The organism is Bradyrhizobium sp. CCGB01 (assembly GCF_024199795.1).
Classification (GTDB): Bacteria; Pseudomonadota; Alphaproteobacteria; order Rhizobiales; family Xanthobacteraceae; genus Bradyrhizobium.
This window is the reverse complement of record NZ_JANADK010000001.1, coordinates 1,311,049-1,367,288: the sequence shown is the minus strand read 5'-3', so window position 1 is coordinate 1,367,288 and position 56,240 is coordinate 1,311,049. Positions and strand designations below refer to the sequence as shown.

Genomic DNA, 56,240 nt, shown 5'->3' with positions numbered 1-56,240 from the left:
CGGTCGGCGTCGCGCCGCCGCTCCACCGCGCTTTCGAGCGAGTCGAGCGCCGCCATGAGTCTGCGGGTCGCGATCTCGATCTCGACGGCGGATGACTCCGTCATGGCAGAGCTGTTGGACACGCGATCGTTCATGCAGTCAGCGGCGGAACCTGTGGCCTACCCAGTGGCCTTTACCCTGGAGCTTGCCGTCCGGCAAAAGACTCGGTTCGGCAAGCGGTTAGAAGCAGAAATTTACGTGGCAAGCTAGCGAAGCGCAACGCCGCCGCGAAACTATGCACTGCTAAGCAACTTTTACGGCCAAACCGACGTTTGATTGCCTTGGACTCCCGGAACCGAGGTGCTATCCCAGCCCGACCTTTCCGTGGCCGCCAGGCTCCCCGCGCGGCCCGCACCACCCGCCAAGCGCCTCATTTCAGACGGATTTCAGACATGACGCAAGTCGACCACACCCGTATGGCCAACGCGATCCGTGGCCTCTCGATGGACGCTGTCGAGAAGGCGAAATCGGGCCATCCCGGCCTGCCGATGGGCGCCGCCGACATCGCCACGGTGCTGTTCACGCAATTCCTGAAATACGATGCTGCCGCAATTGATTGGCCGGACCGCGACCGCTTCGTGCTCTCGGCCGGTCACGGCTCGATGCTGCTCTATTCGCTGCTGTACCTGACCGGCAATGCCGGCATGACGCTGGACCAGATCAAGCAGTTCCGGCAGCTCGGCGGCTTGACCCCGGGCCATCCCGAGAACTTCCACACCAAGGGCATCGAGACCACCACCGGCCCGCTCGGCCAGGGCATCTCGACCGCGGTCGGCATGGCGCTCGCCGAGAAGATGCTCGCCGCCGAGTTCGGCAAGAAGATCGTCGATCACCACACCTATGTGCTCGCCTCCGACGGCGACCTGATGGAAGGCGTGTCGCAGGAAGCGATCGCGATGGCTGGGCACTGGAAGCTCGGCAAGCTGATCGTGCTCTATGACGACAACGGCATCTCGATCGACGGACCGACCTCGATTGCGGATTCGGTCGACCAGGTGAAGCGCTTCAAGTCCGCCGGCTGGGCCGCCGAGAAGATCGACGGCCACGACCAGGCCGCGATCGCCGCTGCGATCACCCGCGCGCAAAAGTCCAACAAGCCGACGCTGATCGCCTGCCGCACCACCATCGGCTTCGGCGCGCCGCATAAGGCCGGCACCGCGAAGGCGCATGGCGAGGCGCTCGGCGCCGACGAGCTCAAGGCCGCCAAGGAAAATCTCGGCATCTCGCTCGAGCCGTTCTCGGTGCCGGACGACGTGCTGAAGGCCTGGCGCGAAGCCGGCAGCCGCGGCGCGGCGGCACGACAGGAATGGGAGGGCCGGCTCGGCGAGCTCGGCAGCCGCAAGCGTGCCGAGTTCGAGCGCCGTCTGCGTCATGAGCGTCCCGCTTCGCTCGCCAAGGCGGTGCGTGCGTACAAGAAGGAGCTGCTGGAAAAGCCGATGACCGCGGCCACCCGCAAATCCTCGGAAGCCGTGATCGAAGTCATCGCCGGCGCGATGCCGATGGAATTCCTCGCAGGCTCCGCCGACCTCACCGGCTCCAACAACAACAAGGCGAAGTCGGCGACCGCGTTCTCGGCCAAGACGCCGAAGGGCCGCTTCATCCATTACGGCATCCGCGAGCACGGCATGGCGGCTGCGATGAACGGCATCTTCCTGCACGGCGGCTTCGCACCGAACGGCGCGACCTTCCTGGTGTTCACCGATTATGCGCGTCCCGCGATGCGCCTTGCCGCGCTGATGGGCGCCGGCGTCGTCTACGTGATGACGCACGATTCCATCGGCCTCGGCGAGGACGGCCCGACCCACCAGCCGGTCGAGCATCTCGCGGCACTTCGCGCCATTCCGAACATGCGCGTGTTCCGTCCCTGCGATGCCATCGAGGTCGCCGAGTGCTGGGAGCTCGCGCTCAACCGCATCGACGGCCCGACGGTGCTGGCCCTGACGCGGCAGAACCTGCCGCAGCTCCGCACCAATGCGCCGAACGACAATCCCTGCGCGGCCGGCGCCTACGAGCTGGTCGCAGCCCAGGGCGAAGCCAGGGCGACGCTGTTCGCTTCCGGTTCCGAGGTCGAGATCGCGGTTGCCGCCCAGAAGCAGCTCGCCGAGCGCGGCATCGCGTCACGGGTGGTCTCGGTGCCCTCGCTCGAGCTTTTGTTAGCGCAACCAGAAGCCAAGCGTGCCGAGATCATCGGCAACGCGCCGGTGAAGGTCGCGATCGAAGCCGCGGTGCGCTGGGGCTGGGACGCCGTGATCGGCCAGGATGGCGAATTCGTCGGCATGCATTCGTTCGGTGCGAGCGCGCCGGCGAAGGATCTTTACAAGCATTTCGGCATTACCGCCGAGGCTGCGGTTAACGCCGTGCTGAAGCGCGTTAGCTGAGAGTTGAGCTTGCCAAAAAAAAGGACTACGTAATCTCTCATATGATCAAGCACCGCCCGGCCGAACCGGGCGTCCGCCCCTAAAAAACCCTCGCAAGCGCGTAGAGCGCGTTGTGCGGGAAGATTAGGCGTTATCGATCACGTCATTGAACGGTCATAAGGAGATGAAACATGGCAGTCCGCGTCGGAATTAACGGTTTTGGCCGCATCGGCCGCAACGTGCTGCGTGCTATCGCCGAGTCCGGCCGCAAGGACATCGAGGTCGTCGGCATCAACGATCTCGGCCCGGTCGAGACCAACGCCCATCTCCTCCGCTTCGACAGCGTCCATGGCCGCTTCCCCGGCACCGTCACCGTCGACGGCGACTCGATCAACCTCGGCGGCGGCAAGATCAAGGTGACCGCCGAGCGCGATCCCTCGAAGCTGCCCTGGAAGGATCTCGGCGTCGACATCGCGCTGGAATGCACCGGCATCTTCACCTCGAAGGACAAGGCCTCCGCGCACCTGACCGCCGGCGCCAAGCGCGTTCTGGTTTCCGCGCCCGCCGACGGCGCCGACGCCACCATCGTCTACGGCGTCAACCACGAGACCCTGACCAAGGATCATCTGGTCGTCTCCAACGGCTCCTGCACCACCAACTGCCTTGCGCCGGTTGCCAAGGTGCTGAACGACCTGGTCGGCATCGAGACCGGCTTCATGACCACGATCCACGCCTATACCGGCGACCAGCCGACGCTCGACACCATGCACAAGGATCTCTACCGCGGCCGCGCGGCTGCGATGTCGATGATCCCGACCTCGACCGGTGCCGCCAAGGCGATCGGCCTCGTGCTGCCCGAGCTGAAAGGCAAGCTCGACGGCGTCGCGATCCGCGTGCCGACCCCGAACGTCTCGGTCGTCGACCTCAAGATCGTCGCCAAGCGCGCCACCGACGCCAAGGAAATCAACGCCGCGATGAAGCGCGCCAGTGAGCAGCAGCTCAAGGGCATCCTCGGCTACACCACTGCGCCGAACGTCTCGATCGACTTCAACCACGATCCGCACTCCTCGACCTTCCACGAGGACCAGACCAAGGTGCAGAACGGCACGCTGGTGCGCGTGATGTCCTGGTACGACAACGAGTGGGGCTTCTCGAACCGCATGGCGGACACCGCCGTCGCGATCGCGAAGGTGATCTAAGGAGGCCACGTGCTTCCTCACTGGATCGGCATCCCTGGCGTCATACTGTTGATCGCGTTGATCGCGTACGGATTTCGCCAGGGCCATAAAGTGAGATCACCGAAAGACGGTGGCGGAAGCGGCGATCATGGCCATTACCCGCCTTCCGAGTCCGATACTCCGACGCACGGATGATGAATGATGTCCGCTAAATTCCGCACCCTCGACGACGTCGACGTGAAGGGCAAGCGCGTGCTGCTGCGCGTCGATCTCAACGTGCCCATGGAGAACGGGCGCGTCAGCGACGCCACCCGGCTCGAGCGCGTCGCGCCGACCATCACCGAAATCTCGGACAAGGGCGGCAAGGTCATCCTGCTCGCGCATTTCGGCCGGCCAAAGGGACGCGACCCCAAGGAGTCGCTCAAGCCGGTTGCCGAAGCTTTGTCGAAGGTCGTGAACAAGCCCGTCGCCTTCGCCGACGACTGCGTCGGCGAGCCCGCGGCCACGGCCGTGGCGGCGCTGAAGGATGGCGACATCCTGTGCCTGGAAAATACCCGCTTCCACAAGGAAGAGGAAAAGAACGATCCCGCCTTCGTCGCGGAATTGGCGAAGCTCGGCGACATCTGGGTCAATGACGCCTTCTCGGCCGCGCACCGCGCCCATGCCACGACCGAAGGCCTCGGCCACAAGCTGCCGGCCTATGCCGGCCGCACCATGCAGGCCGAGCTCGTCGCGCTGGAGAAGGCGCTGGGTTCGCCGACCAAGCCCGTCATCGCGATCATCGGCGGCGCAAAGGTCTCGACCAAGATCGACCTGCTCGAAAACCTCGTCAACAAGGTCGATGCGCTGGTGATCGGCGGCGGCATGGCCAACACCTTCCTGCACGCCCAGGGCGTCGCGGTCGGCAAGTCGCTGGCCGAGAAGGATCTCGCCGCCACCGCGCTGCGCATCATGGAAAAGGCGGAAGCCGCCAATTGCGCGATCATCCTGCCCGTCGACGCCACGGTCGCCTATCACTTCGCCGCCAATGCGCCCTCGCATGCCTACGGGCTCGATGCGATCCCGGCCGACGGCATGATCCTCGATGTCGGTCCGCAGTCGATCGCGCGGGTCCATGCCGCCATCGATGACGCAGCCACCCTGGTCTGGAACGGACCGCTCGGCGCTTTCGAGATGCAGCCGTTCGACCGCGGCACGGTCGCGGCCGCCAAGCACGCCGCCGAGCGCACCAAGGCCAAGAAACTGATCTCGATCGCGGGCGGCGGCGACACCGTTGCGGCCCTCAACCAGGCCCATGTGGCCGGTCAGTTCACCTATGTTTCGACCGCCGGTGGCGCATTTCTTGAATGGATGGAAGGCAAGCCCCTGCCCGGCGTCGAAGTTCTGCGCACCAAGTAATTAGTCGGCAAGAAGAGAAGCAAGCGGCCCTGCAGGCCCAAACGGAGAAAAAGACACATGGCTCGGATCACGTTGCGTCAATTGCTCGACCATGCGGCTGAGAACGATTACGGCGTACCGGCCTTCAACATCAACAACATGGAGCAGGCGCTGGCGATCATGGACGCGGCCAACACGGTCGACGCCCCCGTCATCATCCAGGCCTCGCGCGGTGCGCGCTCCTACGCCAACGACATCATGCTCAAGCACATGATGGACGCGGTCACCGAGATTTATCCGCACATTCCGGTCTGCGTGCATCTCGACCACGGCAACGAGGCCGCGACCTGCATGACCGCGATCCAGGCCGGCTTCACCTCGGTGATGATGGACGGCTCGCTCAAGGCCGACGGCAAGAGCCCGGCCGACTGGAACTACAATGTCGGCGTCACCAAGACCGTGACCGACATGGCCCATCTCGGCGGCATCTCGGTCGAGGGTGAACTCGGCGTGCTCGGCTCGCTCGAGACCGGCATGGGCGACAAGGAAGACGGCCACGGCGCCGAAGGCAAGCTGAGCCACGACCAGCTCCTGACCAATCCGGACGAGGCCGTGAAGTTCGTCCAGGAGACCAAGGTCGACGCGCTCGCGATCGCGATGGGCACTTCTCACGGTGCCTACAAATTCACCCGCAAGCCTGACGGCGACATCCTCGCCATGAAGGTGATCGAGGAAATCCACCGCAAGCTGCCGAACACGCATCTGGTGATGCACGGCTCCTCGTCGGTGCCGCAGGACCTCCAGGACATCATCAACGAGTTCGGCGGCAAGATGAAGCCGACCTGGGGCGTGCCGGTCGCCGAGATCCAGCGCGGCATCAAGAACGGCGTGCGCAAGATCAACATCGACACCGACAACCGCATGGCCATGACCGGCCAGATCCGCAAGGTGTTCAAGGAGCACCCGGAAGAGTTCGACCCGCGCAAGTACCTGAAGCCCGCGATGGAAGCGATGACCAAGCTGTGCAAGCAGCGGCTCCAGGAGTTCAACACCGCCGGCCAGGCCTCCAAGATCAAGAAGGTCCTGACCACCGCCGAGATGGCCAAGCGCTACGCCAAGGGCGAGCTGGATCCGAAGGTCGCGTGATCTATCCCTCCCTCTCCCCGTTCTTGCGGGGAGAGGGTCGGGGTGAGGGGCTCTCTCCGCGCGTTGTGCCCTATCGATAGACCTGTACCCCCTCACCCGGTCGCTTCGCGCATGGCCGAAGCTCCGCTTCGGCGTTCTTAAAGACGGCCACCAAGGGCGGCCTATGCCTCTCCCCGCAAGCGGGGCGAGGTGAAGGGTCGCCCAGCCAGCCATTTACCCGACGACCTCCCGCCCCCTTTACCCTGCGACGAACGTTAACTCGGCAATTGCCCGAGAACCGTCTATTTTCACAGGCAAGGGCAGAATCGTTTTGGGAGGACCTCTCGATGAATCTGACTGAGCTCAACAGAATCGCGACCGCCATGGTCGTATCAGGCAAGGGCATCCTTGCCGCCGACGAATCCTCCGGCACCATCAAGAAGCGATTTGACGCGATCGGCGTGGAATCGACCGAAGACAACCGCCGCGACTATCGCGAGATGCTGTTCCGGTCCAAGGAGGCCATGAGCCAGTGCATCTCCGGCGTGATCCTCTATGACGAGACGATCTGGCAGGATGCCAAAGACGGCACGCCGCTGGTCAAGCTGATCGAACAGAGCGGCGCCATTCCCGGCATCAAGGTCGACGAAGGCACGCAAGCCCTGCCGATGTGCCCGGGCGAGCTCGTCACCGTCGGGCTCGACAAGCTCGCCGAGCGGTTGAAGAAATATTACGAGCGCGGCGCGCGCTTCGCCAAATGGCGCGCGGTGATCGATATCGGCAGCGGCATCCCCTCGATGACCGCGATCAGCGTCAACGCCCACGCGCTGGCGCGCTATGCAGCACTGTGCCAGGCCGCGCAGATCGTGCCGATCGTCGAGCCGGAAGTGCTGATGGACGGCGATCACGACATCGACCGCTGCTATGAGGTGACGACCCGCGTGCTCAACAAGACGTTCCAGGAACTGCGCGTGCAGCGCGTCGCGCTCGAAGGCATGGTGCTGAAGCCGAACATGGCGATCTCTGGCAAGAAGTGCGCGAAGCAGGCGCCCGTCGAGGAAGTCGCGGAGAAGACCCTGCGGCTCCTGAAGGCGTGCGTGCCGGCGGCGGTGCCCGGCATCGCCTTCCTCTCCGGCGGCCAGTCGGACGAGGAGGCAACCGCGCATCTCAACGCCATGCACAAGCTCGGGCCGCTGCCCTGGGGCCTGACCTTCTCCTACGGCCGCGCGCTGCAGGCCGCACCGCAGAAGGCCTGGTCCGGCAAGCCCGAGAATGTCGCGGCCGGCCAAAGCGCATTCAGCCATCGCGCCCGGATGAATGGTCTGGCGTCCAAGGGCGAATGGCAAAGCAGCCTGGAAAAGAAGGCAGCCTAGATCTTGTCGAACAAATCGCCTCCGCCGCGCCCGGCGCCGCGCCTGTATCTCGCGACGCCTGTTGTCGATGATCCCGCGACGCTCGTTGCCGCGCTGCCGGACCTGCTCGCCTCTGCCGATGTCGCGGCCGTGCTGCTGCGGCTGAAGGAGACCGACCAGCGCACCATGATCACGCGCATCAAGGCCTTCGCGCCGCCGGTGCAGAAGGCGGGCGCTGCGCTGCTGGTCGACGGCCACGCCGAACTGGTCGCGCGCGGCGGCGCCGACGGCGCGCACCTCCCCGGCATCGCCGCGCTGAAAGAGGCACTGCCATCGCTCAAGCCCGATCGCATCGCCGGCGTCGGCGGGCTGACGACGCGGCACCATTCCATGGATGCGGGCGAGATCGGTGCCGACTATTTGCTGTTCGGCGAGCCCGACGCGAAGGGACAGCGCCCCTCGGCACAAGCGATTGCGGAGCGGCTGGACTGGTGGGCCGAACTGTTCGAGCCGCCCTGCGTCGGCTTTGCGACCTCGCTGGAAGAGGCCCACGACTTCGCCGCCAGCGGCGCCGATTTCGTGCTGGTCGGCGAATTCGTCTGGTCCGATCCGCGCGGTGCGAAGGCCGCGCTGATCGAGGTGGACGCTGCGATCAAGAAGGCCCATGCGACTGCGCTTGCGGGTCAGGAGCACGGCTAGCGCCCGACATGAAGTTCCCGTGCATCACCATCCTGGCCACGCTGCTGCTGACGGCGCCCGCGGCCGCGCAGCTCCAGATCACGCCGCCGGCGACGACGCCGAGCGCAGCGCCCGAGAAGCAGAAGCCCAAGCCGCACGCGCTCACGAAGAAGAAGGAGGCCGCGCCGGCACCGAAGCCTTCCGCCTCTCCCAAGCCGGCCGCCTCGCCCAAGCCGGCGCTGCCCGCGACCGTGATCCCCGCGCCGCCGACCGACAATCCCAACGTCGACCTGGTGTTCGGCGCCTATCAGCGCGGCCAGTACAAGACGGCGTTCGAGCTCGCCACCACCCGCGCGCAAGCTGGCGATCCCAAGGCGATGACCATGCTGGGCGAGCTCTATTCCAACGCCATGGGCATCCGCCGCGACTACGCCAAGGCGCTCGAATGGTACAAGCGCGCCGCCGACGCCGGCGACCGCGAGGCGATGTTCGCGCTCGCCATGCTGCGCATCTCCGGCCGCGGCGGCTCGGTCGACAAAGGCGAGGCGGTGAAGCTGATGGCTTCCGCCGCCAAGCTCGGCGAGCCCAAGGCGGCCTATAACCTTGCTTTGCTCTACCTCGACGGCCAGACCCTGCCGCAGGACGTCAAGCGTTCCGCCGAGCTGCTGCGCCAGGCGGCCGATGCCGGCCTGCCCGAGGCTCAATACGCGCTCGCGACCTTCTACAAGGAAGGCACCGGCGTGCCGAAGGACCCGGAACGCGCGGTGCGGCTGCTCCAGGCGGCATCGCTTGCGGACAATGTCGATGCCGAGGTCGAATACGCCATCGCCATGTTCAACGGCACCGGCACGCCGAAGAACCAGCCGGCCGCTGTGGCGTTGCTCCGCAAGGCCTCCCGCCAGGGCAGCGCGATCGCGCAGAACCGCCTGGCCTGGGTGCTGATCAACGGCATGGGCACCTCCACGGACAAGGTCGAGGGCTTTAAATGGCATCTGGTGGCGAAAACCTCCGGCAAGGGCGATCCGGAGCTCGACAAGCAATTGTCCGACCTGCCGGCCGAGGACCGGGCCAAGGCGGAGGCCGCCGCCAGAAAATGGCTCGGGACCAAATGACTTGACGTTAGGGCCCTCGCAGGGCACCCAATCCCCTCAATCAGGCGCGATTTCGCGCCATTTCCCCCGATCAAGACCAGAGCTCATGCTGTATTCCGCAACTATCAACGTCATGGTCAAGGCTGCGCGCCGCGCCGGCCGCAGCCTCAAGCGCGATCTCGGCGAGATCGAGCATCTTCAGGTCTCGCTGAAGGGGCCGGCCAATTTCGTCTCGCTGGCCGACAAGCGCGCCGAGGAGATCCTCTATCAGGATCTCGCCAAGGCCCGCCCCGGCTACGGCTTCATTGGCGAGGAAGGCGGCACCCGCGAGGGCTCCGACAAGAGCCACACCTGGATCGTCGATCCGCTCGACGGCACCACCAACTTCCTGCACGGCATCCCGCAATTCGCGATCTCGATCGGCCTCGTGCGCGAGGGCACGATCATTGCGGGCGTGATCTACAACCCCGCCAATGACGAGCTCTACATCGCCGAGCGCGGCAAGGGCGCCTTCCTGAACGACCAGCGCCTGCGCGTGGCCGGCCGCCGCCAGCTCAACGAATGCGTGGTGGCCTGCGGCCTGCCCCATATCGGCCGCGGCGACCACGAGGAATTCCGCCGCGAGATGACCGCGATCCAGGACCGCGTCGCAGGCCTGCGCCGTTTCGGCGCCGCCTCCCTCGACCTCGCCTTCGTCGCCGCCGGTCGCCTCGACGGCTATTGGGAGCGCAACCTGCAATCCTGGGACATCGCCGCCGGCATGCTGATGGTGCGCGAAGCCGGCGGAACGGTGAGCGACATCGCCACGCCGGGCGATGCGCTGGTGACCGGGCATGTGGTGTGCGGCAACGAGTTCGTGCACGGGGAGCTGGTGAAGATTTTGCGGAAGTAGGAGGCCGTCGCACGACGGCTCGATGCGCAACGGCTAAGAGTCGTCCTCGTCGGATTCCTCGTCGCGGTACTCACCGCCGATGGTCAGGCCCTCGATCGTCGTGGCGCCTTTCGACTTGATCACCCGGCGAAGCGGGACCGAACTCTCGCTTCGCAATGCCTCCATCAGCTGCTCCGAATGGGTGACAATCCAGATGTCGGCGCGGCGTGATGCCTTGGCGATCAGCCGGGCCAGCGGCGCCAGCAGCGACGGATGCAGGCTGGTCTCGGGCTCGTTCAGCGCGATGAACGGCGGAAGCCGATAGCCCATGAACACCGCGAGCAGGCAAATGTACTTCAGCGTCCCGTCGGATAGTTCATGAGCCCTGAACGGCCGCGGCATATCCATCAGCTGCAGGTCAAATTCACACCTGCCGTTTTCTTCCCATGCGCGAAGCTCAGCGCCGGGGAACGCATCCTGGATTGCGTCCTGCAGGTCGGTGGCGTCTTCCCGAATGATGTAAAGTGTCGCCAGGGCCGCAGCCAAATCGACTCCATCGGCACTGAGCGAGGGCGTCGTGATCGCGAGACAGGGCTTCCGGATCGGTGACGCCGGATCGGTGCGAAAGTCATGATAGAATCGCCAGCCCAGCATCGCGTTTCTGATCAGATCGATTTCAGGGCATCCCTTGCCATCGGAAAAACCCGCAAGCGCAGTCTCGGACGGCAGCACCGCATCCTTGTGGTCGCTCCAGGCACCGCTCTCGCCGCGGACGCTGACGAGCGAATTTTTCCGCTCCATCAGTTGAACCGTTCGTTTGCCCTGCGTCGTCTCGATGCTTTCGGCCTTGATCATCGGCTCACCGGAAAACGCCGCCTCGAGCGGGCCGGGAAATCCGAGCTCGATGGAATATCTCATCCCGTCGAATTTGGCCGACAACCGCAGTCGCCCATCTTCGCCGCGCTTGCGAATGCCGGACCAGCAGACCGAATTCAAGCCGCCTTCATCGGCGATCGTGCGCGTGATCCGCCCGGTCGCCGCGTCGCGTAACAGCGACAGGGATTTGTAGAGATTGGATTTGCCGACACCGTTCTCACCCACAAACACGGACAGGGGATGGATGGGTATGGAGAGCCGCCGAATGGAGCGATAGTTCGAGATCGCAATTTCGGTCGGACGCATCACGTGCTCTCGATCGGCGGGCTGTCTGGCATTCGCCATGCAGTGCGAATACACATTCTTTCAATCCAGGGATGCAGTCTGGATCGACAATTCCGAGAAAGCAAGCCGGGCGCCTGTTTGACGTCGCGCGACGTAGCGTTCAGTTCTGAAGCAATCAGGGCCGCCCCGGCGTTCAGTGGCCGGCCCTTGCCGGCGCCGGCCGGCCGTGCGCCTCGCCTTCCTTCGCCACCTTCGGCTCCCGGTCCCCCGCCAGCACGCGCTGCACGGAGACGAAGAACACCGGCACCATCAGCAGCGCCAGGATCACCACCGCGATCATGCCGCCCATCACGATGCTGCCGAGCGCCTGCTGACTGGCACCGCCGGCGCCGTGGGCGATGGCCATCGGCAGCACGCCGCAGATGAAGGCAAGACCGGTCATCAGAATGGGGCGGAAGCGCAGGCGGCAGGCCTCGATGGTGGCCTCCACCAGCGGCTTGCCCTCTTTCCGCAAGTCCTTGGCGAACTCGATGATCAGAATCGCGTCCTTGGCGGCAAGACCGATGATGGTGATCAGGCCGACGGTGAAATAGACGTCGTTGGGCAGGCCGCGCAGCATCGCCGCGGCCACCGCGCCGACGATGCCGAGCGGCACGGTCAGGAGCACCGCGAGCGGAATGGTCCAGCTCTCGTAGAGCGCGGCCAGACACAGGAACACCACGAACACCGACAGCGCCAGCAGGAACGGCGCCTGCGAGCCCGACAGCTTTTCCTGGAGCGACTGTCCGGTCCATTCATAGCCGAAGCCGCGCGGCAACTTGCCAGCGAGCCGCTCCATCTCGGCGATGGCGTCACCCGAGGTGAAGCCGGGCCTGGCCTCGCCGGAGATGCGGACCGCCGGATAATAGTTGAAGCCGGCGATCTGCGTCGGACCGCGTGCCCATTCGACCGTGGCGAAAGACGAGAACGGCACGAGCTGGCCACGGCTGTTCTTGACGTTGTAGTTGAGGATGTCCTCGGTCCGCATGCGGTCGCGGGCATCCGCCTGCACCACGACGCGCTGCATGCGGCCGCGGTTCGGGAAGTCGTTGATGTAGTTCGAGCCGAGATTGGTCGAGATCGTGTTGTTGATGTCCTCGAAGGTGACGCCGAAGGCGCCGGCCTTCTCGCGGTCGATCACGAGATTGACCACGCCCGCCTCGGGCAGGCCCTCGATATAGACCTTTTGAAGCACGGAGCTGGCATTGGCCTCCGCGATCAGCTGGTCGGCAGCGCGCATCAAGGCCGGATAGCCTTTCTGGCCGCGGTCCTGGAGGCGGAACGAGAAGCCCGAGGAGTTGCCGAGATTGTCGATCGGCGGCGGCTGCAACGCTGAGATTTTTGCGTCGCGGATCGACGACCCGAGATCGCGGTTGATGTCGTTGACGATCGCCGCGGCGGAGTCCTTCGGCCCACGCTCCGACCAGTCCTTCAGCGTGATGAAGGCCTGCGCGGTGTTCATGCCCTGGCCGGAGAAGCTGAAGCCGGTGAGGAAGGTGACATCCTTCACGCCCGGCCGCTCGGCGAGATATTTCTCGACCTTCTCGATGACGGCCTCGGTGCGGGGATACGACGAATCCGACGGCGTCTGCACGTCGGTGGTGACGAAGCCCTGGTCGTCGATCGGCAGGAAGCCGCCGGGAAGGCTGACGAAGGCCCATGAGAGACCTAACAGCAGCGCGACATAGACCAGCATCAGGCGGCCGGTGCGCTTCAGCGAGAAGCCGACGGTGCGGGAATAGCCTTCCTTGCCGCCTTCGAGCATGCGGTTGAACCAGCCGAACACGCCCCTCTTCGCATGACCGTGGCCGGCCGCGACGGGCTTGAGCAAGGTCGCGCACAGCGCCGGCGTCAGCGACAGCGCGAGGAAGGCGGAGAAGCCGATCGCGGCGACCATGGTCACCGAGAACTGGCGGTAGATGATGCCGACCGAGCCGGGGAAGAACGCCATCGGCACGAACACCGCCATCAGCACCAGCGTGATGCCGATGATGGCGCCCGATATCTGCGTCATCGCCTTCCGCGTCGCTTCCTTCGGCGGCAGGCCTTCCTCGGACATGATGCGCTCGACGTTCTCGACCACGACGATGGCGTCGTCGACGAGGATGCCGACCGCGAGCACCATGCCGAACATCGAGAGCATGTTGATGGAATAGCCGGCGAGCAGCAGCGTGGTGCAGGCGCCCAGCAGCGCCACCGGCACCACGATGGTCGGGATGATGGTGTAGCGGATGTTCTGCAGGAACAGGAACATCACCACGAACACCAGCACCACGGCTTCGACCAGCGTCGTCAGCACCTTCTTGATCGAGGCTTCGACCACAGGCGTGATGTTGTAGGGGATCTCGTAGGAGATGTTGGCCGGGAAGAAGCGCGACAGCTCCTTCATCTTCTCCTCGACCGCGCTCGCGGTCGCCAGCGCGTTGCCGGTCGGCGACATCAGCACCGAGAGACCGGCGGTCGGCTTGCCGTTCAGGCGGGTGTTGAACTGGTAGCTGAGGCCGCCGACCTCGATGCGCGCGACGTCGCGCAACCGCACGGTCGAACCGTCGGCATTGGCGCGCAGGATGATGGCGCCGAACTCGTCCGGGGACGAGAGCTGGCCCTTGACCAGCACCAGCGAGGAGGTGCGCTGGCTCGCGGTCGACGGCTCGGCGCCGATGCTGCCCGAAGCGACCTGCGCATTCTGCGCAGCGATCGCCTTGTTGACGTCGTCAGCGGTCAGCCCGTAGCCGACGAGCTTGGCCGGATCGACCCAGACGCGAAGCGAGCGCTCGGTCGAATAGAGCGTGGCACGGCCGACGCCGGGGATGCGGCGGATCTCGCCGAGCACGTTGCGGATCATGAAGTCGCCGAGGCCGACTTCGTCCAGGCTGCCGTCGGTCGAGTTCAGCGTGATGATCTGGAGCACGGCGCTCGAGGCTTCCTCGATCAGGATGCCCTGCTGGATCACCGCGCGCGGCAGGCGCGCTTCGACGCGCTTGATGCGGTTCTGCACCTCGACGGAGGCGGCGCTGGTATCGGTGCCCGGCTGGAAATTGGCGATGATCTCGACCTGGCCGAGCGAGTCGCTGGTCGATTCGAAATTGAGGATGCCGGAGGCGCCGTTGAGCTCCTCCTCGATCAGCCGGGTGACGCTGTTGTAGAGGTTTTCGGGCGAGGCGCCGGGATAGCTGGTCGAGATCGAGATCGAGGGCGGCGCGATGATCGGATATTGCGCGATCGGCAGCAGCGGGACCGCAATCGCACCGATCAAGCAGATGAACAGCGCGACCACCCAGGCGAAGATCGGCCTGTCGATGAAGAAACTCGCCATGGCGTGTTACCGCGTGAGCTTCTGGGCGTGCCGGTTGTCCGCGGTGGCGTCCGCTTCCGACCAGGATTGCGGTTTCACCTTGTCGCCGGCGGCGAACTTCTGGAAGCCTTCGACCACGACCTTGTCACCGGCCTTCAGGCCCTCGGTCACGAACCAGAGTCCGTCCTGCACCGAGCCCGTGCGCACCGGCTGCACCGCGATGTGGTTGTCGTCCTTGACGACGAACACCTCGCTGCCGCCGCCGCCATTGCGCTGGATCGCCTGCTGCGGCACCGCGATCGCGTCGCTGTCGAGACCCTGGTCGATGCGGACGCGGACATACATGCCGGGCAGCAGCTCGCGCTTGGGATTGCGGAATTCGCCGCGCAAGGTCACCTGGCCGGTATGGGCATCGACCTTGGCGTCGGAGAACAACAGCTTGCCCTCGAGCGAATAAAGGGTGTTGTCGTCGAGCATGAGGTGCACCTTGGCGGCATCGGGCGCGATGCGCTCGAGGTCGCCGGTCTCGAAGGCGCGGCGGAGCTGGTTGAGCTCGGTCACCGACTGGGTGAAGTCGGCATAGATCGGATCGAGCTGCTGGATGCTGGCGAGGTTGGTTTCGTTCTGCACCGCGAGCGCACCCTCGCTGACGAGGGCCGCGCCGACGACGCCGTCGATCGGCGCGCGCACGGTCGCATAGTCGAGATTGAGTTTTGCGCGCGCGAGTTCCGCCTTGCGGCCTTCGACCTCGGCATGGGCCTGGCGCTCGGCCGCCACCGCCTTCTCGTTCTCGGCCTCGGGCGCGGCGCGCTGGCTGGTCAGCGTGGCGATGCGGTGCGCCTGCTGCTTGGCCTGCATCAGCGCAGCCTCGGCCTTCGTGAGCGCGGCCTCGTTGGCCATCACCTCGACCTCGAACGGACGCGGATCGATGCGATAGAGCGGGTCGCCCGCCTTCACCTCGCTGCCCTGGCGGAACAGGCGCTCGACCACGATCCCGGAGACGCGCGGCCGCACGTCGGAGACGCGCGTCGGCGCGATCCGGCCCGGCAGCTCGCGCACCACGGCGCGCGGCTGAGGCTTGACAATGACGATGCTGACATCAGGATCGGCGGGCTGGGCAGCGGAAACCGCAGAGACGGATTCGTCGCAGCCCGCAAGCAGCGGCGTAAAGGCCGCGAGCATCATTGCAACGCATGCCGTTCGCGCGCGAAGTCCTGACATGAAGTTAAGTGCCCCGATGTTGTTGAAACTGGTTACGCTCGCGCTGGCCCGTTCTGGGCGATTCCGCGCGATGGATACCGCCAAAATAGAATGGACTTGCTGCGACGCAACGCATGTTGCGGGCGGCTCAATGTCACACGGCCTATGGCGCTGAGTTCAGGGCGCTTTTTGGGACTCACCGGATTGTGAGTCGGGTTCCATCAGCGCGCGCTGCGACAGAAGATCGCAATTACCCGGAAGCTTTCATCCGGTACTGGCTGACGCCCCATTCGGTTCCATCGGCGTAGCCGAACAGGCCTGATGTCGCGAGGAGGAACCAGCGCCAGCGCCGCACCCGCAGCCCGGTCTCCTCGCCATGGAGCTTGCGCAGGGACGCTTCGATCGTGTCACGATGCACATCGAAATTGGCGAGCCAGTCGTTGGCGGTGCGCTGATAGTGCGTTCCGCTCCAGCACCATTCCTTTTCGATCGTGAAGAGGTCGCCGAATTGCCTGACGAGGTGATGGCTCGGCATCAGCCCGTCCGCAAAGACATGCTGCGCGATCCAGTCCTCGCGATTGGTGCGGTCGAACAGGTGGGAGCCGGAGCGATGGGTGACGATGTGCATGAAGAAGCGCCCGTCGGGCGCGAGCCATGACCGCACGCGCGTCATCAGCTTGCGCCAGTTCATGATCTGCTCGAACATCTCGACCGAGACGATGCGGTCGAATGGCCCGTCGGGCGCAAACACGTTCATGTCAGCGGCGACCACGCGCAGGTTCAGCAGCCCGCGCAGCCGCGCCTGCTCGTCGACATAAGCGCGCTGGGCCTGCGAGCTCGACACCGCCGTCACCTTCGCGTGCGGAAACTGCCGCGCCATCCACAGCGACAGCGAGCCCCAGCCGCAGCCGAGCTCGAGGATGGTCTGGCCGTCGGCGAGGCCGGCGTGCGCGACGGTCTGGCGCAACGCCTCCTCCTCCGCCTCCTGCAGGGTGCTCGCAGCGGACTTGTAGAAGCAGCACGAATATTTGCGGTTGGGGCCGAGCACCTCCGCAAAGAACGCCGCGGGCACCTCGTCATGCCCGGGATTGACGACATCCGCCTCCTCGGCGATCGGCCGCAGGATCATCCGCCCGGCGAAGGCGGCATCGTCGGCCGCGCCCAGGGCGGACAGGCGCGCCGCAGTGCGCGAGCACAGGCGCTGGATCGCGGCGCGAATCACGACATCCGGCAGCGGCACGCGATCAGCAGTCCCGATGATCGCGGAAACGACGCTCATGCGCCCCCCAAATGGCGAGCCTTTGCAGACACCTGCTTATCAAAGCGTGGCTTCCGGTCCGGGTTCCCCCAGCTCTCCACGAAATCGGCGCATCCGGCGCTTTTTTTGGGCTGGCGCTGTGCCATAGTGCGCCCCGCAAGCAAGTAACGGATGATACCGGCCATGCCGCCAGGCGCCTCGCCCCGCTCTTCCATGGATATCGAATATACCAAGCTGTCCTCGCCCAGCGTTTTCCTGGTCCGGATGCTGGTCTTTCTGGTGCTGTGCACCCTGGTCGGCGTGGTGCTCTACAAGCAGATCATCCAGGCCTTCTTCGCCAATCCCGGCCTCAACGCCCTGATCGGCGGCGTGCTGTTCATCGGCATCATCCTGGCCTTCCGCCAGGTGATCCGGCTCTACCCTGAAGTCTCCTGGGTCAACAATTTCCGCATCGCCGATCCCGGCCTTGCGCCGGCCCGGCATCCGAAACTGCTGGCGCCGATGGCCATGATCCTGGGCGGCGAGCGCACCGGGCGGATGACGATCACCCAGACGACCATGCGGCACCTGCTCGATTCGATCGCGACCCGCCTGGACGAGGCCCGCGACATCTCCCGCTACATGACCGGCCTGCTCGTCTTCCTCGGCCTGCTTGGCACCTTCTGGGGCCTGATCGAGACGGTCGGCTCGGTCGGCAAGGTGATCGACGGGCTCAAGGTCGGGGGCGATTCCGGCGCGCTGTTCGACACGCTGAAGGAGGGCCTCGCCGCCCCGCTCGGCGGCATGGGCATCTCGTTCTCGAGCTCGCTGTTCGGCCTCGCCGGCTCGCTGATCCTGGGCTTCCTCGACCTGCAATCGAGCCAGGCACAGAACCGCTTCTACACCGATCTGGAAGACTGGCTCGCCACCACCGTGCGCGAATATGGTCGCGGCGAGGTGACGGTCGCCTCACCAGCCGGCGGGAGCGTCGCCAGCGGCGAGCTTCAGGCTGCGGTCGAGCGGCTCCGTTCGGTGCTGGAAGAAGGCAGCGCCAGCCGCGGCACCACGGCGGCCATGGCGAGCCTTGCCGAAGCCATCCAGGCGCTGGTCTCGCACATGCGGACCGAGCAGCAGATGATCCGCGAATGGGCCGACGGCCAGGGCGAGCAGAACCGCGAAATCCGCCGCCTGCTGGAGCGCATCGCGCGCCAGCCGGAAAAGGGCTAGGCGACTTAACATCGAGAGGCGACAATGGCTCTAGCGCGCGGCCGCCGCAGCGACGGCGCCTTCAACTACTGGCCCGGATTCGTCGACGCGCTGTCGACGCTGGTGCTGTCGATCGTGTTCCTGCTCTCGGTGTTCCTGGTCGTGCAGTTCTTCCTGTCGCAGGAGGTGACCGGCAAGGACAAGGCGCTGGAGCAGCTCAACGCCAAGATCGCGCAGCTCAACGAGCTGCTGTCGCTGGAGAAGCTCGGCAAGCTCACGCTCGACGACCAGGTCTCGTCGCTGAAAGCCGGCCTCGCCTCGGCCGAGACCGAGCGCGATCGCATCAAGGGCCTCTATGACGGCCTGGCCGCCGCCGGCAACGACGCGCAGGGCAAGACCTCCGAGCTCGGCAAGGCGCTGGACTCGGAGAAGGCGGTCTCGACGCGGGCGCTGGCGCAGATCGAGGTGCTGAACCAGCAGATCAGTGCGCTGCGGCGGCAACTGGCGGCGCTCGAAGAGGCGCTGGATGCCTCCGAAAAGCGCGACAAGGAATCGCAGAATCGCATCGCCGATCTGGGGTCCCGCCTCAATGTCGCTTTGGCGCAGCGCGTGCAGGAATTGTCGCGCTACCGCTCGGAGTTCTTCGGCCGCCTGCGCGCCATCCTCGGCAACCGTCCCGACATCCGGATCGTCGGCGACCGCTTCGTGTTCCAGTCCGAAGTGTTCTTCGACACCGGACAGGCGGTGCTGCTGCCCGAGGGCCGCGCCGAGCTCGACACTTTGGCAGCCGCGCTGATCGAGCTCGACAAGAAGATCCCGAGTGATATCCCCTGGGTGCTGCGCGTCGACGGCCACACCGACGTACGCCCCGTCAGTGGTGCGAACTTCAAGTCGAACTGGGACCTGTCTGCGGCCCGCTCGATCTCGGTGGTGCAGTATCTGATCTCGCTCGGCGTGCCCGCCCAGCGCCTCGTCGCGGCCGGCTTCGGCGAATTCCAGCCGCTCGACCCCGGCAACACGGAAGAAGCCTACAAGCGCAACCGCCGCATCGAGCTGAAGCTGACGGAGCGGTAGTGAGCGCGCTCCACCTCCGCCCCTACCGCCCAGAGGACGAAGCCGCCTCGATCGACCTCTGGCATCGCACCTGGCAGCAGGCCTATCCGCAGATCGATTTCGCCGCGCGGCTGGAATGGTGGAGCGAGCGCTGGCGCAAGGACCTGGTGCCGAAAGCCTCGATCGTGGTCGCCGAACAGGACGGCGTGCTGACCGGCTTCGTGACCATCGACGGCGAAGGCTATCTCGACCAGCTCGTGGTCGATCCCGACCACTGGGGCTCGGACGCAGCAAGGCTGCTGGTGGACGCGGCCAAGCGCCTCTCGCCATCGGGCATCACGCTACTCGTCAACAAGGACAATGTCCGCGCCATCCGCTTCTACGAGCGCAACGGCTTTGCCCATGCCGGCGACGATGTGAACCCGACCTCGGGACGGCCGGTGCTGAAGATGGCATGGCGGGCGTGATTCTGGCGGGGTGACGCCTGTCACGCAGGGATCCTATCGCGTCGGTTATTCGTTGTCCCAGTGATGGCAGGCGAATGGAGACGATCGATGCGGCTGAGCGACCTGGCCAAGGGGTCTTCGGTCTTTCTGGGCGTCATCGTCGCCGGATTTTTGTCGACGACCTATGTCGACCAGCGCTTTGCCGCGGCGGCGAGCACGGCGAGCGCGCCTGCTTCAACGGGCAGCCCCGATCCAACGATCGGCCCTGCGTCATCGGCCTGCGTCGGCGAAGACGGGAGCTGGAAGAACTGGCTGTGGCCGAACGTGCCGACGCTGTCGCCGAAGTGCCGATAGACCTGCTGCCGACGTGGAGCGAAGCTCTCTCCACTCGTCATTGCGAGGAGCCCTTGCGACGAAGCAATCCAGAATCTTTCCGCAGAAGCAATCTGGATTGCTTCGCTTCGCTCGCAATGACGGGGATGAGGCTACGCCTCACGCGCCCTCGAACTGCAACCTCGCCAGCCGCGCATAGAGCCCGTTCGCGGCCACCAGCTCGGCATGCGTGCCCTGCTCGACGATCTTGCCCTGGTCCATCACCAGGATGCGGTCGCAGGAGAGGACGGTGGCGAGGCGATGCGCGATCACCAGGGTGGTGCGGTGGCTCATCAGCTCTTCGAGCGCGGTCTGCACCAGCGTCTCGCTTTCGGCGTCGAGCGCGGAGGTGGCTTCATCGAGCAGCAGCAGCGGCGCATCGCGCAGGATCGCGCGCGCGATCGCGATGCGCTGGCGCTGGCCGCCGGAGAGCGTCACGCCGCGCTCGCCGAGCGGAGTGTCAAAGCCTTCGGGCAGGCGGCGGATGAACTCGGTGGCATGCGCGAGCTCGGCGGCGCGCTCGACCTCGGCATCGGTCGCATCGGGCCGGCCGAAGCGAATATTCTCGCGGGCGCTCGCCGCGAACACGTTCGATTCCTGCGGCACCAGCGCGATGCGCGAGCGGAAGTCGCGCGGGTCGGCGGACTTGACCGGCACGCCGTCGAGCGAGATCGCACCGTCCCTCGGATCGTAGAAGCGCAGCAGGAGGTGAAAGATGGTGCTCTTGCCCGCGCCGGACGGGCCGACGATCGCAACCTTCTCGCCGGGCCGCACCGCAAACGACACGGCATCGAGCACATTGACGTCGGGCCGCGCCGGATAAGCGAAGCTGACTTGATCGAAACCGACCTCGCCGCGCGCCGGCACCGGTAGCGCGCGTGGCGACGCGGGCGCCTTGATCTCGGGCTGCACGTGCAAAATCTCGAACAGGCGCTCGGCCGCGCCCGAGGCCGCAGACACCTCGCCCCAGACCTCGCTGAGCTGGCCGAGGCCGGCCGCGGCGAAGGCCGCATAGAGCACGAACTGGCCGAGCCGGCCCGGCGAGATCGTGCCGATCAGCACGTCGTGCGAGCCGATCCAGAGGATGCCGACCACGCTTGCGAACACGATGAAGATGACGATGGCGGTGAGCACGGCGCGCGCCTGCGTCGAGGTGCGCGCGGCTTCATAGGCCTGCTCGACCTCGCCGCCGAACCGCTTCTCGGCAAGCCCCTCGCTGGTATAGGCCTGCACGGTGCGGATCGCGCCGACCAGCTCGGCCGCATAGGCGGAGGCATCGGCAAGTGTGTCCTGCGCATTGCGCGACAGCCGCCGCACCCACCGTCCGAAGGCGACCAGCGGCAGCACGATCAGGGGAATGGCAAGCAGCACGAAACCGGAGAGACGCGGGCTGGTGATCACCATCATCGCGGTCGCACCGAAGAACATCATCAGGTTGCGCAGCGCGATCGAGACGGAGGCGCCGACCGCGGATTTGATCTGGGTGGTGTCCGCCGTGAGCCGCGACACCAGCTCGCCGCTGCGCGCGGAATCGAAGAAGGCCGGCGAGAGCGAGAGCAGATGGGCGAAGACGTCGCGGCGGAGATCGGCAACGATGCGCTCGCCGATCGTCATCACGAGGTAGTAGCGGGCCGCGCTTGCGAGCGCGAGCACGGCCACGACCGCGATCATCACCGAGAAGTAGCTGTTGATCAGCGCGATGCCCTCGGGCGTCAGGCCGAAATCGATCATCCGGCGCACCGCGACCGGCACCAGCAGCGTGGTCAGCGCCGCGACCGTGAGGGCGACGAAGGCAAGCGCGGCGCGACCGCGATAGCGGGCCACATAGGGGGCGAGCGCGAGCAGCGGCCGCAGCTTGGCGCGGCCCTTGGCAGGCTGCTCGATCAGCTCGGCTTCGATTGACGGGGCCTCCGCCGGCGCGGTGTCGCGTTCGTCGCGATACTGGTCGTCAAGCCGTTCCACAGCGCTCATGAGATCGGACCCAAGGAGACAAGTTAGCTCCACATAGGCCGGTGCAGGGGGAGTGGCAAATCCGGGATGTCCCTTAGGGGGCGGCCCGGTTCTGCTTTGCCCACAATGGCTTGTTTTAAGGGGTCCGCTGGGGTATAGACCCCGCCAAATCCGTCATTCGATAGCCACTCAAGCAAGGCGCCGGGCGCCCTAGGAATTGCCATGAAAGCCGAAATTCATCCGAATTATCATACGATTAAGGTCGTGATGACCGACGGAACCGAGTACCTGACCCGCTCCACCTGGGGCAAGGAAGGCGACACGCTGAACCTCGACATCGACCCGAAGTCGCACCCGGCCTGGACCGGCGGCAACGCCCAGATGCTCGATCGCGGCGGCCGCGTCTCGCGCTTCCAGAAGAAGTTTTCGGGCTTTCTCAAAAAGGATTGATCCCGCCGCAAGGCTGGAACGAAAAACGCCCCCGGCAGACCGGGGGCGTTTTTGTTTTCTATCACACTGTCATTCCGGGGCGGCTCGCAGAGCCGAACCCGGAATCTCGAGAGAGCTTACCGCTCGAACGCGGCCTTCAGCGCGTTAAGCTGCGGCACCAGCGGGTTGCCGATCGCCACGTATTCGACCGGCGGGGTGTGGATGGTGGTGTCGAGGCGGCGCACGCGGGTCTGCAGGCTCATCGAGCGATGGATCAGGTCCTGGAGCTGCGAGGGCAGCTTCTCGATGGTGTCGGACGGGCCGGGATCGGCGGCGGTGAGCTTGACCTTGGTCTTCTCGCGATTGGCCTGGACCAGCGTCATCTCGCCCTCCTTCACCGCGCGATGCAGCAGCAGCCACGAGGCCAGCTGCATCAGCCGGGTGGTCAGACGCATGCTCTCGGTCGCATAGGTGAGGCTGACGGCGCGATCGAGCGCCTTGGCCTCGCTGCGGCCGGCGCCATCGAGATAGGCGGCGGTCTCCTCGACGAGGTCCATGCCCTCACGAAACAGGACGCCGAACGCCGCAGAATTGGTGAACCGCTCGCTGAGTTGAACGAGAGCACCTTCGGCTTGCAAACGTTCCATGGTTAACGCCCCTTACGCAACTGTTTACCTGTCCGGCTTTGGCGCCGGCTTATGATGAACAAATCATTGCGCGCTGGGAGCGCGGAGTCCAGCGACAAGCGCGGATATGGTTTCCGCGGGTCTTTCCTCGGAATTCAACCGGAACGAGACGCAAAAAACGAAGCAGGCGCAAAAAAAGAGCCGCCGGAGACCGGCGGCTTTGAAAGTTGATAACAGGGAGGCGTCAAACAGAGTGGACAGGAGCCACTCGGTGTCCAAACGAGGACAGTTCCAGTCATAAACGCGAAAGCTTAATCGCGAGTAAACGAACTAATTTTTTGAGGGTTCGTTAGCCATGTCGTTCAGTGGCCGAGTGCGCTGCGGAACAAAGTGGCCGGCGAGCGAAGCGCTATCCCCTCATGGTGAGGAGCGCGCATCGCGCGCGTCTCCGGACGATGCTGCGCATCGCCGGGCGAACCATGCAGGCCCCGACGTCACCCGTGGCCATCCTTCGAGACGACCGCTGCGCAGTCTCCTCAGGATGAGGACCGTGCAGTTGGCCAGTTCAAACCGGAGCCGACCCTACTTCTTGAAAAAACTATCCGCCGCATCGCGCGAGGCGCGCTTCCTGGTGGCGGCTTCCTCCAGCCTGGCGATCTCGGTGTTCAGCAGGGCGACGCGCTCGGTCAGTTCCTCGACCGACAACAGTGAGAGATCCTGTCCGATTTCATGGCTGATCTTCTTGCGCGGCTTATCGTCGTCTTCCGTCGGCATCGTCGTTCCTCCTGCGTTCGCATCACAAGCGGCTGAAGCGGTTGCCAGTCTGGACCGCGCTGGCTAAGCAATGGCCTCGTTTCATCCCGCACCTTTGCTCAAGGACACATCATGGACAAGCTGCCCGCGCAAATGACCGTGGTCGCCATCTCCAAGCCCGGCGGACCGGAGGTGCTGGTGCCGGAACAACGGGCGCTGCCGCAGCCTGGTCCGGATGAGATCCTGGTCAAGGTGCAGGCCGCGGGCGTCAACCGCCCCGACGTGGCGCAGCGCTCCGGCGCCTATCCGCCGCCGCCCGGCGCCAGCGACCTGCCCGGCCTCGAGATCGCCGGTGAAGTGGTCGCCGTCGGCAGCAACGCCAAGCGGCACAAGGTCGGCGACATCGTGATGTCGCTGGTCGCCGGCGGCGGCTATGCGCAGTACTGCATCGCGCAGGACGCCCAGGCGATGAGCGTGCCGCCGGCGCTGTCGATCAAGGAAGCCGGCGCGCTGCCGGAAACCCTGATGACGGTCTGGCACAACGTGTTCGAGCGCGGCGGCCTGAAGGCCGGCGAGACGCTGCTGATCCATGGCGGCTCCTCCGGCATCGGCACCATGGCGATCCAGCTTGCGAAAGCCTTCGGCGCGAAGGTGTTCGTCACCGTGGGATCGCAGGACAAGATCGATGCCTGCCTCAAGCTCGGGGCCGACCGTGCCATCAACTACAAGACCGAAGACTTCGTGGAGGTGATCAAGGCCGAGACGAACAAGGCGGGCGTCAATCTGATCCTCGACATGGTCGCCGGCGAATATGTCGACCGCAACTATGACGCCGCCGCGGTCGACGGCCGCATCGTGCAGATCGCGACCCTCAACGGCCCCAAGGTCAACGTCAACATCGCCAAGGTGATGGTGAAGCGCCTGACCCATACCGGCTCGACGCTGCGCCCCCGTAGTAATGCGGACAAGGCGGCGATGGTGGCCGCAATCGAGGCGAAAGTGATGCCGCTGCTGCGCGAAGGCCGCGTCAAGCCGCTGATGGACAGCACTTTCCCGCTGGAAAAGGCATCCGATGCGCACCGGCGCATGGAGACCTCGGCACATATTGGCAAAATTGTGTTGGAGGTCTAGGCCAGCGGCCCACAGAGCAAGGCGGAAACCCTTTGATTTTCCTCGCTTTCGTGGCATCTATCGCGACGCGCCGAACCATCTTGTTCCGTTCGGAAAACGCCTTGCACTGACGATCCTTCACTGAAGAGTTTGCGTCGAACGCGGAGAACTGACCTTGCGTCTGATCAGGTGCCTCGCGCCCATAGCGCTGGGCCTCATGATTCTCGTCGCCGCGTCCCCGGCGCGAGCGCTCGATGCCGTCAGCGTCCGCGGTGACGCGCCCGCGATCGACCTCACCGGCGTGCTCGAGCATCAGCGCAGCGACGCCGACCGCATCCAGGTCTCCACCGCGCCCGGCACCGACGGCATCGTCCGCCGCATCGAGGTGCGCGCCCGCGAAGGCGGCCAGAACTGGATCGTGTTCGCGCTCGCCAACAACACCGACGACCAGCTCGACCGCCTGATCGTCGCCCCGCATTACCGCATCGTGTCCTCGGGCCTGTTGTGGCCCGACCTTGGCCTGTCGCGCATCGCGACCATCACGCCCTCGATCGGCGATCGGCCCGAGCGTCAGGAAAGTGCAACCGCCGACGTCTTCCGCGTCACGCTCGACCCTGGCGCCGTCGTCACCTTCGTCGCCGAGCTGCGCACCGACAAGCTGCCGCAGCTCTATCTGTGGGAGCCGGAAGCCTACAAGGACAAGGTCAACTCGTTCACGCTGTACCAGGGCATCGTGATCGGAATCTCCGGCCTGCTTGCGCTCGTTCTCACCATCCTGTTCGTGGTGAAGGGCAGCATCATGTTCCCGGCCGCTGCGGCGTTGGCCTGGGCGGTGCTGGTCTATATCGGCGTCGATTTCGGCTTCTGGGGCAAGGTGCTCGACATGTCGAACAACGCCGAGCGCATCTGGCGCGCGGCGGGTGAAGCGATCCTGGCGGCGACGCTGCTGGTGTTCCTGTTCGCCTATCTCAACCTCAGTCGATGGCACGTGCGCTATTCGCACATCACCGTGGGCTGGCTCGCGTTCCTGGGCTCCCTCGTCGCGCTCGCTCTGTTCGATCCGGCCGTCGCCTCCGGCATCGCGCGCATATCGCTGGTGCTGATCGCCTTCGCCGGCTTCGCACTGATCGTCTATCTCTCCACCCACGGCTTCGACCGCGCCGTGCTGCTGATCCCGACCTGGTTCCTGCTGGTGGTCTGGGTGGTCGCGGCCGGCATGACGGTCGCGGGCTCCGTCACCAACGACATCGTCGGCCCGGCCCTGCTCGGCGGCCTCGTGCTGATCGTGATGCTGATCGGCTTTACGGTGATGCAGCACGCCTTTGCCGGCGGCGGCGCCACCACGGGCGTCGTCTCCGACATCGAGCGGCGGGCGCTGGCGCTGGCCGGCTCCGGCGATCTGATCTGGGACTGGGACGTCTCCGCCGACAAGGTTTTCACCAGCCCCGAAACCGAGGCCCTGCTCGGCCTCAAGCGCGGCACGCTGGAAGGCCCGGCGGCGTCGTGGCTCGAGGTACTGCATCCGCTCGACCAGGACCGTTTCCGCGCCGCGCTCGACAGCGTGCTCGACCAGCGCCGCGGCCGCCTGGTGCAGGATTTCCGCCTGCGCACGCCGGACGGCCATTTCATGTGGTTCGCGCTGAAGGCGCGCCCGGTGGTCGGCTCGGACGGCGAGGTCTCGCGCGTCGTCGGCACGCTCACCGACGTCACCGAGCTGCGCAACGCCGAGGAACGCCTGCTGCACGATTCCGTGCATGACAACCTCACCGGCCTGCCCAACCGCAAGCTGTTCATGGACCGGCTGGGTGCAGTCGCGCATTTCGCCAAGACCATGCCGACGCTGCGGCCGACGCTGATGGTGATCGACCTCGACCGCTTCAAGCAGGTCAACGATTCCGTCGGCATCGCGGTAGGCGACTCGATCCTGCTGACGCTGGCCCGCCGCCTCACCCGCATCCTGAAGCCGCAGGACACGCTGGCGCGGCTTGCTGGCGACCAGTTCGGCCTGATCCTGCTCTCGGAGCAGGACCCCGCCCGCATCACCGCCTTCGCCGAGACCATCCGCAAGACCATCCGCGCCCCGATCGCCTTCAACGACCGCGAGATCTTTCTCACCGCCTCGATCGGGCTCGCGCTGTCCGACCCGCAAGTCCAGCTCACCGACGAGATCATCAAGGACGCCGAGCTGGCGATGTATCATTCCAAGCGCATCGGCGGCGACCGCATCGACGTCTACAAGCCCGCGATGCGCGCGCGAAAGACCGACCGCCTGACGCTGGAGAGCGAGCTGCGCCGCGCCATCGAGCGGCAGGAGCTCACGATCCTGTACCAGCCGATCGTGCGGCTGGAAGATCGCTCGATCGCCGGTTTCGAGGCGCTGGCGCGCTGGGATCACCCGAAGCTCGGTCGCATGGCGCCGTCGGAATTCATCAGCATCGCGGAAGAGACCGGCCTGATCGTCGATCTCGGCATGTTCGTGCTCGACCAGACCGCCAAGCAGCTCTCGATCTGGCAACGCGCGATGCGCTCGCGCGAGCCGATCTTCGCCTCCGTCAACGTGTCCTCGCGGCAATTGCTGCGCCACGATCTGATCCACGACATCCGCACCGTGCTGTCGCGCTCCTCGGTGGCGCGCGGCACGCTGAAGCTGGAATTGACGGAATCGCTGGTGATGGAGAACCCGGAGCACGCAGCCCAGATGCTGACGCGCATCCGCGAGCTCGGCACCGGGCTGTCGCTCGACGATTTCGGCACCGGGCATTCCTCGCTGGCCTACCTCCAGCGCTTCCCGTTCGACACCATCAAGATCGACCAGTCCTTCGTGCGCACCACCAACCGCGGCACCCGCCCCGTGATCCTGAAATCGATCATCGCGCTCGCGCACGACCTCGGCATGGACGTGGTCGCGGAAGGCGCCGAGACCGATTCCGACGCGGTCGAGCTCTACCAGATGGGCTGCGAATACGCGCAGGGCTTTGCCTTCGGCGAGCCGATGGACGCGGACGCGGCGATGCGCCTGCTGACGGAAGTTCGGCTGGAAGCAGCGAGCTGATCGCTTCAGACAGGGCGTTGATTGCCCGATGGTTCCGCGCTTGATCCAGATCAATGGACTGGCGCTCAGCCGCCGCCAAAAATGGCGCATTCGATCCAAGACGGTTTTCATCATTGAGGTGATTGGGTTCGCCACCGTCGTTCTCGGCGTGCCCGCACGCGTCAAGCATAGCCGGCCGGAATGAGCAGACCACCCACCTCTTTCCCAGGAGTTTCGGATGACACGGCAACTTATCTACGCGATGATTCTCATAGGCACCGGGGTGTTCCTCGCCTCATCGGCAGAAGCAGTCACAGCAGCGCGATGTGAGGATCGATCCGCGAATTGCATTGGCACATGTGCCAACTTTACCGGTGGGGCCGGCGATTTTCGGGGGCATCAGAACAAATGCATGAGCTCCTGCGACCGGCAGACAACCAAGTGTCTGATACGTGCGAACGCCGATGTGGAGCGTTGGTACCGTAATCGGCAATGAAGGCTGCGGTTCTACGCCCGGGCTAGAGCCTGATGAGATGAGACCCGACAAGCGCGCCGACAGAAGTGCGTTGCCTCCCCCTTGTGGGGCAGCGCCAGGGTGGGGGTAGCCCAGGAAAAGGTGCGGCTGTTGACGACCAGCTGACCTACCCCGGCCGGCGGCGCAGCCCCGCGACCAGACCTAGCCCCGCCAGCAGAGAGATCGCCGCAAGGCTTCCCCACACCAGGCCCGCCTGCTCGAGATAGACGTCCTGCGAGACCGGATCGTAGCAGCGGCCGAGCTCGTTGAAGCAGTCGCGCCAGCGCCAGTAGCGGGCCTCGAAGGCGAGCGCGAACATTGCGCCCAGACCCATCAGGGCCGCCCCCAAAATGCCCCTCAGCCAGCGCAGGACCACGCGGGCGCCCTCACCGCTTCGTCTTCATCTTCGTGAACCGCACGCTTTGGCCATCCGGCATCCGCACCGCCTTGAAGCCCGCGGCGAGGCAGGCTTCGCGCTGCGGCATCTGGATGTCGGGGCTGCGCAGGCTGTCCCACCACGAGGCACGGTTCGCCGCGCGCGGCAGGGCCGCGCCGATGATCTCCTCGATCTGCTCGAAGCTCAGCACGAATTCCGCCTGCTTGTGCCGCATCAGATAATCGCGCAACGCGTCGTAATCGTTCACAGTCGTCCTCTCGTCCGAAGTCCAGATCCGCGCAATGAGATCTGCTCAAAAACGCTAGCTGCTTAAACCAGTTCTTAACTCATTGCAGCACCGCCGTCCCGGCTTAAACACTGGGCAATCATTCGGGTGCATCCACTAAGGTCGGGAGCAAGCGATGTCGTCTGGATGGCGCGAAGCCATGGCCCGCCGGCCGTGGCGCATTTCGGCGAAGCTGCTGATCATATCGTCCGTCGTGACGGTGATCGGCTTTTCCGCCATTTGCGTCAACGTCATGCTCGACATGCGCCGCGGCGAGGAGGCCCTCGCACGCCAGACGCTGGAAAATCTGGCCACCTCCATCGAGGCGGATATCAGCCGCAACATCGAGATCTACGATCTCGCCCTGAAGGCGGTCGCCAGCAACATGCTGCTGCCGGAGATCAACACGGTCTCGAAGCCGATCCGTCACCTGATCCTGTTCGATCATGCGATCACGGCGAGGCATTTCGGCGCCGTCCAGGTGTTCGATGCGGAGGGCAGGCTGACCATCGACGCCTCCACGCTCGATCCCCTGCCGGAGAACCGGGGCGAGGAGGATTACTTCAGGGTTCATCGCGAGAATCCCGGCGCCGGCCTCTTCATCAGCCGCCCGATGCTGTTCCGCGGCGCCTATTCCATCGTGCTGAGCCGGCGCATCAGCGACACCGACGGCGGCTTCATGGGGATCGTCGCCGGCTCGATCCGCTTCAGCTATTTCCACGAATTGTTCGAGCGCCTGAACCTCGATCCCGACGACACCATCACCGTGCTCAAGCGCGACCGCACCATCATGATGCGGCGGCCGTTCGACCTCGACGTCATCGGCAAGAATCTCGGGACGCAGCAGAGTTGGAAGGCCGACAATCTCAAGGCCGGCGGGTCCTATGCGGGCCAGGGCCCGGTGGACACGACGCCGCGCCTCTACGTCCGCAGCACCGGCCCGGGTCCGCTGTTCGTGGTGGCAGGCAAGCCGCTGGCCGCCGTGTTCGAGCTCTGGCAGAAGGAAGCCTACCGCATCGGCGCCGTGGTGCTGGCGCTCATCCTGTTCATGCTGGCCTCGACGCTGGTGCTCGCCCGCGAGATCCGCCGGCGCGCGGAGGCCGAGCGCAAGCTCGAGGAGATGGCGACGACGGACGCGCTCACCGGCCTGAAGAACCGCCGCAAGTTCGATCAATTGATCGACATCGAGTGGCGGCGCGCGATACGCCAGAAGACGCCGGTCGCGCTGCTGATGATCGATGCCGATCACTTCAAGGCCTACAACGACACCTTCGGCCACCAGGCCGGCGACCAGGTGCTGGTCGGCATCGCCATCTGCATCTCCGATTCGGTGAGCCGCGCCGGCGATTGCGCCGCGCGCTATGGCGGCGAGGAATTCGCGGTGCTGCTGCCGAACACCTCGGCCGCCGAGGCCCTCAATGTCGCCGAGACGATCCGCGGCAAGGTGCAGGGCTGGTCCGACGATCAGGCAACGTCGACGGTCTCGTGCGGCATCGCGAGCCTCGTTCCCACCACCGGCATGGACTGGCCGATCCTGGTCGAAGCTGCCGACAAGGCGCTCTATGCGGCGAAAGCCGGCGGCCGCAACCAGTCCGTGGTCGCGAGCCTGCCGAAGTTGTCGCTGGTGGCGTGAGGCTGCTCGGTGTCGTCCCGGCGAACGCCGGGACCCATAACCACAGGGAGCGATTTGGCGAAGGCTCGTCGTTCGGTACTTCTGCCTAACGCGATCGATAGATCACGCGGTATGGGTCCCCGCGCCCGTGCGCAATTGCGCACTAGGCAGGGACGACAGTGACGCTTACTGCCCCAGATACTTCTTCATCTCCGCGATCAAGCCGTCACGCAGCTCCGGCCGCTTCAGGCCGTAGGCGATGTTGGCGCGGAGGAAGCCGGGCTTGGAGCCGCAATCATGGCGCTCGCCCTCGAACTCGACGCCGTAGAATTTCTGCGACTTGGCGAGGCCGATCATCGCGTCGGTGAGCTGGATCTCGCCGCCGGCGCCGCGCTCCTGGGTCTCCAGAATCTTGAAGATCTCCGGCTGCAGGATGTAGCGGCCGGTGATGGAGAGATTGGAGGGCGCGGTGCCCTTGGCCGGCTTCTCGACCATGCCGTCGACCTCGAACATCTTGCCGGTGCGCTTGCCGACGCCGCAGATGCCGTATTGATGGGTGAGATGGTCAGGCACGGCCTCGACCGCGATGACGTTGGATTTTTCGCCGAGCGATGACGCCGTCTCGATCATCTGCTTCAGGCAGCCGGTGGTGTTGAGCACGAGCTCGTCGGGCAGCACGACCGCGAACGGCTCGTCGCCGACGATGTCGCGCGCGCACCAGACCGCGTGGCCAAGGCCAAGCGGCGCCTGCTGGCGGGTGAAGCTGACGGCGCCGGCTTCCGGCTGGTTCTGCGCCAAAATGTCCTGCTCGGCTTTCTTGCCGCGCGCGGCCAGCGTGGAGTCGAGCTCGAACATCTTGTCGAAATGATCTTCGATGACGTTTTTGTTGCGGCCGGTGACGAAGATGAAATGCTCGATGCCGGCTTCGCGCGCCTCGTCATAGACGTACTGGATCAGCGGCTTGTCGACGATGGTCAGCATTTCCTTCGGCATCGCCTTGGTGGCGGGCAGGACGCGGGTGCCGAGGCCGGCGACGGGGAATACGGCTTTGCGAATTTTCATGGGATCGATCGAATACCTGAGGAAGGGAGCAATGCTATCTTGCTAGCCTGTTTGCAGCCGCTAACAAAGGCGGATGTGGGGCCTCGCGATCACTGAGTTGAGAAAAAGGCCGACACCAAAATTTCACCTTTGTTAAGCTATTGGCAACCGGTACCGCGCCTCCTGAAGGCGGATTTCGGCCGGACGGGTGAGGTATGATGCAATCGGTGGCAGCGCTGGCGAAACGTGCTGGATTTGTGACCAACGCAACAATGATTGCGGCCGCCTTGCTGCTGCCCGTCAGCGCGCATGCGCAGGCGCAGAACGGCCTGTCGAACCTGTTCGGCGGCATTTTCTCCGGCTCGAATCCGGCGCCGTCGCAAGCCCCGCCCGGCCCCGCCGGCGCCCAGACTGGACCTCAACCTTGGAGCGGCGAGGACGGCGCCTCCGGCCATCCGCTGATGACGGCAGCCGCGATCCGCGAGGCCGCGGGCAACTTCAACAATTGCGTCGCGGGGATGTGGCCCGATGCCGCACGCCGCAACATCACGCAGGAAAATTTCCAGCGCTTCACGGCCGGGCTCTCGCCTGACCTGCGCATCATGGACCTGATGGATTCGCAGCCGGAGTTCACCAAGTCGATCTGGGACTATCTCGACATCCTCGTGAACGACAACCGTCTTGCCAAGGGCCGCGAGGTGCTCGCCAAATACAAGGCGCAGTTCGAGGCCACCGAAAAGGCCACCGGCGTCGACCGCTACATCATCGCCTCGATCTGGGGCATCGAGTCCAATTACTCGACGCAGATGGGCGACCGCAGCGTGCTGCAATCGACCGCGACGCTGGCCTGCATCGGCCGCCGCCAGGCCTATTTCAAGGACGAATTCCTCTCCGCGCTGGAGATCCTCAATCGCGGCGATCTGCGCCCGGAGCAGATGCGCGGCTCCTGGGCCGGCGCCTTCGGTCCGACCCAGTTCATGCCGACCGCGTTCAAGCGCTTTGCCGTGGACGGCGATGGCGACGGACGGCGCGACGTCGTCGACAATCCCACCGACCTGATCGCCTCGACCGCCAACAATCTGAAGAAGGACGGCTGGCAGGCCGGCCAGACCTGGGGCTACGAGGTCGTGGTGCCCCAGGGCTTCAACTACATGCTGGCCGACCGCGCCAAGGCGATGACGATGGCGCAATGGGAGAAGCTCGGGCTCAAGCGCCCGGCCAACCAGCCCTTCCCGCATCCAGCCGAGAAAGCCTACCTGCTGGCGCCGGCCGGCGCGCAGGGGCCGGGCTTCCTGATGCTGCAGAATTACCGGGTCATCATGAAGTACAACCCGGCCGAGGCTTATGCGCTGGCGATCGGCCATTTTGCCGACCGCCTGCGCGGCGGGGCGCCCTTCGTGCAGCCCTGGCCGCGACAGGAGCGCGAGCTGTCCCGTACCGAGCGGCTGGAACTCCAGCAGCTGCTGGCCCAGCGCGGCTTCTACAAGGGCACCCCGGACGGCCAATTCGGCGGCCAGACCCGGGAGGCGCTGCGCAACTTCCAGGTCTCGATCGGGGTCCCCGCCGACGGATTTGCCTCCTCGGACGTGCTGGACCAGCTCCGTAAGCGGTAAAATCGCGCCGAAAGTAACCCTGAACAGGGATTTCGCCCGGTCGTCTTGACGGGGAAGGCTGTTCCCCGGTGTATGGCAGAAGAATCTGCAAAGAGAATCTGCCCGTTTGGCGCCTGATTCCGTTATTATATCGAACCACTTCCGATCCCATTGCGCGTGCCCGAGATCGCATGTCGAAGCCAAAGTCCTTCTTCAAGGCGCTGACCGAGACCGGCCCGTTGATCGCGCTGGGGACGGCGCTTGCGATTTTGGTCTCGGTCGCGGGACCCGCCTCGGCGCAGTTCTTCAACTTCCCCGGCTTCGGCGGCCCGCCGCAGCGCCAGGCACCGCCGCCCCGCAACGGCGGAGGCGGTGGATGGTTCGGCGGCGACTTCTTTGCGCCGTTCCAACAGCAACAGCAGCAGCAGGCGCCGCGCCAGGACTTTTCGCGCGCGCCGGCGCCGGCCAAGCGTGACACTGTCGCCGACAAGAACGTGCTGGTGATCGGCGACGGCATGGCCGACTGGCTCGCCTATGGCCTGGAGGACGCCTACAGCGAGCAGCCCGACATGGGCGTGATCCGCAAGCACAAGACTACGTCCGGCCTGATCAAGTACCAGCCGCGCGGCGAGCCCTCGGACTGGGCGGCTGCTGCGAAGGGTATCCTCGAGACCGAGAAGCCTGACGTCATCGTCGTCATGCTCGGCCTCAATGACCGCGTCGCGATCCGCGAGGCGGCGCCCGACAAGCCTTCCGACAAGGACAAGAAGAACGACAAGGGCGCGCGCGCCAAGCAGCCCGCCAAGCCCGGCGACGCAAAGCCCAACGACACCGCCGCCACCAAGCCGGACGACAAGCCCGTTGACGCCGACCTGCCGCAGGACGACGCCGACAACGCCGACACACCGGCGGCCGCAGCGCCCGAGAAGACCGCGCGCAACCCGAACGGCCTCTACGAATTCCGCGACGAGCGCTGGGTTGAGCTCTACGGCAAGAAGATCGAGGAGCTGGCGGGCGTCCTCAAGGCCAAGGGCGTGCCGGTGCTCTGGGTCGGCCTGCCCGCGATCCGCGGCCCGAAGGGTACGGCGGACATGCTGTTCCTGGATTCGCTCTACCGCGAAGGCGCGGGCAAGGCCGGCATCACCTATGTCGATGTCTGGGACGGCTTTGTCGACGAAGCCGGCCGCTTCCTCCAGAAGGGTCCGGACTTCGAAGGCCAGATCCGTCAGCTCCGCAGCTATGACGGCGTCTATTTCACGAAACCCGGCGCACGCAAGCTCGCCCACTATGTCGAGCGCGAGATCACGCGCCTGCTCGCCGGACGCTCCGGCCCGATCGCGCTGCCGAGCGAGCCTGCGACCCCCGACACCAGCGCCGAGCCCGGCAAGCCCGCGCCGCGGCCGCTGGCGGGACCGATCGTGCCGCTGGTTGCGGCCTCGATCTCGACCGATCAATTGCTGGGCGGCCCAGGCACGCGTCCGGCCGCAGTCGATGCGCTGGCCGCGAAGACCATGGTGAAGGGTGAGCCGCTGGCCGCGCCCGCCGGCCGTGCCGATGACTATGCCTGGCCGCGCCGCGAAGTCGGCCGCGAGCAGGCCAAGGGCGATACGCCTGTTGCGGCGACGACGCCCGACGGCAGCAATCCGAATTCATCAGGCACGCCGGGTGCGGCCGCTGCGATCGCGCCGCCAAAGCTTGCGCCAAAGAAGCCGCCGGCGCAGCCACAGCAGCCGCAGCAACCGGCGCAGGCTTCGCCGTCATTCCGCGATTTCTTCAGCTTCGGCTCTCCGCAGCCGCCGCCGCGTCAGTTGGCGCCGGCACCGCGCAATCCGAATCCTAATCCCGCGATCCCGCGCCCGCCTGGGAATGTCGGGCGTTCGGCGGAGATGTTCCGGTAATTTGCTGAGTTGTGGTCTCGTGTCCCGAATGCGCAGCAGCGTGTAACGCTGCTGCGCATCACCTGGGCCGTATTCCCTGGGCCGCATTGCGTCCCGGGCACGAGAGTTCGGGGCTTTGGTGACTAGCCGTAGTAACGCCAGCGCGACGGCGGAGGACGACGCGCGGGGCGCGACATCAGGAGCGCGAGCGCGAAGCCGATGCCGCCGGCGACCAGCAGTGCGCCGAGCGGATTGTCCTGCACCTTCTTCGAAATCGCCTGCGTGCCGTCGCGAAGCGTGTCGCCGCTGTTGTCATAGGCGTCCTTGGCGTAGCTTGCCGCGGTGTCCGTCGCGTCACGCACGGCGTCCTTGGCCTGGCCGTAGAGATTCTGCACGGTGCCGGCGGCTTCCCGCGCCTTGCCCGACGCCTGTGTCTGGGCATCGCCGGCGAGATCACCGACGGCGCCTTCCGCGCGTCCAGCGAATTCCTTGGCCGATCCGACAATCCGATCCTTATCCATGATGCTCCTCCTCGGGGGTCTGCCCAAGTAACCGATCAGGAGCAACGCAGTTCCAATCCAGTGAGAAAGTGTAGAAGGCGTAGCCCGGATGAGCGAAGCGACATCCGGGACTTTGCTTGCACCGCTCCCGGGTATCGCTGCGCTCACCCGGGCTACAAGACCTACAAGATCAGCCCGCCATCGACGACCAGCGTCTGGCCGATGATGTAGGAGGACAGCGGAGAGGCCAGGAACAGCGCCGCGCCCGCCATGTCAGCCGGCGTGCCCAATCGCCGCAGCGGAATGCGCGACAATGCACCTTCGAGCCGCTTGGGATTGTCGGTGGTCACCTTCGTCATCTTGGTGTCGACGAGGCCGGGCGCGATACCGTTGACGCGGATGCCGTCCTCGGCCCAGGCCTCACCCAGCGTCCGCGTCAATCCGACCGCGCCGGTCTTCGAGGCGTTGTAGGCGGGATTGCCCATGGTCGAATGATAGGCTGCGGTCGAGGACACCATGATCAGCGCGCCCTTGGCATCGCGCAACATGGAATGAAACCGCGTCGCGCAGGCCATCAGGCTCATCAGATTGACTTCGACGACCTTGCGGAAGCCGGCCATCTCGAACTCGCCGCGGCGATAGAGCACCGCGCCCTGCGCGAGCACCAGGATGTCGAGCCGGTCGAACGACGGTTTGAAAGCTTCGATCGCGCCTGCGTTGCTGACATCGAGCTGCGCATAGGACAGCCCTGTGAGATCGGAGCCTTCCTCCGCCGAATATTCCGTTGCGTGAGCACGCGTGCCGCAAACCGCAACATGCGCGCCCCTCGCACGAAATGCTTGCGCGATGCCGTTGCCGATGCCGCTGGAACCGCCGACGACCAGCACCTGCCTGCCTGAGAAATCCAGCTCGTTCGCCATCGCGGCCTCCCCATTTGTTTTGCTTGTTTGACCTGTCTGCGGATCGATGCGAGCCTTGTCAATCGCATAACAACAAACAAGACGCCGCGAGGAAACAGCATGTCCGACTTCAAGCAGCTCAGCCGGTCCGTGAAGGGCCTGACCGTTCTCGTTACCGGCGCAGCAAGCGGCATGGGGCGCGCCACCGCACGCGTGTTCGCAGCCGAAGGCGCGAACGTCGCCGTCACTGATTTTGACGAGCAAGGCGCGCAAGCAGTCACAAAGGAAGTCGCGGCGAGCGGCGGTTCAGCGAAGGCGTGGAAGCTCGATGTCGCCGACGGCGGCGAGATCAAGCGCGTGGTTGCCGATGTCGCCGCGCATTTCGGCGGGCTCGATATCGTCGTCAACAATGCCGGCATCTCCGTGCGCGTCGCGATCGACGACGAGACCTATGAGGACGCCTGGGCCAAGGGCATCGCGGTGATGCTGACGGCGCATCCGCGCATCATCCGCGCCGCACTGCCGCACCTGCGCAAGTCGAAGAGCCCGCGCATCGTCAACATCGCCTCGACCGAGGCGCTCGGCGCCACCGCATTGCACAGCCCCTATTCGGCCGCGAAGGGCGGCGTCGCCAGCCTCACGCGTTCGCTCGCCGTCGAGCTCGGCCGCGAGGGCATCACCGTCAACTGCATCTGCCCGGGACCGATCCGCACCGCGATTACCGACCGTATCTCCGAGGAGCGCAAGACCATCTATGCCAAGCGCCGCACGGCCCTCGGCCGCTACGGCGACCCTGAAGAGGTCGCGCATATGACGCTGAGCCTTTGCCTGCCGGCCGCATCCTTCCTCACCGGCGCGGTGATCCCGGTCGACGGCGGCCTGATGGCGAGGAACGCGTAGGAGTTGAGGGGTGTAGCCCGGATGAGCGAAGCGACATCCGGGAAGGTCCTTCCGCGAGGTGAGAGCCCCGGATGTCGCTTCGCTCATCCGGGCTACGGGCTGCCATGCGCGGCGAGCGTTGACAACGGCGGGTGCGAGAGTAACTTTTTTCACCAGCAGAGCGGGACCAACCGCTCGCGGTTCGCGGGAGAAACGCCATGACGATCGCCATCCGGCAGCTTCAGAAGCATTTTGTCGGCGAGGTTTCGGGCCTCGATCTGCGAAAGCCTCTTACACCGGATGAGGCGCGCGAGGTCGAGGCTGCCATGGACAAGTATGCGGTGCTGGTCTTCCACGACCAGGACATCACCGACGAACAGCAGATGGCCTTCGCGCTGAATTTCGGCCAGCGCGAGGACGCGCGCGGCGGCACCGTGACCAAGGAGAAGGACTACCGGCTCCAGTCGGGCCTGAACGACGTCTCCAATCTCGGCAAGGACGGCAAGCCGCTGGCGAAGGACAGCCGCGCGCACCTGTTCAATCTCGGCAACTGCCTGTGGCATTCCGACAGCTCGTTTCGCCCGATCCCGGCGAAATTCTCGCTGCTGTCGGCACGGGTGGTGAACCCGAAGGGCGGCAACACCGAATTCGCCGACATGCGCGCAGCCTATGACGCGCTCGACGACGACACCAAGGCGGAGATCGAGGATCTCGTCTGCGAGCACTCGCTGATGTATTCGCGGGGATCGCTCGGCTTCACCGACTACACCGACGACGAAAAGGAGATGTTCAAGCCGGTGCTGCAACGCCTGGTGCGCACCCATCCCGTCCATCGCCGCAAGTCGCTGTATCTGTCATCGCACGCCGGCAAGATCGTCAGCATGAGCGTGCCGGAGGGCCGGCTGTTGCTGCGCGATCTCAACGAGCACGCGACCAACGCGGAGTTCGTCTACGTCCACAAATGGAAGCTGCATGATCTCGTGATGTGGGACAACCGCCAGACCATGCATCGCGTTCGCCGCTACGACCAGTCCCAGCCCCGCGACATGCGCAGGGCGACGGTGGCGGGCACGGAGCCGACGGTGCAGCAGCAGGCGGCGGAGTAGGCCGCGCGCCAACCTCCGCTGTCGTCCCGGACAAGCGAAGCGCAGATCCGGGACCCATAACCACAGGGAGTGGTTTGGCCAAGACTCGGAGTTATCAGCTAGCGCAACAACTTCTTCCTGGGGTTATGGGTCCCCGCGTTCGCGGGGACGACACCGAAGGTGGGACGCATGACAGCGGTGGTGGCGCGCAGCACTGTCGGAGCAGCTACCACATCAGGCCTACGCGTGCCCCGCCTCGTTCGAGAGCATGCCGGGATCGATGCCGATTTTTCGCAGCGCCCGGCCGTATTTCTCGTCGACGTCGTCGCCGAAGATCAAATCCGAATCCGCATCGCAATGCAGCCAGCCATTGCTCTGGATCTCGGTCTCGAGCTGGCCCGGCGCCCAGCCGGCATAGCCGAGCGCGAGGATGGCGTGCTTCGGGCCGGAGCCGTTGGCGATCGCCCGCAGGATGTCGACGGTCGCGGTGAGACAGACGCCGTCGTCGATCCGGAGCGTCGCGTTCTCGATGTAGAAATCGCTGGAATGCAGCACGAAGCCGCGGCCGGTGTCGACCGGCCCGCCGCGCAGCACCTTCATGCTTTCGGCGTTCTCCGGCAGCTTGATGTGCTCGCCCTTCTTGATGATGCCGAGTTGCTGCAAGAGCTCGGGGAAGTCGATGCTGCCGGCGGGATGATTGACGATGATGCCCATCGCGCCTTCGGCGGAATGCGCACAAAGATAGATCACCGAGCGCTCGAAGCGCTCATCACCCATCACGGGCATCGCGATCAGGAGCCGGCCGTCGAGATAACCGGCCGAACTGGGGAGCGCGGGGCCCGCGCTGCGGGTGCTTTCGCCCGTCCTTTTGCCTGTGGGAGCCATCGGTAAAGCACTCCGGTTTCAATTCCTATCCTGATGTCGGGCCGGGCCGCTGTCAAATCAAGGCTTGCCGGGACTTGATTCAAGTGCATCCATCACAAGCAATTCAATGGTTTGCCCCGGGGGGACCCTGTAAAGACGTGCCATGCTGACAAGAGTTCCCACGCGTGCGGCGATTGGCGTCGCGACAACCCTGTTTGCGTCGTCGCTGGCGCTCGCAGCCCGCGCCGACGACGCGTCGCCCTGGCAGCGCGACGGCCATTCCGCAGTGCGATTGCTGGCGGGATCGCGCAGCGGCGCTGTCCTGCTTGGCGGTATCGCCTTCCAGCTCCAGCAGGGGTGGAAGACCTATTGGCGCATCCCCGGCGATTCCGGCGTTCCGCCGCGGTTCGATTTCTCGAAATCGGACAATGTCGAAGCGGTGACGGTGATGTGGCCGGCGCCGCTGAAATTCGATGACGGCGCGGGCGGGCATTCGATCGGCTATCACGGCCAGATCGTGCTGCCGCTGCGCATCGTGGCCAAGGCGCCCGACAAGCCGGTGACGCTGCGCGCCGAGATCAACTACGCGGTGTGCGAGAAGCTCTGCATTCCAGTCGAGGCCAATGTCGAGCTCGGCTTCAACAACGTCGCCTCGACCGAGGACGCCAATCTGCGTACCGCGCTCGACACCGTGCCGAAGCCGGCTACGATCGGCGACCCCAATCCGCTGACCATCCGCGACGTCAAGCGTGACGGGCCCAAGAATGTGGTGGTCGACGTGGTCGTGCCTGACAGCCGCGACGTCAATTTATACGTGGAGGGGCCGACGCCCGATTGGGCGTTGCCGATTCCGGCGCCGGTCGAGCGCAGCCCTCCCGGCGTGAGGCGATTTTCCTTCGAGCTCGATGGACTGCCGCCGGGCGCCAAGCCCGACGGAGCGGCGTTGAAGTTCACGCTGGTCGCGCCCGAGAAGTCGTACGAGTTCAATACGAATCTGGAGTGAGCCCGGGCCACTCTCTGTTGTCGTCCCGGACAAGCGCGCCCTTGCGCGCGCCGTTCCGGGACCCATAACCACAGGATCGGTTTGGCGAAGACGCGGCGTTACCAGCTTGCGCAACAACTACTCCCTGGGGTTATGGGTCCCGGATCTGCGCTTCGCTTGTCCGGGACGACACCGAGTATGAAACACCCCCACCCAACCGAATCTTAACGAATGGTTGCTAATTCCCAGGCCTGCCGCCGCATGCGGGACGTCTGATACGGATGCCTGGGGACTCTTCGAATTGGCCGTGATGGATGCAGAACCCGCAACGACCGGACCTGCCGGCCTCATCGCGCGGCTGCGCGCCAAGTTGACGGGCGGGTCGAACGAAGCGTCGCTGACGCGGCGGCTGGCCGGCACCATCTTCATCATCCGGGTGATCAGCGCAGGCCTCGCCTATTTCTCGCAGGTCCTGCTCGCGCGCTGGATGGGCACGTCCGACTACGGCATCTATGTCTATGTCTGGACCTGGGTGCTGCTGCTCGGCAGCATGATGGATTTCGGCATCTCGGCCTCCGCGCAAAAAATCATTCCGGAGTACCGCACCAGCGGCGATCAGGCACTGCTGCGCGGATTTCTTTCCGGCAGCCGCTGGCTGGTCTTCGCCGTGTCCACCCTGGTGTCGCTGGGTCTTGCCAGCATCGTGAAACTGCTGTCGCCCTGGATCGATCCGGCCGAGGTGCTGCCGCTCTATATCGGCTGCATGACGCTGCCGGCCTTCGTCGTCGCCAACACCCAGGACGGCATCGCGCGCTCGCATGACTGGATGCAGCTCGGCCTGATGCCGCAATTCATCATCCGCCAGGCGCTGATCATCGGCATCACGGCCTGCGCCTTCCTGCTCGGCTATCATCTCGGCGCGGTCGCGGCGATGGTCGCGAGCGCCGGGGCAGTGTGGATCGCGATGACCGGGCAGATGGTGGTGCTGAACCGCAAGCTCGCCGATCACATCGAGCCGGGCCCCAAGGCCTACGACGTCAGCGGCTGGCTCGCCGTCTCGCTGCCGATCCTGCTGGTCGAGAGCTTCTACCTGCTGCTGTCCTACACCGACGTGCTGGTGCTGCAGCAGTTCCGCCCATCCGACGAGGTCGGCGTCTATTTCGCGGTGGTGAAGACGCTCGCCCTGGTCTCGTTCATCCACTACGCGATGTCGGCGACCACGGCGCATCGCTTCGCCGAATACAACGCAAGCGGCGACAAGGCGCGCCTGTCGGCCTATGTCGCCCATGCCATCAACTGGACGTTCTGGCCGTCGCTGGCAGCGACCATCGTGCTGCTTGCGCTGGGCAAGCCGCTGCTCTGGCTGTTCGGCCCGCAATTCACGGTCGGCTACGACATCATGTTCGTCGCCGCGATCGGCCTCGTGGTGCGCTCTGCGATCGGACCGGTCGAGCGGCTGCTCAACATGCTCGGCCAGCAGAAGATCTGCGCTCTCGCCTACGCGCTGGCCTTCGTGATGAACGTCGTGCTCTGCATCGCGCTGGTGCCGCGCTACGGCGGCCACGGCGCTGCGGCTGCAACCTCGATCTCGCTGACGTTCGAGACAGTGCTGCTGTTCTGGATCGTGCGGCAGCGGCTCGGCCTGCACGTGCTGGCGTTCGGCAAATAGGCGCTGCAACCCAGACCTGCTGGCTTGGAGAATGCCTATTTCGCACCTTACAAGGTGACGGCGCAAAACCCCTGTCCACCGCCAGCCCGCAGCAAGATTTTTCTTATTCAGCCCAAGCAGTTGCGCCACAGGGAAATTTTATTCTACGTCATATTGCCCAACCGACGAGATAAACCTAAGATTCCCCAGAGATGATCGATCCGCTCTATGTCGCCTCCGGATTTGGCGTCGGCCTGCTTGTCGGGATGACCGGCGTGGGCGGCGGCTCGTTGATGACGCCGCTGCTGATCCTGCTGTTCGGCGTCCATCCCGCCACCGCGGTCGGGACCGACCTGCTCTATGCCGCGGGTACCAAGGCCGGCGGCAGCGTGGTGCACGGCTTCTCACGCAGTGTGCACTGGCCGGCGGTGCTGCGGCTCGCCTGCGGCAGCATTCCCGCCAGCGCGGCGACGCTGTTCGTGCTGTGGAAGCTCGACCTCAGAAGCGATGCCGAGCGCAGCCTGGTCAACCTGGTGCTGTGCTTTGCACTGCTGCTGACCGCGATCTCGCTGATCTTCCGCAAGGCCATCATGGAGCGCTACCGCGGCAAGCTTGAACGTGTCGACGAGCGCACCACCGCGATCGCGACCGTCGTCACGGGCATCGTGCTCGGCGTGCTGGTGTCGATTTCGTCCGTCGGCGCCGGTGCTGTCGGCGTCACCGTGCTGCTGCTGCTCTACCCGCGCCTGCCGATGGCGACCATCGTCGGCTCCGACATCGCCCACGCGGTGCCGTTGACGCTGGTGGCCGGCATCGGGCACTGGGCGCTTGGCGATGTGGATTGGGCACTCATGGGCGTGCTGCTCATGGGCTCGCTGCCCGGCATCATCGTCGGCAGCTACAGTGCGACGCGCGTGCCGGAGACGGTGCTGCGGCTTACGCTGGCCAGCGTGCTGTTCGTGGTGGCCGGCAAGATCATGTTCGCGGAATTGAAACTGTCCTCGGCGTTCGTGACGGCTCTGGCCTGGACGCATTGAAACGGAAAACCCCGCTCCATTCCCGCGCTCATCGTAGGGTGGGCAAAGCGAGGCGTGCCCACCGTTTCTCCTCACTCGCGGAAGGATGGTGGGCACGGCGCTGACGCGCCTTTGCCCACCCTACGGCATCGAGCCCCTACTCCGCGGTCCAGCCGCCATCGATCGACAGGTTGGTGCCCGTGATCTGCGCGGCATCGTCGCCGCACAGGAACAGGGCGAGGGCTGCGACCTGCTCGGAGGTGACGAACTCCTTGGTCGGCTGCGCGTCGAGCAGCACGTCGTTGATGACCTGCTCGCGCGTGAGGCCGCGGGCCTTCATGGTGTCGGGGATCTGCTTCTCCACCAGCGGCGTCCAGACATAGCCGGGGCTGATGCAGTTGCAGGTGATCTTGTGGGTCGCGACCTCGAGCGCCACGGTCTTGGTCAGGCCGGCGATGCCGTGCTTGGCCGACACATAGGCGGACTTGAAGGGCGAGGCCACCAGCGAGTGCGCCGATGCCGTGTTGATGATCCGGCCCCAGCCCTTCTTCTTCATGCCGGGGACGGCGGCGCGGATGGCATGGAAGGCCGAGGACAGGTTGATCGCGATGATCTGGTCCCATTTCTCGACCGGGAATTCCTCGATCGGGGAGACGAACTGGATACCGGCATTGTTGACGAGGATGTCGACCGAACCGAAGCTCTTCTCTCCGAGAGCGATCATCCCGGCGATTTCCGCCGGCTTGGTCATGTCGGCCGGCGAATACACCGCTTTGACGCCGAAATCGGACTCGATCTTGGCACGCTCCTTCTCGATGTCCTCGGGCGAGCCGAAGCCGTTGATGACGACATTGGCGCCGGCGGCGGCGAAGGCGCGCGCATAGGCAAGCCCGATGCCGCTGGTCGAACCGGTTACGACGGCGTTCTTGCCTGACAGACTACCCATGTTATTCGCTCCTTTTTGGCGGGGGCGCGGTGACGTCCCCCGTGAGATCGTAGGTCACCATGGTCTCGCCGGACTGCGGCCGCTCGAGCCAGTCCTTGTGGCGCATCGACAGATGCACGTCGCGCACGCCGGCTTCCCAATGCTCGACCATGGCGACATGCGAGAAGTCGTAGTCCTTGGACGAGGATTCGTAGTTCTTGCTGCGATAGATCAGGTGCACCACGGTGACGGTGCTTTCGCGCGACACCTTCGCGAGGAATTCGACGGACGGGTCGTTCTTCAGATAGTCCGGCAATTTGCCGATCAGGTCGCGCACGGCGCGGCGGGCGTTGTGGATCTGCTTGTTCTTGTCGGTGTTCATCCGCGTGCGGCTGGAGAAGCGGATGTCCTTCTCGCGCTCGGTCGCCTCGAGCAGCGAATTCGGCAAATCGCCGCGGGCGCTGAACAGGTCGACCTGGAAGATCAGCATGTCGCGGTCGACCTCGGCATCGAGCACGTAATCGAGCGGCGTGTTGGAGGCGATGCCGCCGTCCCAGTAATGCTCGCCCTCGATCACGACGGACGGAAAGCCCGGCGGCAGCGCGCCGGAGGCCATGATGTGCTCGGGACCGATGGTCTTGCCGTGCTTCTTGAACTCGTAATTGTCGAAATATTTGAAATTGCCGGAGGTGACGCTGACGGCGCCGACCGACAGGCGCGTCTTGAGATCGTTGATGCGATCGAAATCGACCAGGCGCTCCAGCGTCTTCTTCAGCGGCGTGGTGTCGTAATAGCTCTCGGCCTGCGGGCTGCCGGGCGGCCAGAGCGGCGCGGGCGGGAGGCGCGGGGTGAAGAAGCCGGGCACGCCGAAGGTCGCGATCAGCGCGGCGCTGGTCGAATTGAACAGCTCGCGGCTGTGGTCGCTCTTGCCGATCGGCTTCCACGGCACCGGCGCCGACACCATCTCCCAGAATTCCTTGAGCCGCTTGACGCGGGTTTGTCCCTCGTTGCCGGCGATGATGGCGGCGTTGACCGCGCCGATCGAGATGCCGGCGACCCATTCCGGCTCGAAATCGAAATGGCACAGCGACTGATAGGCGCCGGCCTGATAGGAGCCGAGCGCGCCGCCGCCCTGGAGGACCAGGACGCGTTGCGCCTTCGCGGGGACGGTTGCGACTTCCGGGCTATGATCGGTCATGCGGGAACATTAGCAAAGGGCAGGCCACCGTGGCGACAGTCTGCCGCGGCGTCAATGCATCCCGGGATCAAGTCTGGCTTATCGGGGGTCGGTCGAGGCCAGGATCATGGTCCAGAACACCTTGTATTTGGTGCCTGGAGCATAGCCCGCCGCGATGCCCAATTTTGTGACACCGCTCTTGAGCATGTTGGCGCGGTGCGGAGGCGAGTCGCGCCAGCCGGAAAACGCTTCTGCCAGCGTATGATAGCCGGCCGAGACGTTCTCGACCGCCACCGTCGCCGGATAGCCGCCCGCGCTGAGGCGCTTGGCCAGCGGGGCGCGGACGTCATGGTCCATCTTGTTGGCCGCCGCCATGGCCTGGGACTGGGATTCGGCGAGCCGCATCAGATCGGGGTCGATCACGACGGTGCCGAGGGCGTTGTTCTGGCGGTATTGCGAGATCATGATCGCTGCCGCCTGCGCATCGAGCTTGGCGCCCGGGACCGACATGTCGGCATACATGGACGGCTGCTGGACCGGCGCTTCGTTGCCGGCGCAGCCGGCGAGAAGCAAAGTGATGAGTATTGCGGCCGCAGCGCGCATGAATCGGAGCCCCCAAAGGAAGGGCCGTTGTTGCATACCAACCGTGGCTGAAAGGTGAATTTTGAGGAAAATTCGACCCGTCGAGGCAGCTCAGGCGCCCGCAAATATCCGATAGCGGCGCGGTTCGAGGCCGATCGTGTCACCGGCGCGCAGTTCCCTGTCGCGAGGGGCGTCGATCTCGATGGTCTCGCCGCCGGAGAGTGCGACCTCGGCCCGCTGCACGGGACCGAAATTCCGGACGTGCTGCACGGCGCCCTCGAAGGCACCGCTGCCGGGCGGGCCGACCAGCATGTCATGTCGCCGCACGAACAGTTTTGACGCGCCAGGCGAAAGGCCGTCCGCCGCGAGCCGCAGCGGCCGGTCGCCGAGCCTGACAACGCCGCCTTCGACCTGGACCGGCAGCTCGATGGATTCGCCGATGAAGCCGTGGACGAAGGCGGTCGCGGGGCTCTCATAGACGTCGTCGGGCGAGCCGATCTGCTCGATCCTGCCCTTGTCCATCACCACGACGCGGTTGGCGACCTCAAGCGCCTCCTCCTGGTCGTGGGTGACGAAGATCGAGGTGACGTTGATCTCGTGATGCAGCGAGCGCAGCCATCTGCGCAATTCCTTGCGCACCTTGGCATCGAGCGCGCCGAAGGGCTCGTCGAGCAGCAGGATGCGCGGCTCGATCGCGAGCGCGCGGGCAAGCGCGATGCGCTGGCGCTGGCCGCCGGAGAGCTGGCTCGGATAGCGGTCGGCGAGCCAGTCGAGCTGGACGAGATCGAGCAGCTCCTTGACGCGCGCACGGATAGTCGCTTCGTCATTGCGGGCGGCGCGCGGCTGCACGCGCAGGCCGAAGGCGACGTTCTCGAACACCGTCATGTGGCGGAACAGTGCGTAGTGCTGGAACACGAAGCCGACGTTCCGTTCGCGCGCGCCCTGCGTCAGCGCGTCCTCGCCGTTGAAGGCCACGTCGCCGGAGTCGGGCCAGTCGAGGCCGGCGATGATCCGCAGCAGCGTGGTCTTGCCGGAGCCGGACGGTCCGAGCAGCGCCACCAGCTCGCCGTTGTCGACCTTGAGGTCGACGCCGTCGAGGGCTTTGAAGCTGCCGAATTTCTTGACGAGATTCCTGACTTCAATGGTCATTGACGTCTTGTCCTTCGTCGAGGTGACGTTCGAGAACGGTCTTTGCGATCAGCGTGATCAGCGCCAGCATCGCCAACAGCGAGGCGATCGCGAAGGCGGCGACGAACTGGTACTCGTTGTAGAGAATCTCGACCAGCAGCGGCATGGTGTTGGTCTCGCCGCGGATATGGCCCGATACGACCGACACCGCGCCGAACTCGCCCATCGCGCGCGCGTTGCAGAGCAGCACGCCGTAGAGCACGCCCCATTTGATGTTGGGCAGCGTGACGCGGAAGAAGGTCTGCAGGCCCGAGGCGCCGAGCGAGATCGCGGCCTCCTCCTCCTGCGTGCCCTGCTCCTGCATCAGGGGGATCAGCGCGCGCGCCACGAAGGGGAAGGTCACGAAGGTGGTGGCGAGCGCGATGCCGGGCACCGCGAACAGGATCTGGATGTCGTGATCCCTAAGCCAGCTGCCGAAATAGCCCTGCGCGCCAAACAGCAGCACGAAGACGAGGCCCGAGATCACCGGGCTCACCGAGAACGGCAGGTCGATCAGCGTGATCAGGAAGGTCTTGCCCGAAAAATCGAACTTGGCGATGGCCCAGGCCGCGACGAGGCCGAACACCAGATTGAGGCCGACCGAGATCAATGCGACCAGCAGCGTCAGCTTGATCGCAGCCAGCGCCTCCGGCTCGGCGAGCGCGGAAAGATAAGCGAGAATCCCCTTCGAGAACGCCTGCGCGAAAACGACGGCCAGCGGCAGCACGACGAAGACGGTGAGAAAGGTGACCGCCAGCGCGATGATGGTGATACGCACCGCGGGCGGCTCGGTGCGGAGGCTGTCGCGTGCCGCAGCGGCGTGCGCACGCGCGCGCGCGTCGGGCGAAGCCAGCGAGACGGAATCTGCGATCTGCAGCGTCATAGGTCCGCCCTCAGCGCGCCGGTATCCGGCTCTGCGCCCAGCGCTGGAGCCGGTTGACGGCGAAGATGATGACGAAGGAGACGACGAGCATGACCACCGCGATCGCGGTCGCATCGGCGTAGCGGAATTCGGACAGCCTGATCACGATCAGCAGCGGCGCGATCTCGGAGACGTTCGGCAGATTGCCGGCGATGAAGATCACAGAGCCGTATTCGCCGACGGCGCGGGCGAAGGCGAGCGCGAGCCCGGTGAGCAGCGCCGGTCCGAGCGAGGGCAGGATCACACGGATGATGGTCTGCCAGCGGCTGGCGCCGAGGCTGCCCGCGGCCTCCTCGAGCTCGGGGTCGAGATCCTGCAGCACAGGTTGCACCGTGCGGACCACGAAGGGGATACCGATGAAGATCATGGCGACGAAGATGCCGACCGGCGTGAACGCCACCTTGATGCCGAGCGCCGCAAGCGGCGCGCCCAGCCAGCCCTTCTCGGCGAACAGCGCGGTCAGCGCCACGCCGGCAACCGCCGTCGGCAGCGCGAAGGGCACGTCGACGATCGCATCGAAAATCCGCCGGCCGGGGAAGCGGTAGCGCACCAGCGCCCAGACGATGATGCTGCCCATGACGAGATTGACGCAGGCCGCGGCAAAGGCGAGGCCGAACGAGACCCGCAGGGCGTTGAGGGTGCGGCGGCTGGAGAGGATGTTCCAGAACTGCTCGGGGCTGAGCTCGAACGATTTCAGGAACAGCCCGGCAAGCGGAATCAGGATGATGATGGACAACCAGGAAAGCGTCAGTCCCATCGTGAGACCGAAGCCCGGCAATGTCCGGCGTCGTGCTGCGAGTACGCTCACCAGGCCCCCTGCTAAAGCCAACCAGGCGCCCGATCAGTTCTTGTAGATCTGATCGAAGACGCCGCCGTCGGCAAAATGTTCCTTCTGCGCCTTGGTCCAACCGCCGAAAACGTCGTCGATCGTGAACAGCTCGACCTTTGCGAACGAGTTTTCGTACTTTTTAGCGATCTCGGCATCGCGCGGGCGATAGAAGTTGCGCGCGGCGATCTCCTGCCCCTCCTTGGTGTACCAGTACTGGAGGTAGGCATCGGCGGCGTTGCGGGTGCCTTTCTTGTCGGCAACCTTGTCGACGATCGCGACCGGCGGCTCCGCGAGGATCGATTGCGGCGGCGCAACGATCGCGAACTTCTCCGGACCGAATTCCTTCAGCGCAAGATACGCCTCGTTCTCCCAAGCCAGCAGCACGTCGCCGACGCCGCGCTCGACGAAGGTGACGGTGGCGCCGCGCGCACCGGTATCGAGCACCGGAACTTGCTGGAACAGCTTTCCGACGAACTCCTTGGCCTTGTCGGCCGTGCCGTATTTCTTCTGCGCGAAGCCCCAGGCCGCCAGATAATTCCAGCGCGCGCCACCCGAGGTCTTCGGGTTCGGTGTGATGACGGCGACGCCCGGCTTGAGCAGATCGTCCCAGTCCTTGATGCCCTTGGGATTGCCCTTGCGCACCAGGAACACGATGGTCGAGGTGTAAGGTGATGAATTTTGCGGCAGACGCTTCTGCCAGTCGACCGTGGTGAGGCCCTTGTTCGCGATGGCATCGATGTCATAGGCGAGCGCGAGCGTCACCACATCGGCCTGCAATCCGTCGATCACGCTACGCGCCTGCGAACCGCTGCCGCCATGCGACTGCTTGATCTCGACGCTCTTGCCGGTTTCCTTCTGATAGGCGTTCGCGAACGACTTGTTGAACTCGACATAGAGTTCACGCGTCGGATCGTACGACACGTTCAGCAGATTGATGTCGGCGGCGAGAGCCGAGCTTGCCAACAAGCCTGTCACGAGCAGTCCTGCAGCGAGCGGAACGATACGGCGCATCATGTCCATCTCCATTCACTTCGATGACGTCGGTGTCAGCGAAGACATGCAGGCATAACTCGAATCGAAACGCGCTTAAGTCAACGGAACCGGATTTTCTTGTTCGCAGCGTGGCAGCGTGACTGTGCTACGAAGTCCTCATCGTGTGGATGCCGCATTCCGTCTTGGCCCGGCCGCGCCAGCGACCGGCACGCGCATCCTCGCCCTCAGTCGTTCTGCTCGTGCAAGGCATACACCCAACCGACAGGAAACCGGACTCCGCCAGCGGATGACGCGGCAATTTGGCGCGGACGAAAATCGCTTCGAGTTCCTCGCGCGAGACGTTGGCGAAGGGGTTGAATTTCAACCGTGCGCCGTCGTCCTCGACGACGGGAATATCGGCGCGTGCATTACCCTGGAAGCGCTTGCGGCCGTTGAGCCAGGCGTCGAACGGTTTCAGCGCACGCGCCAGCGGCTCGACCTTGCGGATGCGGCAGCAGGCGTCGGGATCGGAGAACCAGAGGTCGCGGTCGGGATCATCGCGCGACAGGGCCTCCTCGGCCGGCTTGATCGAACGGACGTCCTTCAAACCGAGTTGCGCGATCAGCGCGTCGCGATAGGCCAGCGTCTCCTCGAACAGCCAGCCGGTGTCGAGGAAGATCACGGGGATCGCCGGATCGACGTCCGCCATGACCTTCAGCAGCGTCGCCGATTCCGTGCCGAAGGACGACACCAGCGCAAGCTTCTCACGGCCAACCGCCTTCAGGGCCGCAGCAACGACCTCGGCGGGCGATGCATCGCGCAGCGCACGGTCGAGTTCTTCCGCCAACGGCAGCGCGGAGACAGAACGCGACGAGACCTGAGGCGCGATTGCGTTCACGTGCCGACACCCTCGGAGTGACGCAGCTGCATGCGCCGGTGCAGCGCCGTGATGCGGCCGTCACCGGTCGGCTGATAGAACACCGAATAGCGCTTTGCGGTCTGCATGAAGGCTTCCGCGTCGGCCTGCTTCTTGACCTCGAAGGAATCGAAGCCGGCGCGCAGCATGAACACGAACTGGTCGCGCAGGATCTGGCCGGTCGCACGCAACTCGCCGCGGTAATTGTAGCGCTCGCGCAGCAGCCGCGCCTGGCTGTAGGCACGCCCGTCGCGGAAGGTCGGGAACACCAGCGCGACGACTGCGATCTTGCCGAGATAGGGCACCAGTTCGCCGATGTCGCGGTTGTTCGGCCAGATCACACCGACTTTGCCGGCGCGCGCGAGCAGCACGTCCGCATCGCTCAGGAAACGCTCGGCCGGCACCAGGATGTCGCCGCCCTCGGGCAGCGGCGTGTCGACGGCCAGCTTGACGAAGCCGTCGTCGGCGATCTTTCCGCCGTTAACGAGTGGCATAGACGCGCTCCTTGAAGGGCTCGACGCCGAGGCGCTTCACAGTGTCCATGAACAGTTCTTCCGGCCGCTCGCGCAGCGCCAGATAGGCTTCCACGATGTCCTCGACGACGTCGGCGACCTCGTCGAACTTGACGCCGGGACCGATCAGGGTCCCGAGCGCGGCGCCCTCGTCGGCGCGGCCGCCGATGGTGATCTGATAGACCTCCTCGCCGTTCTTCTCGACGCCGAGGATGCCGATATGGCCGACATGGTGATGGCCGCAGGCATTGATGCAGCCGGAGATGTTGATGTGGAGGCGGCCGATCAGGTTGGCGAGCTCGTGGTTGGCGAAGCGCCGCGTCAGCTCCTGCGCAATCGGGATCGAGCGCGCATTCGCCAGCGAGCAATAGTCGAGCCCGGGGCAGGCGATGATGTCGGTGATCAGATTGACGTTCGGCGTCGCGAGCCCGAGCTTGTCGAGCGCCTTCCACAGCGCCGGCAGGTCGCGCTTGGCGACATGCGGCAGCGCGAGGTTCTGCTCGTGGCCGACGCGGATCTCGCCGAAGGAATAACGGTCGGCGAGATCGGCGAGCGCATCCATCTGCTCGGCGGTGGCGTCGCCCGGAGGCGCGCCGATCGGCTTCAATGAGATCGTGACGATGGAATAGCCCTGCACCTTGTGCGGCGACACCGAGTTCTTGCGCCACGCCTCGAAATCGGGATCGGCCGCGGCCTGACGCAGCTCGTCCGGATTGTGCGGCAGCTTCTCGTAGGCAGGATACGTGAAGCGCGAGCGGATGTCCTCGATCACCTCGTCGTCGATCTGGAGCGAGGAGTTTCGGATGTGCTGCCACTCCTCCTCGACCTCGCGCGAGAACTTCTCGATGCCGAGCTCGTGCACCAGGATCTTGATGCGCGCCTTGTAGATGTTGTCGCGACGGCCGTACTGGTTGTAGACCCGGAGGATCGCCTCGATGTAGCTGAGGATGTCGCGGCCGTGGACGAAGTGCTTGATGGTCTTGCCGATGAACGGCGTGCGGCCGAGACCGCCGCCGACCAGCACCTCGAAGCCGGTCTCACCCTTCTCGTTCTTGATCAGCTTCAAGCCGATGTCGTGAATCTTGATCGCGGCGCGGTCATGGTCCGACGCGGTGATCGCGATCTTGAACTTGCGCGGCAGGAACGAGAATTCCGGATGCAGCGTGGTGTGCTGGCGGATCAGCTCCGACCAGATGCGGGGATCCTCGATCTCGCCGGGCGCGACGCCGGCCCACTGGTCCGAGGTGACGTTGCGCATGTTGTTGCCGGAGGTCTGCATCGCATGGATGCCGACTTCGGCGAGATCGGCCAGCGCATCCGGCAGCTCGGCGAGCTTGATCCAGTTGAACTGGATGTTCTGCCGCGTGGTGAAATGGCCGTAGCCGCGGTCATATTTGCGCGCGACATGGGCGAGCGCCCGCAACTGGTTCGACGCCAGCGTCCCATAGGGGATCGCGACGCGGAACATGTAGGCGTGCAGTTGCAGATAGACGCCGTTCTGAAGCCGCAGGATCTTGAACTCGTCCTCGGTGAGCTCGCCGGAGAGGCGGCGCTTGACCTGGTCGCGGAACTCCGAGACGCGCTCGTTGACGAGCGTGCGGTCGATTTCGTCGTAAGCATACATAAGAAAGCGCCTTAAACCTGGGCCGGCTGTCCGATGGTGACACCGGTGCGGCGGATCTGTTCGCGCAGATTGCCGGGTTCGATCTTGCCGTCCGCGCCGACCTGCACCGGGGCGATATAGGGACCGATCGCGCCGACGTCATCGGCCACGGACTCCGCAAGCAACGCTTTCGCCTCGTCGGAGTTGCGCACGATCGCGGCTTCCGAGAGGTCCGCGGACCAGCTCTTGGCGGCGGTGCGGTAAACCACGATGCCGTCCCAGGTGCGGTTCGCGGTCACGACCGAGGGGCCGGCGATCTTGATCTTCTTCTGTTCAAGCGGGGAGGTCATTCGGCTGCATCCAATAAGTCAGAGATGATTTGGTTTGGGGTTTGGCGGCGAAGCGAGCCGGCATGCCGGACCACGTCGCCAATGATGAGAATGGCGGGACCGCCATGGGTCCGCCGCACGAGCTCGGGCAGGTCGCGCAGCGTGCCGATCGCGCCTTGCGCATCGGGGCGCGTGACGCGGGCGAACACGCCGACCGGCGTCTCCGGCGAACGTCCGGCAGCGAAGAGGCCGGCGCGAATGGCGGGCGCGGCGGTCATGCCCATGTAGACCACGACGGTCATTCTGGTGTCGGTCAGCGTCGACCAGTCCACGGCTTCCGCGTCGCGCGCCTTGTGCGCGGTGAGGAACGTGATGCGGGTCGCTTCATGGCGGTAGGTGAGCGGCACTTCGAAATCGGCGGCGCCGCCGAGCCCTGCGGTGATACCGGGAATAATCGAATAGGCGATACCGGCGGCGCGCAGCGCCTCGACCTCTTCGCCGCCGCGGCCGAACACGAAGGGATCGCCGCCCTTCAGCCGCACCACGCGCTGACCTGACTGCGCGGCCTCGATCATGCGCTTGTTGATGGCGTCCTGGCCGATGCCGGGCTTGCCGACGCGGCGGCCGACCGGAACGCGCGTGGTGTCGCGGCGGATGCGGTCGAGAATTTCGCCCGAGACCAGCTCGTCGTGGAAGACGATGTCGGCATCCTGCAACGCGCGCAGCGCCTTGATGGTGAGCAGGTCAGGATCGCCGGGACCGGCGCCGACCAGCGCGACCGAGCCTTCCGGCTTGTCGGCACGCGCGAATTCGGACGGATCAGCAATCGCCTTGAGCGCGGCATCCGCCTCGCCTTTGCGACCCGCGAGCACGGAGGCACCGATCGGACCGTCGATGACGCGTTCCCAGAAGCGGCGGCGCAGCGGAAACTCGGCGATGCGTTCGTTGATGGATTTGCGGACGCCGCCGATGAACTCGGCGAGCTCGCCGATGCGCGCCGGCAGCAGCGCCTCGATCTTCTCGCGCACGCGCCGTGCCACCACCGGCGAGGTGCCACCGGTGCCGACCGCGACCACGACATCGCCGCGATCGACGATCGCCGGGAAGATGAAGCTGGAATGCTCGAGATCGTCCATGACGTTGACGGGCAGGCCAAGCGCCTTGGCGCGGACCGACATCGCAACGCCGACATCGCCTGCGCCGGCGCAGACGATGGCGATGACGCCCGAGAGGTCGGCGGTGAGCGGATCAGTCGTCGCGATCTCGATGCGCGCCTGATCCTCGGAGCTGAGGCCCAGGTCATGATTGCCGTCGATCGCATGCACGCGAATGCGCGCGCCGGCAGCAGTGAGCACGCGCAACTTGGCGCGCAAAAGCTCACCCGCGCCGATGAGAACCACCGGACCGGCCTTGAGATCGAGGAACACCGGCAAGAACCGCATGCGATACTCGCTTCCCCCACATCCGGGGTTGACTGGAATTATTTTCTATATATGTGTCGTTTCGAGCGCGCAAAGAGAAAATTTTTTCTTCTCTTCTGCACCGCAACTATAGAAAATTCGCCTCCAAACGCAAAGTGGCAGAGATGCATCTTCTCAGGACCGATTCCGGTGCAGATGGACGGGACTCCCGGACTCCCGTTTCCGAGCAAATTTCCGTCGGGCTGACCGCCCCCAGCATGGACCATCTCGACCAGCTCGAGGCGCAGAGCATCTACATCTTCCGCGAGGCTTTTGGCCGTTTGAAGAAGATCGCCCTGCTGTGGTCGCTCGGCAAGGACTCCAACGTCATGATCTGGCTGGCGCGCAAGGCGTTCTTCGGCCGCCTGCCGTTCCCCGCCCTCCACGTCGACACCGGCAAGAAGTTTCCGGAGATGTATCGCTTCCGCGATCATTACGGGAAGGAGTGGGATCTCGATCTGCGCGTCGAGCCCTGCCCGCCCATCGATGCCGTCGACCCGACGCTGCCTCCGGCCGCCCGTTCCGCCGCGCGCAAGACCGAGGGCCTCAAGATGGCGCTCGCCAAATACGGCTTTGACGGCCTGATCGCCGGCATCCGCCGCGACGAGGAAGCAACGCGTGCCAAAGAGCGCGTGTTCTCGCCGCGCGGTCTCGAAGGCAATTGGGACGTCCGCGACCAGCCGCCGGAGTTCTGGGACCATTTCAACGCCTCGCCGCCGCAAGGCGCGCATTTGCGCATCCACCCGATCCTGCATTGGACCGAGGCCGACATCTGGGCTTACACCAAGCGCGAGAATATTCCGATCATCCCGCTGTACCTCTCGCAGAACGGCAAGCGCTATCGTTCACTCGGTGATCAGGACATCACCAATCCGGTTGCTTCGACCGCGTCGAACATCGACGAGATCCTGGCCGAGCTCGAGCAGACCAAGGTGCCGGAGCGTGCGGGACGCGCGCTCGACCACGAGACCGAGGACGCCTTCGAGCGCCTGCGCGTCGCCGGCTATCTCTGATCCGAGGACGCGAGCGCCCTATGAACATGATTGTCACCCCCGCTTCGCCTGCCACGCCGAACGGCACCACGCGTCCGCAGGTCCGCATCGTCATCGTCGGCCATGTCGACCACGGCAAGTCGACGCTGGTCGGCCGCCTCCTGCACGAGACCGGCAGCCTGCCCGACGGCAAGCTCGAAATGCTCAAGGCCGTCAGCGCCCGGCGCGGCATGCCGTTCGAATGGTCGTTCCTGCTCGATGCGCTCCAGACCGAGCGCGACCAGGGCATCACCATCGACACCACGCAGATCCGTTTCCGCACCAATTCGCGCGACATCGTGCTGATCGACGCGCCCGGCCATGCCGAATTCCTGCGCAACATGATCACCGGCGCCTCGCAGGCCGACGGCGCGGTGCTGATCATCGACGCGCTCGAAGGCGTGCGTGACCAGACCCGTCGGCACGGCTATCTGCTCCATCTGCTCGGCGTGAAGCAGGTCGCGATCGTCGTCAACAAGATGGACCGCGTCGACTTCTCCGCCGATCGCTTCAAGGAAATCAGCGACGAGATCTCGGCCCATTTGCAGGGCCTCGGCGTGACGCCGACCGCGGTGATCCCGATCTCCGCGCGCGACGGCGACGGCGTCGCCGAACGCACCGACCGCATCTCCTGGTACAAGGGCCCGACCGTGGTCGAGGCGCTCGAC

The 56,240-nt window shown here is 65.2% G+C and carries 53 protein-coding genes (2 of these 53 only partly in view); 27 read left to right on the top strand and 26 right to left on the bottom strand.

Going from position 1 to position 56,240, the window contains the following annotated elements; translation table 11 throughout:
* Positions 1–134, bottom strand: partial view of a DUF4164 domain-containing protein gene (locus NLM25_RS06155; protein ID WP_063694167.1) — the 5' end (the start) only. The gene continues 187 nt to the left of window position 1, outside the view; only the first 134 of its 321 coding nucleotides appear in the window; it begins with the start codon at positions 132–134; its stop codon lies off the left edge, out of view.
* Between NLM25_RS06155 and NLM25_RS06150 the strand changes: the two genes are divergently transcribed.
* From NLM25_RS06150 to NLM25_RS06110, 9 genes are all read left to right on the top strand, one after another.
* Positions 55–249, top strand: coding sequence for a hypothetical protein (locus NLM25_RS06150; protein ID WP_254141368.1), 195 nt, complete (start codon positions 55–57; stop codon positions 247–249). The genes NLM25_RS06155 and NLM25_RS06150 overlap by 80 nt on opposite strands.
* A 182-nt stretch (positions 250–431) precedes the next feature.
* Positions 432–2,417 carry a transketolase gene (gene tkt / locus NLM25_RS06145; protein ID WP_254136410.1) on the top strand — a complete coding sequence of 662 codons (1,986 nt, stop codon included), beginning with the start codon at positions 432–434 and terminating at the stop codon, positions 2,415–2,417.
* Positions 2,418–2,587: 170 nt separating this feature from the next.
* Complete coding sequence (gap, locus tag NLM25_RS06140) at positions 2,588–3,595, top strand: type I glyceraldehyde-3-phosphate dehydrogenase (RefSeq protein WP_254116074.1); 1,008 nt, start codon at positions 2,588–2,590, stop codon at positions 3,593–3,595.
* A gap of 180 nt (positions 3,596–3,775) precedes the next feature.
* Complete coding sequence (locus tag NLM25_RS06135; RefSeq protein ID WP_254141118.1) at positions 3,776–4,972, top strand: phosphoglycerate kinase; 1,197 nt, start codon at positions 3,776–3,778, stop codon at positions 4,970–4,972.
* Positions 4,973–5,029: 57 nt separating this feature from the next.
* Positions 5,030–6,097 carry a class II fructose-bisphosphate aldolase gene (gene fba, locus NLM25_RS06130; RefSeq protein ID WP_254116072.1) on the top strand — a complete coding sequence of 356 codons (1,068 nt, stop codon included), beginning with the start codon at positions 5,030–5,032 and terminating at the stop codon, positions 6,095–6,097.
* A 326-nt stretch (positions 6,098–6,423) separates the two neighbouring features.
* Positions 6,424–7,449, top strand: a complete 1,026-nt coding sequence (locus NLM25_RS06125) for a class I fructose-bisphosphate aldolase (RefSeq protein ID WP_254136409.1) — start codon at positions 6,424–6,426, stop codon at positions 7,447–7,449.
* Between the two features lie 3 nt (positions 7,450–7,452).
* A complete protein-coding gene (locus NLM25_RS06120) occupies positions 7,453–8,127 on the top strand; it encodes a thiamine phosphate synthase (RefSeq protein ID WP_254136408.1) in 675 nt (224 codons plus the stop codon).
* Between the two features lie 8 nt (positions 8,128–8,135).
* On the top strand, positions 8,136–9,218 hold the full coding sequence (locus tag NLM25_RS06115) for an HcpA family protein (RefSeq protein ID WP_254136407.1): 1,083 nt from the start codon (positions 8,136–8,138) through the stop codon (positions 9,216–9,218).
* Between the two features lie 85 nt (positions 9,219–9,303).
* Positions 9,304–10,089: an inositol monophosphatase family protein gene (locus NLM25_RS06110; protein ID WP_254116068.1), complete on the top strand. Its 786-nt coding sequence runs from the start codon at positions 9,304–9,306 to the stop codon at positions 10,087–10,089.
* A 33-nt stretch (positions 10,090–10,122) separates the two neighbouring features.
* Here the strand turns inward: NLM25_RS06110 and NLM25_RS06105 are convergent, their stop codons facing one another.
* From NLM25_RS06105 to NLM25_RS06090, 4 genes are all read right to left on the bottom strand, one after another.
* Positions 10,123–11,250 carry an AAA family ATPase gene (locus tag NLM25_RS06105; RefSeq protein ID WP_254136406.1) on the bottom strand — a complete coding sequence of 376 codons (1,128 nt, stop codon included), beginning with the start codon at positions 11,248–11,250 and terminating at the stop codon, positions 10,123–10,125.
* Positions 11,251–11,422: 172 nt separating this feature from the next.
* On the bottom strand, positions 11,423–14,584 hold the full coding sequence (locus NLM25_RS06100; protein WP_254116066.1) for a multidrug efflux RND transporter permease subunit: 3,162 nt from the start codon (positions 14,582–14,584) through the stop codon (positions 11,423–11,425).
* Between the two features lie 6 nt (positions 14,585–14,590).
* Complete coding sequence (locus NLM25_RS06095) at positions 14,591–15,784, bottom strand: efflux RND transporter periplasmic adaptor subunit (protein ID WP_254136405.1); 1,194 nt, start codon at positions 15,782–15,784, stop codon at positions 14,591–14,593.
* 229 nt (positions 15,785–16,013) lie between these two features.
* Positions 16,014–17,042, bottom strand: coding sequence for a cyclopropane-fatty-acyl-phospholipid synthase family protein (locus NLM25_RS06090; RefSeq protein WP_254136404.1), 1,029 nt, complete (start codon positions 17,040–17,042; stop codon positions 16,014–16,016).
* A 162-nt stretch (positions 17,043–17,204) separates the two neighbouring features.
* On the opposite strand from NLM25_RS06090, the gene NLM25_RS06085 reads away from it, so the two are divergent.
* The 4 genes from NLM25_RS06085 to NLM25_RS06070 all read left to right on the top strand — a co-directional run bounded on the left by NLM25_RS06085 (position 17,205) and on the right by NLM25_RS06070 (position 20,059).
* A complete protein-coding gene (locus NLM25_RS06085) occupies positions 17,205–18,227 on the top strand; it encodes a flagellar motor protein MotA (RefSeq protein WP_254136403.1) in 1,023 nt (340 codons plus the stop codon).
* 24 nt (positions 18,228–18,251) lie between these two features.
* Positions 18,252–19,280: a peptidoglycan -binding protein gene (locus NLM25_RS06080; protein ID WP_254136402.1), complete on the top strand. Its 1,029-nt coding sequence runs from the start codon at positions 18,252–18,254 to the stop codon at positions 19,278–19,280.
* Positions 19,280–19,726 (top strand): GNAT family N-acetyltransferase, encoded by a 447-nt coding sequence (locus tag NLM25_RS06075; RefSeq protein ID WP_254136401.1) that lies wholly within the window; start codon positions 19,280–19,282, stop codon positions 19,724–19,726. Before NLM25_RS06080 ends, NLM25_RS06075 begins: the two co-directional genes overlap by 1 nt.
* A gap of 87 nt (positions 19,727–19,813) precedes the next feature.
* Positions 19,814–20,059: a hypothetical protein gene (locus NLM25_RS06070; RefSeq protein ID WP_254136400.1), complete on the top strand. Its 246-nt coding sequence runs from the start codon at positions 19,814–19,816 to the stop codon at positions 20,057–20,059.
* A 138-nt stretch (positions 20,060–20,197) separates the two neighbouring features.
* Here NLM25_RS06070 and NLM25_RS06065 read toward each other — a convergent pair whose 3' ends face one another.
* The gene (locus tag NLM25_RS06065) at positions 20,198–22,048 is read right to left on the bottom strand and encodes an ABC transporter ATP-binding protein/permease (protein WP_254136399.1); all 1,851 of its coding nucleotides are present in this window, start codon (positions 22,046–22,048) and stop codon (positions 20,198–20,200) included.
* Positions 22,049–22,249: 201 nt separating this feature from the next.
* On the opposite strand from NLM25_RS06065, the gene rpmE reads away from it, so the two are divergent.
* A complete protein-coding gene (gene rpmE / locus NLM25_RS06060) occupies positions 22,250–22,477 on the top strand; it encodes a 50S ribosomal protein L31 (protein WP_008137002.1) in 228 nt (75 codons plus the stop codon).
* Between the two features lie 116 nt (positions 22,478–22,593).
* Here rpmE and NLM25_RS06055 read toward each other — a convergent pair whose 3' ends face one another.
* Entirely contained in the window at positions 22,594–23,103 is a 510-nt protein-coding gene (locus NLM25_RS06055) for a DUF1465 family protein (RefSeq protein ID WP_254116058.1), read from the bottom strand.
* Between the two features lie 561 nt (positions 23,104–23,664).
* The gene (locus NLM25_RS06050) at positions 23,665–23,856 is read right to left on the bottom strand and encodes a DUF1192 domain-containing protein (RefSeq protein WP_254116057.1); all 192 of its coding nucleotides are present in this window, start codon (positions 23,854–23,856) and stop codon (positions 23,665–23,667) included.
* Between the two features lie 111 nt (positions 23,857–23,967).
* Here NLM25_RS06050 and NLM25_RS06045 point away from each other — a divergent pair, with 111 nt between their 5' ends.
* The 3 genes from NLM25_RS06045 to NLM25_RS06035 all read left to right on the top strand — a co-directional run bounded on the left by NLM25_RS06045 (position 23,968) and on the right by NLM25_RS06035 (position 28,181).
* The gene (locus NLM25_RS06045) at positions 23,968–24,966 is read left to right on the top strand and encodes an NAD(P)H-quinone oxidoreductase (protein ID WP_254136398.1); all 999 of its coding nucleotides are present in this window, start codon (positions 23,968–23,970) and stop codon (positions 24,964–24,966) included.
* Positions 24,967–25,120: 154 nt separating this feature from the next.
* Positions 25,121–27,997 (top strand): EAL domain-containing protein, encoded by a 2,877-nt coding sequence (locus tag NLM25_RS06040; protein ID WP_254116055.1) that lies wholly within the window; start codon positions 25,121–25,123, stop codon positions 27,995–27,997.
* Between the two features lie 40 nt (positions 27,998–28,037).
* Positions 28,038–28,181, top strand: coding sequence for a hypothetical protein (locus tag NLM25_RS06035; protein ID WP_254116054.1), 144 nt, complete (start codon positions 28,038–28,040; stop codon positions 28,179–28,181).
* A 436-nt stretch (positions 28,182–28,617) separates the two neighbouring features.
* Here NLM25_RS06035 and NLM25_RS06030 read toward each other — a convergent pair whose 3' ends face one another.
* A complete protein-coding gene (locus NLM25_RS06030) occupies positions 28,618–28,824 on the bottom strand; it encodes a hypothetical protein (protein WP_254116053.1) in 207 nt (68 codons plus the stop codon).
* A 52-nt stretch (positions 28,825–28,876) separates the two neighbouring features.
* Positions 28,877–29,134: a hypothetical protein gene (locus NLM25_RS06025; protein WP_254116052.1), complete on the bottom strand. Its 258-nt coding sequence runs from the start codon at positions 29,132–29,134 to the stop codon at positions 28,877–28,879.
* A 154-nt stretch (positions 29,135–29,288) separates the two neighbouring features.
* On the opposite strand from NLM25_RS06025, the gene NLM25_RS06020 reads away from it, so the two are divergent.
* Positions 29,289–30,785 (top strand): diguanylate cyclase, encoded by a 1,497-nt coding sequence (locus NLM25_RS06020; RefSeq protein WP_254136397.1) that lies wholly within the window; start codon positions 29,289–29,291, stop codon positions 30,783–30,785.
* Positions 30,786–30,950: 165 nt separating this feature from the next.
* Here the strand turns inward: NLM25_RS06020 and galU are convergent, their stop codons facing one another.
* Positions 30,951–31,826 (bottom strand): UTP--glucose-1-phosphate uridylyltransferase GalU, encoded by an 876-nt coding sequence (galU, locus tag NLM25_RS06015; RefSeq protein WP_254136396.1) that lies wholly within the window; start codon positions 31,824–31,826, stop codon positions 30,951–30,953.
* Positions 31,827–32,020: 194 nt separating this feature from the next.
* Here galU and NLM25_RS06010 point away from each other — a divergent pair, with 194 nt between their 5' ends.
* Positions 32,021–33,418 (top strand): lytic murein transglycosylase, encoded by a 1,398-nt coding sequence (locus NLM25_RS06010; protein WP_254136395.1) that lies wholly within the window; start codon positions 32,021–32,023, stop codon positions 33,416–33,418.
* A 170-nt stretch (positions 33,419–33,588) separates the two neighbouring features.
* Positions 33,589–35,295, top strand: coding sequence for an SGNH family hydrolase (locus tag NLM25_RS06005; RefSeq protein WP_254136394.1), 1,707 nt, complete (start codon positions 33,589–33,591; stop codon positions 35,293–35,295).
* Between the two features lie 122 nt (positions 35,296–35,417).
* On the opposite strand, the gene NLM25_RS06000 is transcribed toward NLM25_RS06005, so the two are convergent.
* Both NLM25_RS06000 and NLM25_RS05995 read right to left on the bottom strand, forming a co-directional pair.
* On the bottom strand, positions 35,418–35,795 hold the full coding sequence (locus NLM25_RS06000; protein ID WP_254136393.1) for a CsbD family protein: 378 nt from the start codon (positions 35,793–35,795) through the stop codon (positions 35,418–35,420).
* Between the two features lie 161 nt (positions 35,796–35,956).
* Positions 35,957–36,694, bottom strand: a complete 738-nt coding sequence (locus tag NLM25_RS05995) for an SDR family NAD(P)-dependent oxidoreductase (RefSeq protein WP_254136392.1) — start codon at positions 36,692–36,694, stop codon at positions 35,957–35,959.
* Positions 36,695–36,793: 99 nt separating this feature from the next.
* Here NLM25_RS05995 and NLM25_RS05990 point away from each other — a divergent pair, with 99 nt between their 5' ends.
* Complete coding sequence (locus NLM25_RS05990; protein WP_254136391.1) at positions 36,794–37,573, top strand: SDR family NAD(P)-dependent oxidoreductase; 780 nt, start codon at positions 36,794–36,796, stop codon at positions 37,571–37,573.
* A gap of 197 nt (positions 37,574–37,770) precedes the next feature.
* Positions 37,771–38,658, top strand: coding sequence for a TauD/TfdA family dioxygenase (locus tag NLM25_RS05985; RefSeq protein ID WP_254136390.1), 888 nt, complete (start codon positions 37,771–37,773; stop codon positions 38,656–38,658).
* Between the two features lie 219 nt (positions 38,659–38,877).
* Here NLM25_RS05985 and NLM25_RS05980 read toward each other — a convergent pair whose 3' ends face one another.
* Positions 38,878–39,522 carry a YqgE/AlgH family protein gene (locus tag NLM25_RS05980; RefSeq protein ID WP_254116043.1) on the bottom strand — a complete coding sequence of 215 codons (645 nt, stop codon included), beginning with the start codon at positions 39,520–39,522 and terminating at the stop codon, positions 38,878–38,880.
* Positions 39,523–39,664: 142 nt separating this feature from the next.
* On the opposite strand from NLM25_RS05980, the gene NLM25_RS05975 reads away from it, so the two are divergent.
* The 3 genes from NLM25_RS05975 to NLM25_RS05965 all read left to right on the top strand — a co-directional run bounded on the left by NLM25_RS05975 (position 39,665) and on the right by NLM25_RS05965 (position 43,168).
* Positions 39,665–40,504 carry a protein-disulfide reductase DsbD domain-containing protein gene (locus NLM25_RS05975; protein WP_254116042.1) on the top strand — a complete coding sequence of 280 codons (840 nt, stop codon included), beginning with the start codon at positions 39,665–39,667 and terminating at the stop codon, positions 40,502–40,504.
* A 280-nt stretch (positions 40,505–40,784) separates the two neighbouring features.
* Positions 40,785–42,152: a flippase gene (locus NLM25_RS05970; protein WP_375167808.1), complete on the top strand. Its 1,368-nt coding sequence runs from the start codon at positions 40,785–40,787 to the stop codon at positions 42,150–42,152.
* Between the two features lie 191 nt (positions 42,153–42,343).
* Positions 42,344–43,168 carry a sulfite exporter TauE/SafE family protein gene (locus NLM25_RS05965; RefSeq protein ID WP_254116041.1) on the top strand — a complete coding sequence of 275 codons (825 nt, stop codon included), beginning with the start codon at positions 42,344–42,346 and terminating at the stop codon, positions 43,166–43,168.
* Between the two features lie 136 nt (positions 43,169–43,304).
* Here NLM25_RS05965 and NLM25_RS05960 read toward each other — a convergent pair whose 3' ends face one another.
* The 12 genes from NLM25_RS05960 to cysG all read right to left on the bottom strand — a co-directional run bounded on the left by NLM25_RS05960 (position 43,305) and on the right by cysG (position 54,523).
* Positions 43,305–44,093, bottom strand: coding sequence for a 3-hydroxybutyrate dehydrogenase (locus NLM25_RS05960; protein WP_254136388.1), 789 nt, complete (start codon positions 44,091–44,093; stop codon positions 43,305–43,307).
* A gap of 1 nt (position 44,094) precedes the next feature.
* Positions 44,095–45,270, bottom strand: a complete 1,176-nt coding sequence (locus NLM25_RS05955) for a patatin-like phospholipase family protein (protein ID WP_254136387.1) — start codon at positions 45,268–45,270, stop codon at positions 44,095–44,097.
* Positions 45,271–45,348: 78 nt separating this feature from the next.
* Complete coding sequence (locus tag NLM25_RS05950; RefSeq protein WP_254136386.1) at positions 45,349–45,852, bottom strand: CAP domain-containing protein; 504 nt, start codon at positions 45,850–45,852, stop codon at positions 45,349–45,351.
* Positions 45,853–45,942: 90 nt separating this feature from the next.
* Positions 45,943–46,980, bottom strand: coding sequence for a sulfate/molybdate ABC transporter ATP-binding protein (locus NLM25_RS05945; protein ID WP_254136385.1), 1,038 nt, complete (start codon positions 46,978–46,980; stop codon positions 45,943–45,945).
* Positions 46,970–47,881: a sulfate ABC transporter permease subunit CysW gene (gene cysW, locus NLM25_RS05940; RefSeq protein ID WP_254136384.1), complete on the bottom strand. Its 912-nt coding sequence runs from the start codon at positions 47,879–47,881 to the stop codon at positions 46,970–46,972. Before cysW ends, NLM25_RS05945 begins: the two co-directional genes overlap by 11 nt.
* Before the next feature lie 10 nt (positions 47,882–47,891).
* On the bottom strand, positions 47,892–48,728 hold the full coding sequence (gene cysT / locus NLM25_RS05935) for a sulfate ABC transporter permease subunit CysT (protein ID WP_309143580.1): 837 nt from the start codon (positions 48,726–48,728) through the stop codon (positions 47,892–47,894).
* A 33-nt stretch (positions 48,729–48,761) separates the two neighbouring features.
* Positions 48,762–49,775, bottom strand: a complete 1,014-nt coding sequence (locus NLM25_RS05930) for a sulfate ABC transporter substrate-binding protein (RefSeq protein ID WP_254136383.1) — start codon at positions 49,773–49,775, stop codon at positions 48,762–48,764.
* A 112-nt stretch (positions 49,776–49,887) separates the two neighbouring features.
* Positions 49,888–50,619, bottom strand: a complete 732-nt coding sequence (locus NLM25_RS05925) for a phosphoadenylyl-sulfate reductase (RefSeq protein WP_254136382.1) — start codon at positions 50,617–50,619, stop codon at positions 49,888–49,890.
* Positions 50,616–51,131 carry a DUF934 domain-containing protein gene (locus NLM25_RS05920; protein WP_254136381.1) on the bottom strand — a complete coding sequence of 172 codons (516 nt, stop codon included), beginning with the start codon at positions 51,129–51,131 and terminating at the stop codon, positions 50,616–50,618. Before NLM25_RS05920 ends, NLM25_RS05925 begins: the two co-directional genes overlap by 4 nt.
* A complete protein-coding gene (locus NLM25_RS05915; RefSeq protein ID WP_254116031.1) occupies positions 51,118–52,773 on the bottom strand; it encodes a nitrite/sulfite reductase in 1,656 nt (551 codons plus the stop codon). Before NLM25_RS05915 ends, NLM25_RS05920 begins: the two co-directional genes overlap by 14 nt.
* 11 nt (positions 52,774–52,784) lie before the next feature.
* Positions 52,785–53,102 carry a DUF2849 domain-containing protein gene (locus NLM25_RS05910; RefSeq protein ID WP_148755248.1) on the bottom strand — a complete coding sequence of 106 codons (318 nt, stop codon included), beginning with the start codon at positions 53,100–53,102 and terminating at the stop codon, positions 52,785–52,787.
* Complete coding sequence (gene cysG / locus NLM25_RS05905) at positions 53,099–54,523, bottom strand: siroheme synthase CysG (protein ID WP_254136380.1); 1,425 nt, start codon at positions 54,521–54,523, stop codon at positions 53,099–53,101. Before cysG ends, NLM25_RS05910 begins: the two co-directional genes overlap by 4 nt.
* Positions 54,524–54,759: 236 nt before the next feature.
* On the opposite strand from cysG, the gene cysD reads away from it, so the two are divergent.
* Positions 54,760–55,554, top strand: coding sequence for a sulfate adenylyltransferase subunit CysD (gene cysD, locus NLM25_RS05900; protein ID WP_254116029.1), 795 nt, complete (start codon positions 54,760–54,762; stop codon positions 55,552–55,554).
* 20 nt (positions 55,555–55,574) lie between these two features.
* A protein-coding gene (gene cysC, locus NLM25_RS05895; protein ID WP_254136379.1) for an adenylyl-sulfate kinase crosses the window boundary here: on the top strand, positions 55,575–56,240 show its start. It continues 1,251 nt past the right edge of the window; 666 of the gene's 1,917 nt are visible here — the first part of the coding sequence; it begins with the start codon at positions 55,575–55,577; its stop codon lies beyond the right edge, outside the window.

What these genes read in the sequence shown, in the direction of transcription:
- NLM25_RS06005 (WP_254136394.1), top strand. Translation starts at nt 33,589, where the DNA reads ATGTCGAAGCCAAAGTCCTTCTTCAAGGCGCTGACCGAGACCGGCCCG.
- cysD (WP_254116029.1), top strand. Translation starts at nt 54,760, where the DNA reads ATGGACCATCTCGACCAGCTCGAGGCGCAGAGCATCTACATCTTCCGC.
- NLM25_RS06065 (WP_254136399.1), bottom strand. Translation starts at nt 22,048, where the DNA reads ATGAGCGCTGTGGAACGGCTTGACGACCAGTATCGCGACGAACGCGAC.
- NLM25_RS06045 (WP_254136398.1), top strand. Translation starts at nt 23,968, where the DNA reads ATGGACAAGCTGCCCGCGCAAATGACCGTGGTCGCCATCTCCAAGCCC.
- NLM25_RS05975 (WP_254116042.1), top strand. Translation starts at nt 39,665, where the DNA reads ATGCTGACAAGAGTTCCCACGCGTGCGGCGATTGGCGTCGCGACAACC.
- fba (WP_254116072.1), top strand. Translation starts at nt 5,030, where the DNA reads ATGGCTCGGATCACGTTGCGTCAATTGCTCGACCATGCGGCTGAGAAC.
- NLM25_RS05950 (WP_254136386.1), bottom strand. Translation starts at nt 45,852, where the DNA reads ATGCGCGCTGCGGCCGCAATACTCATCACTTTGCTTCTCGCCGGCTGC.
- NLM25_RS05960 (WP_254136388.1), bottom strand. Translation starts at nt 44,093, where the DNA reads ATGGGTAGTCTGTCAGGCAAGAACGCCGTCGTAACCGGTTCGACCAGC.
- galU (WP_254136396.1), bottom strand. Translation starts at nt 31,826, where the DNA reads ATGAAAATTCGCAAAGCCGTATTCCCCGTCGCCGGCCTCGGCACCCGC.
- NLM25_RS05915 (WP_254116031.1), bottom strand. Translation starts at nt 52,773, where the DNA reads ATGTATGCTTACGACGAAATCGACCGCACGCTCGTCAACGAGCGCGTC.
- NLM25_RS05910 (WP_148755248.1), bottom strand. Translation starts at nt 53,102, where the DNA reads ATGACCTCCCCGCTTGAACAGAAGAAGATCAAGATCGCCGGCCCCTCG.
- NLM25_RS06110 (WP_254116068.1), top strand. Translation starts at nt 9,304, where the DNA reads ATGCTGTATTCCGCAACTATCAACGTCATGGTCAAGGCTGCGCGCCGC.
- NLM25_RS06085 (WP_254136403.1), top strand. Translation starts at nt 17,205, where the DNA reads ATGCCGCCAGGCGCCTCGCCCCGCTCTTCCATGGATATCGAATATACC.
- NLM25_RS06150 (WP_254141368.1), top strand. Translation starts at nt 55, where the DNA reads ATGAGTCTGCGGGTCGCGATCTCGATCTCGACGGCGGATGACTCCGTC.
- NLM25_RS06090 (WP_254136404.1), bottom strand. Translation starts at nt 17,042, where the DNA reads ATGAGCGTCGTTTCCGCGATCATCGGGACTGCTGATCGCGTGCCGCTG.
- rpmE (WP_008137002.1), top strand. Translation starts at nt 22,250, where the DNA reads ATGAAAGCCGAAATTCATCCGAATTATCATACGATTAAGGTCGTGATG.
- cysW (WP_254136384.1), bottom strand. Translation starts at nt 47,881, where the DNA reads ATGACGCTGCAGATCGCAGATTCCGTCTCGCTGGCTTCGCCCGACGCG.
- NLM25_RS06100 (WP_254116066.1), bottom strand. Translation starts at nt 14,584, where the DNA reads ATGGCGAGTTTCTTCATCGACAGGCCGATCTTCGCCTGGGTGGTCGCG.
- NLM25_RS06070 (WP_254136400.1), top strand. Translation starts at nt 19,814, where the DNA reads ATGCGGCTGAGCGACCTGGCCAAGGGGTCTTCGGTCTTTCTGGGCGTC.
- NLM25_RS06080 (WP_254136402.1), top strand. Translation starts at nt 18,252, where the DNA reads ATGGCTCTAGCGCGCGGCCGCCGCAGCGACGGCGCCTTCAACTACTGG.
- NLM25_RS05985 (WP_254136390.1), top strand. Translation starts at nt 37,771, where the DNA reads ATGACGATCGCCATCCGGCAGCTTCAGAAGCATTTTGTCGGCGAGGTT.
- NLM25_RS05945 (WP_254136385.1), bottom strand. Translation starts at nt 46,980, where the DNA reads ATGACCATTGAAGTCAGGAATCTCGTCAAGAAATTCGGCAGCTTCAAA.
- NLM25_RS06055 (WP_254116058.1), bottom strand. Translation starts at nt 23,103, where the DNA reads ATGGAACGTTTGCAAGCCGAAGGTGCTCTCGTTCAACTCAGCGAGCGG.
- NLM25_RS06020 (WP_254136397.1), top strand. Translation starts at nt 29,289, where the DNA reads ATGTCGTCTGGATGGCGCGAAGCCATGGCCCGCCGGCCGTGGCGCATT.
- NLM25_RS05955 (WP_254136387.1), bottom strand. Translation starts at nt 45,270, where the DNA reads ATGACCGATCATAGCCCGGAAGTCGCAACCGTCCCCGCGAAGGCGCAA.
- NLM25_RS06125 (WP_254136409.1), top strand. Translation starts at nt 6,424, where the DNA reads ATGAATCTGACTGAGCTCAACAGAATCGCGACCGCCATGGTCGTATCA.
- gap (WP_254116074.1), top strand. Translation starts at nt 2,588, where the DNA reads ATGGCAGTCCGCGTCGGAATTAACGGTTTTGGCCGCATCGGCCGCAAC.
- tkt (WP_254136410.1), top strand. Translation starts at nt 432, where the DNA reads ATGACGCAAGTCGACCACACCCGTATGGCCAACGCGATCCGTGGCCTC.
- NLM25_RS05995 (WP_254136392.1), bottom strand. Translation starts at nt 36,694, where the DNA reads ATGGCGAACGAGCTGGATTTCTCAGGCAGGCAGGTGCTGGTCGTCGGC.
- NLM25_RS05980 (WP_254116043.1), bottom strand. Translation starts at nt 39,522, where the DNA reads ATGGCTCCCACAGGCAAAAGGACGGGCGAAAGCACCCGCAGCGCGGGC.
- NLM25_RS05930 (WP_254136383.1), bottom strand. Translation starts at nt 49,775, where the DNA reads ATGGAGATGGACATGATGCGCCGTATCGTTCCGCTCGCTGCAGGACTG.
- NLM25_RS06095 (WP_254136405.1), bottom strand. Translation starts at nt 15,784, where the DNA reads ATGTCAGGACTTCGCGCGCGAACGGCATGCGTTGCAATGATGCTCGCG.
- NLM25_RS05920 (WP_254136381.1), bottom strand. Translation starts at nt 51,131, where the DNA reads ATGCCACTCGTTAACGGCGGAAAGATCGCCGACGACGGCTTCGTCAAG.
- NLM25_RS06000 (WP_254136393.1), bottom strand. Translation starts at nt 35,795, where the DNA reads ATGGATAAGGATCGGATTGTCGGATCGGCCAAGGAATTCGCTGGACGC.
- cysG (WP_254136380.1), bottom strand. Translation starts at nt 54,523, where the DNA reads ATGCGGTTCTTGCCGGTGTTCCTCGATCTCAAGGCCGGTCCGGTGGTT.
- NLM25_RS05990 (WP_254136391.1), top strand. Translation starts at nt 36,794, where the DNA reads ATGTCCGACTTCAAGCAGCTCAGCCGGTCCGTGAAGGGCCTGACCGTT.
- NLM25_RS06010 (WP_254136395.1), top strand. Translation starts at nt 32,021, where the DNA reads ATGATGCAATCGGTGGCAGCGCTGGCGAAACGTGCTGGATTTGTGACC.
- NLM25_RS06135 (WP_254141118.1), top strand. Translation starts at nt 3,776, where the DNA reads ATGTCCGCTAAATTCCGCACCCTCGACGACGTCGACGTGAAGGGCAAG.
- NLM25_RS06050 (WP_254116057.1), bottom strand. Translation starts at nt 23,856, where the DNA reads ATGCCGACGGAAGACGACGATAAGCCGCGCAAGAAGATCAGCCATGAA.
- NLM25_RS06115 (WP_254136407.1), top strand. Translation starts at nt 8,136, where the DNA reads ATGAAGTTCCCGTGCATCACCATCCTGGCCACGCTGCTGCTGACGGCG.
- NLM25_RS06105 (WP_254136406.1), bottom strand. Translation starts at nt 11,250, where the DNA reads ATGCGTCCGACCGAAATTGCGATCTCGAACTATCGCTCCATTCGGCGG.
- NLM25_RS05965 (WP_254116041.1), top strand. Translation starts at nt 42,344, where the DNA reads ATGATCGATCCGCTCTATGTCGCCTCCGGATTTGGCGTCGGCCTGCTT.
- NLM25_RS06030 (WP_254116053.1), bottom strand. Translation starts at nt 28,824, where the DNA reads ATGGGTCTGGGCGCAATGTTCGCGCTCGCCTTCGAGGCCCGCTACTGG.